At 49.6% G+C, this 57,671-nt stretch carries 49 protein-coding genes (1 of these 49 running past the window's edge); 22 read left to right on the forward strand and 27 right to left on the reverse strand.

The window, feature by feature from the left end; all coding sequences use genetic code 11:
- Positions 1-348 precede the first annotated feature (348 nt).
- Positions 349-2,676, reverse strand: a complete 2,328-nt coding sequence (parC, locus tag AC3WQT_RS26425) for a DNA topoisomerase IV subunit A (protein WP_492708628.1) — start codon at positions 2,674-2,676, stop codon at positions 349-351.
- Between the two features lie 51 nt (positions 2,677-2,727).
- Positions 2,728-4,719, reverse strand: a complete 1,992-nt coding sequence (locus AC3WQT_RS26430; RefSeq protein ID WP_492708630.1) for a DNA topoisomerase IV subunit B — start codon at positions 4,717-4,719, stop codon at positions 2,728-2,730.
- A gap of 150 nt (positions 4,720-4,869) precedes the next feature.
- On the opposite strand from AC3WQT_RS26430, the gene AC3WQT_RS26435 reads away from it, so the two are divergent.
- Positions 4,870-5,697 carry a response regulator gene (locus tag AC3WQT_RS26435; RefSeq protein ID WP_492708632.1) on the forward strand — a complete coding sequence of 276 codons (828 nt, stop codon included), beginning with the start codon at positions 4,870-4,872 and terminating at the stop codon, positions 5,695-5,697.
- 103 nt (positions 5,698-5,800) lie between these two features.
- Here AC3WQT_RS26435 and AC3WQT_RS26440 read toward each other — a convergent pair whose 3' ends face one another.
- The 3 genes from AC3WQT_RS26440 to AC3WQT_RS26450 are packed head-to-tail and all read right to left on the reverse strand — an operon-like array spanning position 5,801 to position 7,909.
- Entirely contained in the window at positions 5,801-6,970 is a 1,170-nt protein-coding gene (locus AC3WQT_RS26440; RefSeq protein ID WP_492708634.1) for a vWA domain-containing protein, read from the reverse strand.
- 40 nt (positions 6,971-7,010) lie between these two features.
- Positions 7,011-7,613, reverse strand: coding sequence for a GNAT family N-acetyltransferase (locus tag AC3WQT_RS26445; RefSeq protein WP_492708636.1), 603 nt, complete (start codon positions 7,611-7,613; stop codon positions 7,011-7,013).
- Positions 7,610-7,909, reverse strand: a complete 300-nt coding sequence (locus tag AC3WQT_RS26450) for a hypothetical protein (protein ID WP_492708638.1) — start codon at positions 7,907-7,909, stop codon at positions 7,610-7,612. The genes AC3WQT_RS26445 and AC3WQT_RS26450 overlap by 4 nt, the downstream gene beginning before the upstream one ends.
- Here AC3WQT_RS26450 and rpsT point away from each other — a divergent pair.
- Both rpsT and AC3WQT_RS26460 read left to right on the forward strand, forming a co-directional pair.
- Positions 7,908-8,171: a 30S ribosomal protein S20 gene (gene rpsT, locus AC3WQT_RS26455; RefSeq protein ID WP_492708640.1), complete on the forward strand. Its 264-nt coding sequence runs from the start codon at positions 7,908-7,910 to the stop codon at positions 8,169-8,171. The genes AC3WQT_RS26450 and rpsT overlap by 2 nt on opposite strands.
- A gap of 219 nt (positions 8,172-8,390) precedes the next feature.
- Positions 8,391-8,648 carry a hypothetical protein gene (locus AC3WQT_RS26460; RefSeq protein WP_492708641.1) on the forward strand — a complete coding sequence of 86 codons (258 nt, stop codon included), beginning with the start codon at positions 8,391-8,393 and terminating at the stop codon, positions 8,646-8,648.
- An 87-nt stretch (positions 8,649-8,735) separates the two neighbouring features.
- Here AC3WQT_RS26460 and AC3WQT_RS26465 read toward each other — a convergent pair whose 3' ends face one another.
- Positions 8,736-9,281, reverse strand: a complete 546-nt coding sequence (locus AC3WQT_RS26465) for a pseudouridine synthase (protein ID WP_492708643.1) — start codon at positions 9,279-9,281, stop codon at positions 8,736-8,738.
- Between the two features lie 397 nt (positions 9,282-9,678).
- On the opposite strand from AC3WQT_RS26465, the gene icd reads away from it, so the two are divergent.
- The 3 genes from icd to AC3WQT_RS26480 all read left to right on the forward strand — a co-directional run bounded on the left by icd (position 9,679) and on the right by AC3WQT_RS26480 (position 15,430).
- Positions 9,679-10,932, forward strand: coding sequence for an NADP-dependent isocitrate dehydrogenase (icd, locus tag AC3WQT_RS26470; protein WP_422942419.1), 1,254 nt, complete (start codon positions 9,679-9,681; stop codon positions 10,930-10,932).
- Positions 10,933-11,397: 465 nt separating this feature from the next.
- Positions 11,398-14,157 carry a DUF3857 domain-containing protein gene (locus AC3WQT_RS26475; protein WP_492708645.1) on the forward strand — a complete coding sequence of 920 codons (2,760 nt, stop codon included), beginning with the start codon at positions 11,398-11,400 and terminating at the stop codon, positions 14,155-14,157.
- Positions 14,158-14,200: 43 nt separating this feature from the next.
- Positions 14,201-15,430 carry a hypothetical protein gene (locus tag AC3WQT_RS26480; protein ID WP_492708647.1) on the forward strand — a complete coding sequence of 410 codons (1,230 nt, stop codon included), beginning with the start codon at positions 14,201-14,203 and terminating at the stop codon, positions 15,428-15,430.
- Positions 15,431-15,494: 64 nt separating this feature from the next.
- On the opposite strand, the gene AC3WQT_RS26485 is transcribed toward AC3WQT_RS26480, so the two are convergent.
- From AC3WQT_RS26485 to AC3WQT_RS26495, 3 genes are all read right to left on the reverse strand, one after another.
- A complete protein-coding gene (locus AC3WQT_RS26485; protein WP_492708649.1) occupies positions 15,495-16,154 on the reverse strand; it encodes a response regulator transcription factor in 660 nt (219 codons plus the stop codon).
- Positions 16,151-17,518: a cache domain-containing protein gene (locus AC3WQT_RS26490; protein WP_492708651.1), complete on the reverse strand. Its 1,368-nt coding sequence runs from the start codon at positions 17,516-17,518 to the stop codon at positions 16,151-16,153. Before AC3WQT_RS26490 ends, AC3WQT_RS26485 begins: the two co-directional genes overlap by 4 nt.
- 171 nt (positions 17,519-17,689) lie before the next feature.
- Complete coding sequence (locus AC3WQT_RS26495; protein WP_162021162.1) at positions 17,690-17,893, reverse strand: cold-shock protein; 204 nt, start codon at positions 17,891-17,893, stop codon at positions 17,690-17,692.
- A gap of 397 nt (positions 17,894-18,290) precedes the next feature.
- On the opposite strand from AC3WQT_RS26495, the gene clpS reads away from it, so the two are divergent.
- The 3 genes from clpS (at position 18,291) to AC3WQT_RS26510 (ending at position 21,252) form a co-directional block, all read left to right on the forward strand.
- Positions 18,291-18,599 carry an ATP-dependent Clp protease adapter ClpS gene (clpS, locus tag AC3WQT_RS26500; protein ID WP_110257372.1) on the forward strand — a complete coding sequence of 103 codons (309 nt, stop codon included), beginning with the start codon at positions 18,291-18,293 and terminating at the stop codon, positions 18,597-18,599.
- Positions 18,596-20,896, forward strand: coding sequence for an ATP-dependent Clp protease ATP-binding subunit ClpA (gene clpA / locus AC3WQT_RS26505; RefSeq protein WP_492708654.1), 2,301 nt, complete (start codon positions 18,596-18,598; stop codon positions 20,894-20,896). The genes clpS and clpA overlap by 4 nt, the downstream gene beginning before the upstream one ends.
- A gap of 77 nt (positions 20,897-20,973) precedes the next feature.
- The gene (locus tag AC3WQT_RS26510; protein ID WP_492708656.1) at positions 20,974-21,252 is read left to right on the forward strand and encodes a hypothetical protein; all 279 of its coding nucleotides are present in this window, start codon (positions 20,974-20,976) and stop codon (positions 21,250-21,252) included.
- Positions 21,253-21,313: 61 nt separating this feature from the next.
- Here the strand turns inward: AC3WQT_RS26510 and AC3WQT_RS26515 are convergent, their stop codons facing one another.
- On the reverse strand, positions 21,314-21,718 hold the full coding sequence (locus tag AC3WQT_RS26515) for an OsmC family protein (protein ID WP_492708658.1): 405 nt from the start codon (positions 21,716-21,718) through the stop codon (positions 21,314-21,316).
- 10 nt (positions 21,719-21,728) lie between these two features.
- Positions 21,729-22,595: a pirin family protein gene (locus AC3WQT_RS26520; protein WP_492708660.1), complete on the reverse strand. Its 867-nt coding sequence runs from the start codon at positions 22,593-22,595 to the stop codon at positions 21,729-21,731.
- 671 nt (positions 22,596-23,266) lie between these two features.
- Here AC3WQT_RS26520 and AC3WQT_RS26525 point away from each other — a divergent pair.
- Positions 23,267-25,171, forward strand: coding sequence for an alpha/beta hydrolase (locus AC3WQT_RS26525; RefSeq protein ID WP_492708662.1), 1,905 nt, complete (start codon positions 23,267-23,269; stop codon positions 25,169-25,171).
- Between the two features lie 55 nt (positions 25,172-25,226).
- Positions 25,227-25,751: an NADPH-dependent FMN reductase gene (locus AC3WQT_RS26530; RefSeq protein WP_492708664.1), complete on the forward strand. Its 525-nt coding sequence runs from the start codon at positions 25,227-25,229 to the stop codon at positions 25,749-25,751.
- A gap of 251 nt (positions 25,752-26,002) precedes the next feature.
- Here the strand turns inward: AC3WQT_RS26530 and AC3WQT_RS26535 are convergent, their stop codons facing one another.
- Together AC3WQT_RS26535 and AC3WQT_RS26540 are read right to left on the reverse strand one after the other, a co-directional pair.
- On the reverse strand, positions 26,003-28,429 hold the full coding sequence (locus AC3WQT_RS26535) for an ABC transporter permease (RefSeq protein ID WP_492708666.1): 2,427 nt from the start codon (positions 28,427-28,429) through the stop codon (positions 26,003-26,005).
- Complete coding sequence (locus AC3WQT_RS26540) at positions 28,419-29,159, reverse strand: ABC transporter ATP-binding protein (protein WP_492708668.1); 741 nt, start codon at positions 29,157-29,159, stop codon at positions 28,419-28,421. Before AC3WQT_RS26540 ends, AC3WQT_RS26535 begins: the two co-directional genes overlap by 11 nt.
- 215 nt (positions 29,160-29,374) lie before the next feature.
- Between AC3WQT_RS26540 and AC3WQT_RS26545 the strand changes: the two genes are divergently transcribed.
- Together AC3WQT_RS26545 and AC3WQT_RS26550 are read left to right on the forward strand one after the other, a co-directional pair.
- Positions 29,375-30,115, forward strand: a complete 741-nt coding sequence (locus AC3WQT_RS26545; protein ID WP_492708671.1) for a response regulator — start codon at positions 29,375-29,377, stop codon at positions 30,113-30,115.
- Positions 30,112-31,464 (forward strand): ATP-binding protein, encoded by a 1,353-nt coding sequence (locus AC3WQT_RS26550; protein ID WP_492708673.1) that lies wholly within the window; start codon positions 30,112-30,114, stop codon positions 31,462-31,464. Before AC3WQT_RS26545 ends, AC3WQT_RS26550 begins: the two co-directional genes overlap by 4 nt.
- A 28-nt stretch (positions 31,465-31,492) precedes the next feature.
- Here the strand turns inward: AC3WQT_RS26550 and dut are convergent, their stop codons facing one another.
- The 7 genes from dut to AC3WQT_RS26585 all read right to left on the reverse strand — a co-directional run bounded on the left by dut (position 31,493) and on the right by AC3WQT_RS26585 (position 39,312).
- Positions 31,493-31,942, reverse strand: coding sequence for a dUTP diphosphatase (gene dut / locus AC3WQT_RS26555; protein ID WP_162040755.1), 450 nt, complete (start codon positions 31,940-31,942; stop codon positions 31,493-31,495).
- Positions 31,943-32,000: 58 nt separating this feature from the next.
- Positions 32,001-33,206 carry a bifunctional phosphopantothenoylcysteine decarboxylase/phosphopantothenate--cysteine ligase CoaBC gene (coaBC, locus tag AC3WQT_RS26560; protein WP_492708787.1) on the reverse strand — a complete coding sequence of 402 codons (1,206 nt, stop codon included), beginning with the start codon at positions 33,204-33,206 and terminating at the stop codon, positions 32,001-32,003.
- Between the two features lie 17 nt (positions 33,207-33,223).
- A complete protein-coding gene (gene lspA, locus AC3WQT_RS26565) occupies positions 33,224-33,751 on the reverse strand; it encodes a signal peptidase II (protein ID WP_492708676.1) in 528 nt (175 codons plus the stop codon).
- 81 nt (positions 33,752-33,832) lie between these two features.
- On the reverse strand, positions 33,833-36,697 hold the full coding sequence (gene ileS, locus AC3WQT_RS26570; RefSeq protein WP_492708678.1) for an isoleucine--tRNA ligase: 2,865 nt from the start codon (positions 36,695-36,697) through the stop codon (positions 33,833-33,835).
- Positions 36,698-36,763: 66 nt separating this feature from the next.
- Complete coding sequence (locus AC3WQT_RS26575; RefSeq protein ID WP_492708680.1) at positions 36,764-37,741, reverse strand: bifunctional riboflavin kinase/FAD synthetase; 978 nt, start codon at positions 37,739-37,741, stop codon at positions 36,764-36,766.
- A gap of 138 nt (positions 37,742-37,879) precedes the next feature.
- Positions 37,880-38,095, reverse strand: coding sequence for a hypothetical protein (locus tag AC3WQT_RS26580; protein ID WP_241458797.1), 216 nt, complete (start codon positions 38,093-38,095; stop codon positions 37,880-37,882).
- 68 nt (positions 38,096-38,163) lie between these two features.
- Positions 38,164-39,312, reverse strand: coding sequence for a methyltransferase (locus tag AC3WQT_RS26585; RefSeq protein ID WP_492708682.1), 1,149 nt, complete (start codon positions 39,310-39,312; stop codon positions 38,164-38,166).
- A 213-nt stretch (positions 39,313-39,525) separates the two neighbouring features.
- Between AC3WQT_RS26585 and AC3WQT_RS26590 the strand changes: the two genes are divergently transcribed.
- From AC3WQT_RS26590 to AC3WQT_RS26625, 8 genes are all read left to right on the forward strand, one after another.
- Positions 39,526-41,313 carry a DUF885 domain-containing protein gene (locus AC3WQT_RS26590; RefSeq protein WP_492708684.1) on the forward strand — a complete coding sequence of 596 codons (1,788 nt, stop codon included), beginning with the start codon at positions 39,526-39,528 and terminating at the stop codon, positions 41,311-41,313.
- A 33-nt stretch (positions 41,314-41,346) separates the two neighbouring features.
- Positions 41,347-41,844 (forward strand): protein-tyrosine phosphatase family protein, encoded by a 498-nt coding sequence (locus tag AC3WQT_RS26595; protein WP_492708686.1) that lies wholly within the window; start codon positions 41,347-41,349, stop codon positions 41,842-41,844.
- Between the two features lie 516 nt (positions 41,845-42,360).
- Positions 42,361-45,159, forward strand: coding sequence for an Ig-like domain-containing protein (locus AC3WQT_RS26600; RefSeq protein WP_492708688.1), 2,799 nt, complete (start codon positions 42,361-42,363; stop codon positions 45,157-45,159).
- A gap of 181 nt (positions 45,160-45,340) precedes the next feature.
- A complete protein-coding gene (locus AC3WQT_RS26605) occupies positions 45,341-45,949 on the forward strand; it encodes a glutathione S-transferase family protein (protein WP_492708690.1) in 609 nt (202 codons plus the stop codon).
- A 77-nt stretch (positions 45,950-46,026) separates the two neighbouring features.
- A complete protein-coding gene (locus tag AC3WQT_RS26610) occupies positions 46,027-46,422 on the forward strand; it encodes a DUF6713 family protein (RefSeq protein WP_492708692.1) in 396 nt (131 codons plus the stop codon).
- A gap of 26 nt (positions 46,423-46,448) precedes the next feature.
- A complete protein-coding gene (locus AC3WQT_RS26615; protein ID WP_492708694.1) occupies positions 46,449-47,012 on the forward strand; it encodes a hypothetical protein in 564 nt (187 codons plus the stop codon).
- A gap of 62 nt (positions 47,013-47,074) precedes the next feature.
- The gene (locus tag AC3WQT_RS26620; protein ID WP_492708696.1) at positions 47,075-47,986 is read left to right on the forward strand and encodes an ADP-ribosylglycohydrolase family protein; all 912 of its coding nucleotides are present in this window, start codon (positions 47,075-47,077) and stop codon (positions 47,984-47,986) included.
- Complete coding sequence (locus AC3WQT_RS26625) at positions 47,983-48,624, forward strand: alanyl-tRNA editing protein (protein ID WP_492708697.1); 642 nt, start codon at positions 47,983-47,985, stop codon at positions 48,622-48,624. The genes AC3WQT_RS26620 and AC3WQT_RS26625 overlap by 4 nt, the downstream gene beginning before the upstream one ends.
- Positions 48,625-48,677: 53 nt before the next feature.
- On the opposite strand, the gene AC3WQT_RS26630 is transcribed toward AC3WQT_RS26625, so the two are convergent.
- The 7 genes from AC3WQT_RS26630 to AC3WQT_RS26660 form a co-directional block, all read right to left on the reverse strand.
- Positions 48,678-49,103: a YidB family protein gene (locus AC3WQT_RS26630; RefSeq protein WP_492708699.1), complete on the reverse strand. Its 426-nt coding sequence runs from the start codon at positions 49,101-49,103 to the stop codon at positions 48,678-48,680.
- A 133-nt stretch (positions 49,104-49,236) separates the two neighbouring features.
- Positions 49,237-49,962 (reverse strand): 16S rRNA (uracil(1498)-N(3))-methyltransferase, encoded by a 726-nt coding sequence (locus AC3WQT_RS26635; RefSeq protein ID WP_492708701.1) that lies wholly within the window; start codon positions 49,960-49,962, stop codon positions 49,237-49,239.
- Between the two features lie 36 nt (positions 49,963-49,998).
- On the reverse strand, positions 49,999-50,406 hold the full coding sequence (locus AC3WQT_RS26640; protein ID WP_492708703.1) for a DUF350 domain-containing protein: 408 nt from the start codon (positions 50,404-50,406) through the stop codon (positions 49,999-50,001).
- An 8-nt stretch (positions 50,407-50,414) separates the two neighbouring features.
- The gene (locus AC3WQT_RS26645) at positions 50,415-51,548 is read right to left on the reverse strand and encodes a glutathionylspermidine synthase family protein (protein ID WP_492708705.1); all 1,134 of its coding nucleotides are present in this window, start codon (positions 51,546-51,548) and stop codon (positions 50,415-50,417) included.
- Positions 51,548-52,036: a hypothetical protein gene (locus tag AC3WQT_RS26650; protein ID WP_492708707.1), complete on the reverse strand. Its 489-nt coding sequence runs from the start codon at positions 52,034-52,036 to the stop codon at positions 51,548-51,550. The genes AC3WQT_RS26645 and AC3WQT_RS26650 overlap by 1 nt, the downstream gene beginning before the upstream one ends.
- Before the next feature lie 127 nt (positions 52,037-52,163).
- Positions 52,164-53,399: a polyamine aminopropyltransferase gene (gene speE / locus AC3WQT_RS26655; RefSeq protein ID WP_492708709.1), complete on the reverse strand. Its 1,236-nt coding sequence runs from the start codon at positions 53,397-53,399 to the stop codon at positions 52,164-52,166.
- A gap of 10 nt (positions 53,400-53,409) precedes the next feature.
- The gene (locus tag AC3WQT_RS26660) at positions 53,410-56,787 is read right to left on the reverse strand and encodes a DEAD/DEAH box helicase (RefSeq protein WP_492708711.1); all 3,378 of its coding nucleotides are present in this window, start codon (positions 56,785-56,787) and stop codon (positions 53,410-53,412) included.
- Positions 56,788-56,969: 182 nt separating this feature from the next.
- On the opposite strand from AC3WQT_RS26660, the gene tkt reads away from it, so the two are divergent.
- Positions 56,970-57,671, forward strand: the 5' portion of a protein-coding gene (gene tkt / locus AC3WQT_RS26665) for a transketolase (RefSeq protein WP_492708713.1). It continues 1,302 nt past the right edge of the window; only the first 702 of its 2,004 coding nucleotides appear in the window; the start codon lies at positions 56,970-56,972; its stop codon lies beyond the right edge, outside the window.

Raw genomic sequence — 57,671 nt, forward strand, 5'->3', positions numbered from 1 at the left:
TTATCTCCCTCTGTCTTCGAACGTCATTACGCCGTAAAAACTCCTATTTCTTTGTCCTGATTTACTTGACCACTACACTGCTACACCTCAGACAGTGGCTCTTCTTATTCCATTTTCTGTACCGCACAAACGGCGTCGACACATGGGAACTGCAAAAGTCAAAAACAACGTCAACATCAAAAACGTCAGTGCAGCCAATGCTGTTTGTTTTCAGAATGCTGTCAATTAACGGATATTTGAATCGCAGCACTACTTGTTGGCAATCCCCTAATAAAAAATCGTCCATGACATCATAGCCATGGACGATTTTCAATTCAATAATTAGCGAATGCTAATCAAAAACAGCGTTTACTCTTTCGCCATAATCTTCTGCAAGCCAGTAGCCTTGATCTTGGCTTCCAGCGCCTTGCCTTTGCGGGCACGCTTGCCTATATGGATACCCAGGCCTGTTGCGCTGAGATTGACTTCCTGTGGTTTGCCGCCACGACCTATGCCATGCACGCGCACCCCGCGCTGGCTGATGGCCTGGGCTGACACGAGGCTTTCCTTGTCTTCCAGTTCCATCAAAATCACGCCACGGCCACCGCTGGAAAGCTGCTTGATTTCTGCCAGGCCAAAGACCAGCAAGCGGCCTTTTTCGGACAAACAGGCAATTGCACTGGCGTCTTCTGTGACGACGGCAGGTGGCAGAGGCAAGTCGGCTTCTTCCAGGGTCATGAAGGCTTTACCGGCTTTCATGCGACCTACCATATCGCCGACTTTTGCCGTAAAGCCATAGCCAGCGGTGGAGGACAGTAGCAGGCTGATATCGGCATTGCCAGCAAAATAATGCAAAATCTTGCTGCCAACTGCCAGGTCGATCAGCGTGGTGATAGGCACGCCATCACCACGCGCACCGGGCAGGGCGGAGACGGCCACGGAATATACGCGGCCATTTGATCCAAACACCAGCAATTGATCTACTGTACGGCATTCAAAGGTGCCGTACAGGCTGTCGCCCGCCTTGAAGGTGAACTGGCCATTGTCATGACCATGACCGGTACGTGCACGTACCCAGCCTTTTTCCGAGATGACGACAGTGACCGGTTCATCGATGACTTTTTGTTCTACTGAAGCCTTGGCAGCTTCTTCGATAACCGTACGACGGGCATCGCCAAATTGTTTGGCATCGGCTTCGATTTCCTTGATGAGCATGCGCTTCATCGAAGAAGGATTTTCCAGCAAGTCATGCAGGCCCGCTTTTTCTTTACGCAATTCATCCAGTTGCTGCTGGATCTTGATGGCTTCCAGACGTGCCAACTGGCGCAAGCGGATTTCGAGAATATCTTCAGCCTGGATATCTGACAGCTTGAATGCTGCAATCAGTGCAGGCTTGGGATCATCAGATTCACGGATGATGCGTATGACTTCATCAATATTCAACAGTACCGCTTCACGGCCTTCCAGGATATGGATGCGGTCATCAACCTTCTTGAGACGGAATTGGGTACGGCGTGTGACGGTTGTAAAGCGGAAGGCTATCCATTCACTGAGGATGTCAAGCAAACCTTTTTGACGTGGACGGCCATCGCCACCTATCATCACCAGATTGATCGATGCAGAGGTTTCCAGTGAGGTATGAGCCAGCAGCATTTGCATGAACTCGGCCTGGTCCTGGTTCTTGGATTTTGGTTCCAGTACCAGGCGTACAGGCGCATCCTTGCCGGATTCATCACGCACGGTGTCGAGCACCGACAGGATGACCTGTTTCAATGTTACCTGTTCTGGCGACAGGGTTTTCTTGCCCAGCTTGATTTTCGGATTGGTCAGCTCGTCGATTTCTTCCAGCACTTTCTGTGAGGAGGTGCCAGGTGGTAATTCTGTGACCACGGCTTGCCATTGGCCGCGTGCCATCTCTTCTATCTTCCAGCGTGCACGCACCTTCATGCTGCCGCGGCCAGTTGCATACATATCCGCGATGGTGGATGCTGGCGTAATGATTTGTCCGCCGCCCGGGAAGTCGGGGCCGGGGATGTATTCCATCAGCTCTGCATGTTTCATGGCCGGGTTGCGTATCAAGGCCACTGCGGCTTTGGCGACTTCAGTCAGGTTATGCGAAGGGATTTCTGTCGCCAGACCCACTGCAATACCGGATGCACCATTCAGCAAGACGAAAGGCAGGCGGCTAGGCAGTAATTTTGGTTCTTCAGTAGTGCCATCATAATTGGGCTGGAAATCAACCGTACCCTGGTCGATTTCATCCATCAGCAATTTGGAGATCGGTGTCAGGCGCGCTTCTGTGTATCGCATGGCCGCTGCGCCATCGCCGTCGCGTGAGCCGAAGTTACCTTGGCCATCAATTAGTGGATAGCGCAGGGAGAAATCCTGCGCCATACGCACCAGCGCATCATAGACTGACTGATCGCCATGTGGATGCAGCTTACCGAGTACATCACCAACGACGGCAGCAGATTTACGCGGCTTGGCGGCAGAGTTCAGGCCCAGTTCATTCATCGCATACAGGATGCGGCGCTGCACTGGCTTTTGGCCATCGCAAACATCGGGCAGGGCGCGGCCTTTGACGACCGAGATGGCGTAGTCAAGATAGGCGCGTTCTGCAAAGGTCGCCAGGGTCAGGGTTTCACCATCGCCTGGTGGCGGTGGAGTTTGATCAAATAAATTCGCTTGTTCGCTCATGGTTCTATTCGTATTTTTTGTATTCTTCTGTGGTCTGTGAGGTCAGATATTTTATATGTCAGCTTCAACAGCGTTTCCGTGCTCTTCTATCCAGGCACGGCGGGCGGCGGCTTCGCCTTTGCCCATCAGCATATTGAAACGGCCTTCAGAAAAGACCTGATCAAACTCACCCAGAGAAACTGGTAATAGACGGCGTGTATCCGGGTTCATGGTGGTTTCCCATAACTGGCCTGCATTCATTTCACCCAGGCCCTTGAAGCGGGAAATTGCCCATGCACCATCCTTGACACCGTCCTTGCGTAATTTGTCTTCAATGGCGATGAGTTCACCTGCATCCAGCGCATAGATTTTTTGTGCTGGCTTTTTGCCACGTGCAGGTGCATCAACGCGGAACAGCGGCGGACGCGCCACGCAAATGTGACCACGCGCAATCAGCTGCGGGAAGTGACGGAAGAACAGTGTCAACAACAAGACCTGGATGTGTGAGCCATCAACGTCTGCATCAGAGAGTATGCAGATTTTGCCATAGCGCAGATTGGTAAAATCAACGATTTCATTCATGCCATGTGGGTCTACCCCGATGGCAACGGCAATATCATGAATCTCGTTATTGGCAAACAGGCGGTCGCGTTCTGCTTCCCATGAATTCAATACCTTGCCGCGCAGTGGCAAGATCGCCTGGAATTCTTTGTCGCGACCCATCTTGGCAGAGCCACCGGCTGAATCACCCTCGACGAGGAAGATTTCATTGCGGGTAGTGTCATTCGATTCGCAATCTGTCAGCTTACCTGGCAAGACGGCCACACCTGAAGATTTTTTCTTTTCCACTTTCTGGGCAGAACGCAGGCGCGATTGCGCTTGCTTGATGACCAGTTCAGCCAGCTTCTTGCCGTATTCCACGTGGGAATTCAGCCACAGTTCCAGCGGCGGCTTGGTGAAAGACGATACCAGTCGTACGGCATCGCGTGAATTCAGCCTTTCCTTGATCTGGCCCTGGAATTGCGGATCCAGTACCTTGGCTGACAAAACGAAGGATACGCGGGCAAATACGTCTTCTGGCAACAGCTTGACGCCTTTAGGCAGCAGCGAATGCATCTCGGCAAAGCTCTTCACCGCGCCAAACAGGCCTTCACGCAAGCCGGATTCATGCGTACCCCCAGCAGGAGTAGGGATGAGGTTGACATAGGATTCACGGACGACATTGCCTTCTTCTGTCCAGGCAACTACCCAGGAAGCACCTTCACCTTCGGCAAAGCCGTCGCTGTCGGAATTGGCAAATTGCTCGCCTTCAAACAGCGGGATCAGTGGTTCTCCGTGCGAAGACTGCGCCAGTGCTTCGGTCAAATAGCCACGCAAGCCCTGATCATATTGCCAGGTCTGGCTTTCACCCGTTTTGGCATTGAACAGCGTGACTTTAACACCCGGCAGCAAGACTGCCTTGGAGCGCAGCAGACGCTGTAATTCGCCTTGCGGGATATTGGCGCTGTCAAAATACTTGGCATCTGGCCAGATGGTGACACGCGTGCCGTTCTTTTTATCGCCCCTGGCCAAAGGCTGGCTGCGTAGCGGTTCTATGACATCGCCATGGGCAAAAGTCAATTGATGCAGGCCCGCTTCACGCCATACTGTGATTTCCAGACGTTTGGACAGGGCATTGGTGACAGATACGCCGACGCCATGCAAACCACCAGAGAAGGCGTAGGCACCACCAGAACCTTTGTCAAACTTGCCGCCCGCGTGCAAACGGGTAAACACGATTTCTACAGTCGGCACGCCCTCTTCAGGATGCAAACCGACTGGAATACCGCGGCCATCATCTTCTACACTGATACTGGTATCAGCATTGATGGTGACCAGAATGTTTTTGCAATGCCCGCCCAGCGCCTCATCCGAGGCATTGTCGATGACCTCTTGTATGATATGCAGGGGGTTTTCGGTGCGGGTATACATCCCCGGTCTTTGTTTGACCGGTTCCAGACCTTTGAGTACTCGGATGGATGATTCGCTATAGTCGGACGGAGAAGTATTTTTTTTAGTGGCCATGCGAATGAAAATCTGTTGTTTTGGTTAATTTTTTGATGATGTTTTGCAATTTTTTTGCGAGGCTGGCAGAATTAAGCTGTATTCTTGCAGCGTTTTTGCAGCTATTGTAGCTGCAATGATCGAAGCTGCAATGTGTAAGATGGAAAAACGATGCCAACAAAAACTCCAACGATCGCGATCCGACTGCTTGGATTTTCTCCAAAAGAGGAAGAAACCTTCTCAACCGTTCTTGCTGTTCTCCGCGAGAAGGGCTATCGCTATCTGGTTTTAAAAACCGGTAGTCTACAAGATCCTGACATTCATATTGTCAATGCAGAAGATTTAAAAGCACTTGCGACCCTGTCCGACCTCAATCTCGGTGGCGCGCAGCCAGTATTGCTCATAGGTAAGACTGATGTCAATTTACATTATCAGTCCATGCCGCGCCCTATACGCTGGCGCAAACTGTTTGATGTACTTGACGAATTAATTGACCGTCGCCAGCTCTTGCTGACCACTTTAAGCGCCTTTGGCGAAGTGGCCGTGCCTGAGCGTCGCCGCCGCGAACGCCTTGATCTTGACCTGACCGACCCTAGCGAATACCAAAAAATGCGCAGGCCCAGCGTGCCCAAGGGCGGCATCATGATTGTCGACAAGGACATGCGTTTTCGCGAATATGTCGCCATGATCATGGATAAATATGGCATCACCGTGACTTTGGCCTGCGACGAACGTAGCGCTTTGATGCTGGACAAGAATAATCGTCACGCCATGACGATGATCAATTCTTCAACCCCGGATATTGACCCTTATCGCCTGTGTGCTGAGTTAAAGAAGCAAAATACAGACCGTAGGACAACGGTGATATTTCTGGTGGACAAGAGTTTTAATTATAAAGTTGCAAATGCACAACAGGCAGGGTGTGAGGGCTTTTTGACCAAGCCTTTGTCGAGGAAGCAGGTTCTGTCGACGATACAGAAGTTTTTACAGCTGCGGTGAAGCTGATGCAAGACACGATCTTGCCCCTGATGTAAGTTACATATCTGTGATGTGATAAAAAGCTTTGCCTGAGCAGTCCGGCAAAGCTTTTTTGATTTTATTGTCACTTGCTTAATAAACGCATCCCCCGCTCCAGGCCCTCTATCGTCACCGGAAACATGCGGTTACTCATAATCTGCTTGATCACCGATATTGATTGCCGGTATTGCCACAGCCCTTCAGGTTCAGGATTGAGCCAGATGTATTTCGGGAAGGCAGAGGTAAACCGTTGCAACCAGGTCGCCCCAGCTTCTTCATTGTTGTATTCGACAGAGCCGCCGGCCTGCAGGATTTCATACGGGCTCATGGTCGCATCACCGACGAAGATGACCTTGGTGTCGGGCGTGTATTTGCGCAAGACATCCCAGGTCGGGAATTTTTCTGCGTGACGGCGGCGGTTGTTTTTCCACAGGTAGTCATAGACGCAGTTATGGAAATAAAAGAATTCCATGTTTTTGAATTCGGTCTTGGCGGCAGAAAATAACTCTTCAGTCTGGGCGATGTGATCGTCCATGGTGCCACCTACATCCAGCAACATGAGTACTTTGATATTATTTTTGCGCTCAGGCTGCATCTTGATGTCGAGATAACCGGCATTGTTTGCGGTAGCCTTGATGGTGGCATCGAGTGCGAGTTCTTCTTCTGCACCCTGACGGGCGAATTTGCGCAGGCGGCGCAGGGCAACCTTGATATTGCGGGTGCCTAGCTCGCGTTCAGCGTCATAGTCTCGGAAGGCGCGTGCCTCCCACACCTTGACCGCGCTACGGCCGCCGCCTTTGCCCCCTATGCGTATGCCTTCAGGATTGGTGCCGCCATTGCCAAAGGGTGAAGTACCACCCGTGCCTATCCATTTGCTGCCACCTTCGTGACGTTCTTTTTGTTCTTTGAGCAACTCCTGCAATCTGTCCATCAACTTGTCATAGCCAAATTTCTCTATGGCGGCTTTTTGCTCATCGGTCAATTCACGCTCCATGCGCTTCATGAGCCAGTCCAGTGGGATGTCGGGGCGCTTTTCAAAGATCGTGTCTATACCCTTGAAGTACAAACCAAAAGCCTTGTCGAACTTGTCATAATGCGCTTCATCCTTGACCATGATGGTGCGCGACAGGAAATAGAAATCGTCGAGTGACATGCTGACCAGACCTTTTTCCATGGCTTCCAACAGCATCAGGAATTCCTTGATGGATACCGGAATCTTGGCGTCTTTCAGGGTAAAGAAAAAATCGATCAGCACTTGTCATTCTCCGTATTTATAACTCTTGCTTTTATTTACTTTATTGCGCTTCGTATTTGGTGTGCATATACTGCAAATTCTTTTTAACACCCGCCCATTCAGAATTCAGGATGCTATATACCACCGTATCACGGATGCGGCCATCAGGCAAAATCATGTGATTGCGCAAAACAGCATCGCGCTTGGCACCCAGTCGTTCTATTGCCGCTTGTGAGCGGCGGTTAAACCAGTCAGTGCGAAATTCAACGGCAATGCAGCCGAACTCTTCAAAGGCATGGCCTAGCAACAACAGCTTGCATTCGGTATTCACCGGGCTGCGCTGTACCCGTTGCGCATACCAGGTATAGCCTATCTCCAAGCGTTTGTTATTGATATCCATATTACAGTATCTGGTGGCACCGACTATCTGGCCAGTCGTATTTTCGCGGACGATAAAGGGCACGGCTTTTTGCTGTTGTTGCATTTCCAGTGCAATATTGAGCCAGTTCTGGGTATTCTCAGGGGAGGGGACTGAGGTAAAAAACAGTTTCCATAACTCGCCATCGGCTGTTGCTGCCTGGATATCTGCCAGATGATGCTGTTCCAGCGGTTCCAGACTTACGTGTTTTCCTTTTAATGTAATTGGCTTGCAGAGCATGTTCATCCTTTGGCAGTGGTGTAAGCAGAGAAATGGCATTGATAGTAAAATTTGGTGCAGTCGCTTAGTTTTGCATCCCTCACCTCATGCGCATAGATACAGTCGTGCAGATTTTGAGCATGACAGTTGCGTAAATCCTGCTGAAACAGCAGAAATGCGCATGCCTGTTGTAAGAATCGACAGGAACGCTTGCTATCAAAAATAAATCCGGTTATACTGCAAAGCTGTATAGAATTTTGCGGCGTGGCATTTAAATCAAATGTTTTGACCTCGTCGCTTTGACCACGTTTAGGAAATCTCATGGCAAATACCGCACAAGCACGCAAACGTGCTCGTCAAGCAGTTAAACTGAATGCACACAACTCCAGCCAGCGCTCCACGCTGCGCACAGCGATCAAAGCTGTTCGTAAAGCGATCGAAGCTGGTGACAAAGCTGCTGCTGCAGCAATTTTCCAAAGCTCCGTATCGGTTATCGACCGTATCGCTGACAAGAAAATCATTCACAAAAACAAGGCTGCTCGCCATAAGAGCCGTCTGGCATCTGCTTTGAAAGCACTGGCTTAATCTTTTAAGCCTGTTTTTAAAGCTGTAAAGTTGGCATTGATTTGCTGACTGCCTGAAGTGAAAAAGCCGCAATTTATTGCGGCTTTTGCTTTTGTATTTCGGGATTACTTTTTGTGTCGTTTGATTTTTTATACAGGCAGCCAGTGCTTAATGTCAGATGCAAAAAAAGGCAGGGATTAGCCTGCCTTGCTTCTGTACTGAAAAAAACGACAGAATTACATGGATGCAGAAGCGGATGCAGATGCTGCTTTAGCTTTCTTAGCTTTTTTCGCTTTTTTAGCTGGTTTGGAAGCATCTGTAGATGCGGCGGCAGCAGCGGAAGCGGCTGGCGCTGATGCTTTAGCTGAAGGAGCAGATGCTTGGGCGAAAGCAGTAGAAGCAAACAGACCTACGACCAGAGCGGCGATCAATTTTTTCATTTTGGTGTCCTTCATAAAGTATTGGTTAAGTGTGATTCAATTGAATCAAGGCAAATAACGCTACCGGTGAATTGGGCGTTGACAGGAATTCTAATTAATTTATAACGTTTATGGATTTTTTTCTGAATTTCTGTGCAAACATTATTTAAATTTTAACTTCTTGCCATTCGCCAGGCAGTAAAGGGTGGGTTTCCAGCGAAAAACCGCCTATGCTGATACGCACCAGGCGCAAGGTTGGCAAGCCAACTGCTGCAGTCATGCGTCTGACCTGGCGATTTTTCCCTTCTGATAAAGTCAGGCTTAGCCAACTGGTTGGTATGCTCGCCCTTTCCCGCACCGGCGGATTGCGTGACCATAGCCACTCAGGTTGATATACGTGCTTGACGATGCAGGGCTGAGTCACAAAATCACCAAGGTCCAAAGGTTGGCGCAGTTTCTCAAGTGCCTCGCGGCTTGGTGTGCCTTCGACTTGCACCAGATAGGTTTTGGCTTGTTTGTGGTCAGGGTGGCTGATGCGGTTTTGTAATTGACCGTCATCAGTCAGTAATATCAGTCCCTCACTATCTGCATCGAGCCGGCCAGCGGGATATATGTGCGGGATCTTGATATAGTCAGCCAGGGTAGGGCGACCAGGGTGTGCCGAAAACTGGCACATCACATTAAACGGTTTGTTGAGTAAAATCAGTTTCATGGCAATATGGTAACCGTAAAATGCACTTGTATAAATGAATAGCAGCGCATTGTCTGCCATGTAAAAGATAGAGCTAATACTGGAACTAATACAAAAGAAACGATTTGCCAAATGATTGTAAAATGTTTTCTGTTTTGCAATTTTTAGAGCTTGGGCATGTGAGATTGCCTCTAAGCTTGCCATTTTGTATTTTCAAATAAGGTAGTACGTGAAAACCGAAGGCGCCGTGAGGCCAGCAAAGCTGACAAACTGATGGCATACGGTAAAATAGTAGTGCATAATACGAAATGATGGTCTTGTGTCTTATAGAAGAGTGATTGCTCTATAAAATATAAATACGCAAGACAAATGATGAGAAAAGCGCGACCCGCTTGATCGCCCAACTACGGAGAAAACGATGTATCAACATATTCAAGTACCTGCTGAAGGTAAACAAATTACCGTCAATGCTGATTTTTCATTGAATGTTCCTGACAATCCTATCATCCCATTCATCGAAGGCGATGGTACTGGCGTTGATATCAGCCCGGTCATGATCAAGGTCGTCGATGCGGCCGTAGCAAAAGCCTATGGCGGCAAGCGCAAAATCAGCTGGATGGAAATCTATGCGGGTGAAAAATCTACTAAAGTATATGGTCCTGACGTCTGGTTGCCAGAAGAAACACTGAAAGTCTTGAAAGACTACGTTGTTTCCATTAAAGGCCCATTGACGACACCAGTTGGCGGTGGCATCCGTTCTTTGAACGTGGCACTGCGTCAAGAGCTCGACCTGTATGTCTGCCTGCGCCCAGTGCGTTATTTCAAAGGCGTGCCATCCCCAGTGCGTGAGCCAGAAAAAACTGACATGGTCATCTTCCGTGAAAACTCTGAAGATATCTATGCTGGTATCGAATTCGCTGAAGGTTCTGACCAGGTTAAAAAACTGATCAAGTTCCTGACTGAAGAAATGGGCGTCAAGAAAATCCGTTTCCCTGAAACTTCCGGTATCGGCGTCAAGCCAGTATCCCGTGAAGGTACAGAACGTCTGGTACGTAAAGCAATCCAGTACGCGATCGACAATGACAAGCCATCTGTGACTATCGTCCACAAAGGCAACATCATGAAATACACCGAAGGTGGCTTCCGTGACTGGGCATATGCTCTGGCACAAAAAGAATTCGGCGCTGAACTGATCGATGGCGGCCCATGGTGCAAATTCAAGAATCCAAAAACAGGTAAAGAAATCACTGTTAAGGATTCCATCGCTGATGCATTCTTGCAGCAAATTTTGTTGCGTCCAGCAGAATACAGTGTTATCGCTACACTGAACCTGAACGGTGACTATATCTCTGACGCACTGGCAGCTCAGGTTGGTGGTATCGGTATTGCTCCAGGCGCGAACCTGTCTGACTCTATCGCCATGTTTGAAGCTACTCACGGTACAGCACCTAAGTATGCTGGTAAAGATTATGTGAACCCAGGTTCCCTGATCTTGTCCGCAGAAATGATGTTGCGTCACATGGGCTGGCTGGAAGCAGCTGATCTGTTGATCAGCGCGACAGAAAAAGCCATCACAGCCAAGAAAGTCACTTATGACTTCGCCCGTTTGATGGAAGGCGCGACACAAGTGTCTTGCTCCGGTTTTGGCGATGTCATGATTGAAAACATGTAAGTTTGATTCTTTTGTTCTGGCTTAAAGAAATTTAGGCAGATGACGAAGAACAGTTAAAGCCCCCTGTTTCAAGACAGGGGGCTTTTCCTTTTGCATTGTTGCTTTTTTTTTGTTCTGTAACTCAGCACTTTTGAAGCATTTCTTCTATAGAGTTTTTACCAAAGAGATATTTCATTCTGATAAAATCAAGTAGAAAAACAAATCTCGAAGTTGATTTTCAAGGCAGGCATAGTGTGTCAGATCATTGCTTCGGGACCTGGAGGCGACCGTTCTGGTCTGTATCCTTGTGGCTTTTGACCGCAGTATGCTATTCACTTTTCTTGATCATGGATTTCAAGCGAGTGATCCATTCTTTGCATACTTATGACGCCATTTACTACACAAACCCCATCCAAGTTGATCAGGCTGACTGAAAAGTACGATAGCAACCGCCTACTCCGTCTTTGTATATGTCTGTTGACCTGGATGTGCTACACCTCTGCATACGCACTTCAAACGGAAGGGCAGGCGAATGGCAAATCACAAGATCCCCAGCGATTTGAAAAAAATCTGACGCGCGGCGAAGCGGTTCCTGCCTGGGTGTATCAGGACAATGGCCGACAAATCGCCGACACCAATACCGCCGCGCCAATAGTCGTACGTTTATCCGACGTCCAGACTTTTGTCGACAAACAAGCAACGACCTATGTGCACCGCATGATGCAGGCGAATGAAGCATCAATGCTGACGCAAGTTGGCCGGATTGAGATTTCATTTCACCCTGAATATCAAAAAGTGGGCCTGCACAGTATCAAGGTCATACGTGGTAGCCAGGTATTTGATAAAACTACTACGGCAGATATACGTTATCTGCAAATGGAAAGTGAACTCGATTCCGGTATTTTTACCGGTTCAGTCACCGCTTCGGTCGTCATTGAAGATATCCGTGTAGGCGATATTGTTGATATAGCCTATTCCACGACAGGCCAGAACCCGGTTTTTGACGGGAATTTTTTCCAGTCCATGGTATGGGACAATGTTTATCCCGTTTTACGCAAGCGCATTCGTCTTAATTCTCCTCTCAGCAGGCCCATCAAATACCATATTCTCGGTCAAGGTGATGGCAATATCCAGATCAAAGAAGAGCAAGCAGCAGGCAGGAAAATCCTTACTTTTTCTGCAGAGCAGTTAAAAGCCATAGAGTTTGAACCTTATGTGCCCCGTGATGTATTCCAGTTCAGATTCGTGCAATTTTCTGAATTTTCACAGTGGAGCCAGGTAAGCCAGTGGGCGCAATCGCTGTTTGATGTGAATACCGCGAGTGCCGAGGTTGATAAAGTAGTTGCCAGTTTGCGTGGCGCTGACAATGCAGACGAAACTGTCCAGCGGGCTTTGGCTTATGTGCAGGCCGAGATACGCTATCTGTCCATTTCAATCGGTGAGAATTCCCATAAACCTTTTGTGCCAGAGGTAGTGCTGGCGCGACGTTATGGTGATTGCAAGGATAAATCTTTATTGCTGGTCACGCTTTTGCGAAAACTGGGTATAGAGGCTTCGCTAGTATTAATTTCTGCATCCAATCCAGCAATGCCGCCAAAAATGTTGCCAACACCTATGGCATTTGATCATGCAATCGTCAGTGCAAAGGTCAATGGCAAATTATATTATCTCGACCCTACCAGGGCGGCCCAATATGGCCCGCTAGTGAATATGGGACAGGTACATGAGGGAGCGCAAGTACTCGTCATCCAAAAAGACACGCATGATCTGGTTGGTATTCCAAAGAACGAAGAAGGCACGCCTACAGTTACAGGTCGGTTGGAAAAAATACGTTTGGATAAATTGGATGGCGTGGCGGAATTCCAGGTGACCCATCAATATGCAGGGATAGACGCGGAGCACGCGCGTTTTTATCTTGGCAGGCAGAGCAAGGAGCAGTTAAAGAATAGCTATATTGCTTCAGTTTTGCGACGCTACCCGAACGCAGAACTGAAGTCTGGCCCAACCGTCACCGACAATCGCCAGGCAAATACGCTCAATATTGAATTGAATTTCCAGATACCCGGAATGCTGACCAAGAATTCTATCGGCTGGCAAATGCGTTATCAGGCGTCGAATATGCGCGAGCGTTTCTTCTTGCCAGAAAACCCCAAGCGCAAGCAGCCTTTGACAACGCCTACGCAACCGCCATTGCTGCGCTATGAACTGGATGTTATTTTGCCAGAAGAGGTAAATGCCAACTACAACCCGTCGACATCTAAAATTGAGAACGCTGCGTTTCAGGCAAATGAAGTCCTGACTTTCAAGAAAAATGTCTTCAGGGCTACTGTTGAACTACGCAGTTTGAAAGACCGTGTCCAGCCGCAAGAAGTAGTTGATTTTATGGCCGACACGCGAAAAGTCAGTGCCATGCTGGAAGGCTCTGTGCAGATACGTAGCACCGACGTGAAGGCGCTTGCTGACCGCAAACTGCCGGATGTGGCGCTGCCTGCAAGGCAAAAAATCAAAGAACAGCTCGAAGATGGCATTCGCAACAAATCCAGGCAAATCAATGAAGCGCGGGCAAACGGTAATCATCCTGGTGTCGCTTTGTGTGAGCGTGGCCTTGCGTATGCGAGGCTGGGACGCAAGTCCGAAGCCAGCGCAGATATGCAGGCAATTCAAAAAGAGGGTATGGATAGCCAGGAATATTTGCGTTGTCGGTCAAAAATCTATTTTGCCATTGGCGACTTCAAGAATAGTGAAAGTGACAGTGCCCGTTTTCTGACTCAGGGCAGAACGGATAGCGATATGTCCATGCTGCGTGGCATGTCTTTATATGCCATGGGTAAATGGCGCGAAGCTGTTGACAGCTTTACTTCTTCCGCAGAGCAAAGCAGCTCCGTTCAACTAAAATTACGTGCCATCATCATGCGTCACCTCGCACTCAGACGCCAAAATCCGCAAGTCAGTTTGCCAGTTGCAACTAATGATGGCGACGACTGGCTCAATGCCATGCTCGCAGCCACCATGATAGGTGGCAAGCCGGAAGAACAGGTTTTGCAGCAGGTACATAAGCGTACTGGAGACGAACTTGATATAGCTTTGGCAGAAGCGTATTTCTATATTGGCCAATTAAATATTGTGAATGGAAACAAGCTCAAAGCCATGGTCTATACACAGCGGTCAGTTGAAAAAAATATTTTGACCGGGGAATATCGTCCCCTGGCGGAGTATGAAGCAGAACGTTTGAAAAAAAACAGATAAAAACCAAATAAAGAAAAATATAAACTGAATGAGGGAGTAGTCAATGTTTGTGTATCGATTTTTTATGGTCCTGCTGCTCGCAGGCATGACTTTAATAGCGGGTGCTGCCGGTATACCGATAAGCAACCCCGCGAAAGTGGAGGACATGCAGCAAATCGTGCGTATCATCGGCTTTGATCAAAGTATACAAAGTGCAATTCGCCGCGATGTTGAAAATACTAACACTGCCAAACCAGAGGCTTATCTGGATGTGGAGGTATTTATGCGTCCGTTTACTGTGGATGCAATCAATCTTCATGTTTCTTCGGTAATGGCAAAATATTTGTCAAACGACTATGCGCAAAAGCTGTTGAAGGAATTACCCAAGCCTGCAGGCAGAAATTCCACGCGTATCGCCCAGTTTGAAATGAACCAGAACATGGAAGCTGCAAGACGTGAATTCAAGAAGCTGAGCCCGGCAGATCAAAAATCTGTTAATGAATTCCGTATGTCGCCGACTTACCTGAGCTTGCTCAATGCGCTGACTAATAGCTTGGAGGAGCGCAAGGAAATGCTGGGTAACTGGTCAAGAGATGAATTACAGGGGCGAATACAGTCGGCGCGCAAAGTCATTGCAGAATTAATGGAGCGCGGTCTAAAAGCTGAAAAAGAAGAGAATACTGATAACCTTAATTTGTCGGACCGTATTCCACTTACAGGCCTGCGATCATTTGACCAGGAGTCACGTCTGACACTAAATTATCTCAGGGCAAACCTCAAACAGAATTTGCAATTTTCTGAAGAGCTGAAAACACTGCAGCTTGACAAGGTTTTGTTACCACTGAGCTTGACTACACGCCAGGGACTTGAGAATAGCAATTTATCGATTCTGGCAACAGAGACAATGTTTGATAATAATTCCAAGCGTTTTGATAGTTTACGGGCTGCATATACAACGGCACTTGAAAAAATTGCCATGCCCGCTCAAAAAAGAGAAGAACTTGCAGTAAGCAACCGGAATTCCATGGAAAGAATTCTTGAGTTTCGGCTGCGACGTAACGAGCACTTGCGAACCTACATTGAATTGGTCAAGCAAATCTTGAGCCTTTGTGAAAATCGCTTTGGAAAAATCAAGTTTGAAGCGAATTCATTGATGTTCGACAATGATCAGGATATGAATCAATATAATGCAATGATTAAACAAATCGATATTGAAATTCAGGCTTTACGTGAGTTGGACAAAGAGGATTGGGATTACCGCAATCGCTCATTGGAAACTTTTAAGAAGAAATAAGAAAAAGCCGGCATGCCGGCTTTTTTCTACGTACCGCCAAACGGCTGGCTGCGACGGTCTAATTTTATGCAATTGCATTATTCAATGCATAGCGTATCAAATCAGCCTGACCTTCAATATTAAGTTTGCGCTTGATATTGAGCCTGTGGGTTTCCACCGTCCTGACACTGAGTCCCAGTTCCCTGGCGATATGCTTGTTGGATTTTCCTGTGGCTATGCAGGTCAGGATGGATTTTTCCCTTTGTGTCAGAACCTGGCTGCTGTCGCTGTTTGCCGATTGCTTCTTCAGGCCAGAGCTGAAATAAGTGCCGCCTGCCATGACGGTATCTATTGCTTCTATGATCTCTACCGCCGGTGCATCCTTGAGCACGTAGGCGCGTGCGCCAGCTTGTATGGACTGGTTCACATATTCAGTTTTTTCATGCATGGACAACATGATGACAGCAATATGCGGATACTCAGTCTTGAAGCGGGCTGTCAGGCTGATGCCATTGCCAGTCCCGAGATTAATATCCATCAGGATGAGGTTGACAGGCTTGCTGGCGGCGATGGACAGGGCTTCCTCCGCTGTGCCTGCCTCACCAGCTATCTTGATGCTGGCAATAGTCTCCAGCCTTGCTCTGAGTCCGTCCCTGACCAGGGGGTGATCGTCAACCAGCAATAAATGTACTTGCTGTGCTTGTTGCGTCTGTTGCGCTGGCTGGACCGGTAGTTGCTCGGTCATTGGTTTTCTCCATTCGGTATGCAGGCGGTCACGGTGGTGCCGCTGGTATCGGATTGTAATTGCAAACTACCCTTGATCGCAGCGAGTCGTTCACGCATATTGCTTAAGCCTATGCCGCGGTGTGGGTGGTTCGCCACACCCCTGATGTCAAAGCCACGACCATCATCAGCGATGACAAGGTTGATGTTTTCAGCATCGCTGAGCAACTGCACATTGACATGACTGACTTGCTGGGCATGTTTGTGTATATTTGTCAGCGCCTCTTGCGCGACCCTGAACAAGACAGTGTTGCTGATTTCATCCAGCGCATGAAAGTCGCCGGCAGCATGAAAACTGACCGGCAAGCCGCTGGCATGTTCAAATTCATCGGCCAGATGCTCAAAGGCCGCGACCAGACCCAGATCATCGAGCAGGGCAGGGCGCAGGTTATGCGAGATGCGCCGGACTTCGCTGAGTGCTTCATTAAGTTGATCAGTGGCTCGTGCAAAAGATATTTTTGCCGCTTCCGGCCCCATCACTGTTTGATTAAGTTTGACCAGGCCTGATTCTATCTGCAGCTTGACGGATACCAGCAATTGACTTAGTCCATCATGCAAGTCACGCGACAGGCGGGCACGTTCATCTTCTTGCGAGCTGACCACGCTTTGCGCCAACACCTTGAGCTTGGCTTCTGCCAGGCGTGATTCGGTGATATTCAGGGCCAGACCAGACAGGGCAATCAGCAAGGCACTGATAATGGCAATGCCTGCAATCCAGGACATCGTGCTTTGTATGTTTTTCGCCACTTGTATGTCAATTTTATTTAAAGCGTCGTCGACGTCATCCAGATAGATGCCTGTGCCCATCATCCAGCCCCATTTTTCCAGCTGGACTACATAGCCCAGTTTGGGCATGACCTTGTGCATGGATGGCTTTTCCCACATATAGCGGATAGCACCGCCACCTGCCTTGGCTTTATTGAGCAGATTTTGTATGGTCTTGCTGCCCTCCTGGTCCGTCATATCCCACAAATCTTTGCCTACCAGGTCAGGGCGGCGCGGATGCATGAGGTTCTTGCCATCCATGTCGTAGATGTAAAAATAGCCATCATCGCCAAAATCCAGGGCAGCCAGTATTTTCTTTGCTTCTTCCTGCGTGGTGGGACCTTGCTGTTTACCGTTGTAAAGATGAGCGATGGCTGCAGTGCCCAGGGTGACGTAATGCTTGAGTTCGGCTTCTTTGCTGGAAAGGTAGGCTTGTTCTATAGTACTTCTTTGTTGTTTCGCCAAAAAAGTCGCTTGATAAAATACCGCCATCGCGATACCGGCGAACGCCAGTAACAGGGGTGCTACCGCCAACAGTATGATTTTATACCTGAGCTTCATGTGGAAAATCTGAGCCTGCGCTTAATAAAGATATTTCAAAAGGTATCTACTGTAGCCTCGAAGTCAGTTTAAGCAAAATTTAAAAATTTAATGAAGGATAGAGGGAGGGCGAAAAAAAACCCCGCAATTGCGGGGTTTTTTAAAAAACCAGAATCAGTGAAGAATCAAAGATTAAGGGTTTTGGATGTTGGAAGCTTGCTTGCCTTTAGGGCCTTGCGTGACTTCGAACGTTACTTTTTGACCTTCTTTCAGGGTCTTGAAGCCGTTCATCTGGATTGCGGAAAAGTGGGCGAACAAATCCTCACCGCCGTCATCCGGAGTGATAAAGCCGAAACCTTTGGAATCATTGAACCACTTGACGGTACCTGTTGCCATAATGCATCTTTCAAATAGAAACTAATCACACGAGCCGTAAAAGCAAGAAACCTAGCACTACGCTACCTCCCCCTTGACCTGCTCACTTCATATTGACGATTTACTACTTTATTTGTCAATAAATATCATTCTTGGCGGAAAAAAAGCTAAAGTCAAGAAACTTCTGGTTACATATCAAGTAGTTTTGCAGTACTGTTGTATTTTTACTTAATGACAAGAAAATACCGCTATATTTGATGTGAAGAAATAGTTTTGCTGTTGAAACTTGATCTAAAGGAATTGATCACCATCTGCGGATAAAGCAGAAAGCGCGTAACATTGACCAAGGAGAAAATTAAGCCGTTTTTATTCGCTTATTATTTGTCTCTGAAATGAATCAACGTACTAGAATATACGTATGGGAAACAAGCAAGAAAACGGTACGATACTGGAACGTCAGGCGCAGAAGTTAAAACCGCCTTCCATGTATCAGGTAATTTTACTCAACGACGACTACACTCCTATGGAGTTTGTGGTGGCGATCGTTCAGGAATATTTTAATAAGGATCGTGAGACTGCCATGCAGATCATGCTCAAAGTGCACAGGGATGGCAAAGGGATATGCGGTGTTTATTCCAAGGATATTGCGCTGACCAAGGTGGAACTCGTTTTAACGCACGCTCGTAAGGCAGGACACCCCCTGCAATGTGTGATGGAGGAAGTATGATTGCGCAAGAACTGGAAGTTAGTTTGCACATGGCTTTTGTGGAGGCCAGGCAGGCTCGTTATGAATTCATCACGGTAGAGCACCTCTTGCTCGCCTTGCTGGATAACCCTTCTGCTGCGGAGGTGCTAAGAGCCTGCGCGGTCAATATTGAGGATTTGCGCAAAACCCTGGGTAATTTCATTACTGATAATACCCCCACCGTACCTGGCACCAATGAGGTTGATACCCAGCCTACACTGGGCTTCCAGCGTGTGATACAGCGCGCCATCATGCATGTGCAGTCTGCTTCCAATGGCAAGAAGGAAGTCACTGGTGCCAATGTGCTGGTCGCTATCTTCGGTGAAAAGGATTCGCATGCCGTGTATTATTTACATCAGCAGGGTGTAACACGCCTCGATGTGGTGAACTTCATTTCGCACGGTGTGCGTAAGGATAGCCATAACGAAGTACCAAAATCACCTGAAGGCACGGAAGAAAACCAGGCTGAAGCACAAGCCAAGGAAAATCCGCTTGATCAGTTCACACAGAATCTGAACAAGGCAGCTGCTGAAGGCAAGATAGATCCGCTGATTGGCCGTGACAATGAAGTTGAGCGCGTGATCCAGATTCTTTGCCGTCGCCGCAAAAATAATCCTTTGCTGGTGGGCGAAGCCGGTGTTGGTAAAACCGCCATTGCCGAGGGCCTGGCATGGCGTATCACCCAGAGTGATGTCCCGGACATTTTGCAAAATGCAGTAGTCTATTCATTGGACATGGGTGCTTTGCTGGCAGGTACCAAATATCGCGGCGACTTTGAGTTGCGACTCAAAGGCGTGCTCAAACAGTTGAAGGATACGCCCAACGGCATCCTGTTCATTGATGAAATCCATACCATCATCGGTGCTGGCTCAGCGTCGGGCGGTACGCTGGATGCGTCCAACCTCTTGAAGCCAGCCTTGTCCAGCGGACAACTGAAGTGCATAGGTGCGACCACTTACACAGAGTACCGTGGTGTCTTTGAAAAAGACCATGCCCTGGCACGTCGCTTCCAGAAGATCGATGTCAACGAACCAACGGTTGAGCAAACCGTGCAAATTTTGCGTGGCTTGAAATCCAAGTTTGAAGAGCATCATAACGTCAAGTATTCTGCCTCGGCGCTGACGACTGCGGCAGAACTGTCAGCCCGTTTCATTAATGACCGCCATTTGCCTGACAAGGCAATTGATGTCATCGATGAGGCAGGTGCTGCGCAGCGCATTTTGCCTAAATCCAAGCAAAAGAAAACCATAGGCAAGGCCGATATCGAAGACATCATTTCGAAAATCGCCCGTATTCCGCCACAGACTGTCAATCAGGATGACCGCAGCAAGCTGCAAACCATAGAGCGCGACTTGAAGAATGTCGTGTTTGGTCAGGAGCCTGCGATTGAAGCATTGGCATCATCGATCAAGATGGCGCGTGCTGGCCTGGGCAAGACTGACAAGCCTATTGGCTCCTTCCTGTTCTCCGGTCCTACTGGTGTCGGTAAAACCGAGGTCGCCAAGCAATTGGCGTTCACTTTAGGTATAGAGCTGATACGCTTTGACATGTCTGAATACATGGAGCGTCATGCCGTCAGCCGTCTGATCGGTGCGCCGCCGGGTTATGTCGGCTTTGATCAGGGGGGCTTGATGACTGAAGCCATCACTAAAAAGCCGCATGCCGTGTTGTTGCTGGATGAAATTGAAAAAGCCCATCCTGATGTTTTCAACATCTTGTTGCAGGTGATGGACCATGGCACGTTAACGGATAACAACGGTCGCAAGGCAGATTTCCGCAATGTCATTATTATCATGACGACCAATGCGGGAGCCGAAAGTTTGCAAAAACGTTCTATCGGTTTCAACGACAGCAAAGAAGCTGGCGATGAAATGGCAGATATCAAACGTATGTTTACACCAGAGTTCCGTAATCGTCTGGATGCCATTATCAGTTTCCGTGCACTCGACGAAGAGATCATCTTGCGTGTGGTTGACAAGTTCCTCATGCAGCTCGAAGAGCAATTACATGAGAAAAAAGTGGAAGCCACATTTACCGAAAATCTGCGCAAGTTCCTCGGCAAAAAAGGTTTCGATCCTTTGATGGGTGCCCGTCCTATGGCGCGTTTGATACAGGATATGATACGTAAAGCCTTGGCGGATGAGCTCTTATTCGGTAAGCTGGTGACAGGCGGACGTGTGATTGTCGACCTTGATGATAAAGACCAGGTCAAACTGGAGTTTTCTGAAGGCGACGCCACCCCACCAGAGGCATCACAAGAGGTGGTCGAAGTCGAATAATTCCACCCTTGTCTGCCCCGGCTCAGGCCGGGGTTTTTCATTAATGGCGGTACGCTTTTCGCGTGATGGAGACAAGTATGGCAGGCCTGACACTACCCACATATGTACTTGAATATACAACCAAGACCATAGACGCAGTTTTATCCCAGACAGCTCTGGAAGGAAATGAGGTCGAGGTTGATGTCTACGAGCGTAGCGATGTCAGCAAGAAGCATGTAGCCTCAGGCAAGCGCATGAAAGGAGATGGCGACATGTTCCGCGTCTCTGTAACTACGGGCGCAGGCTCACATAGCGATGACTGGAGTTACACCATCTTGCGCGAATCAGCAGGACGCAGCCGCAAAATGAAAAAGTAATTGAATAACAAAAAGCCCGGCTCAGTTCAATCAGATTGAACTGAGCCGGGCTTTTGCTTTGTCAGCCCGCGCTGGTTTCTATGATGGGCGAGCTGGTGATGGTTTTATGTACCGGGCATTTTGCCGCGATAGCAATCAGTCTGGTGCGTTGTTCTTCAGTCAGTTCTGCGCCATGCAGTATGACTTGCTTCTTGAAGATATCCTGTACGCCTTCCTTGTGATGAGTCAATTTGACTTCAACCTTGTCCAGCGGCCATTGATGCTGGTTGGCATACCATCGAACAGTCATCGCTGTGCATTCACCCAGCGCTGCGGTCAGCAAATCAAAAGGGGCAGGGCCCAGATTGCCGCCACCTGCTTCCAGCGGTTCGTCACCTTTGATTACATGACCTGAGACATTGATGTCCACGGCAAAGGTGTTTTCACCTGTTTCTGTGACATGGGCGGAAATAGTTTGGTCTGACATAGTGTTTTCTCTATTCTGGTAATGGAATGAATTCGTCGTCGCCCGGGACCTTGGCAAAGCGCCCAGCCTTCCAGTCAGCTTTTGCCTGTTCTATGCGTGCTTCAGAAGTGGATACAAAATTCCAGAAAATATACCGCTGCTCAGGCAATGTTGCTCCACCCAGCAAAACCAGATGGGCATCACTGGTGGCTGTAATGGTGACGTCTGCACCCTCAGCAAAGACGGGCATGGTGCGTTCCTGTATCACTTCCCCGTTTATACGCACCTGGCCGGATATCAAATACAGAGCGCGTTCCGCATATTCTGCCGGTACCTGCAATTGCGCACCTGCGGGCATCTTCGCCTCAACATAAAACAGCGGGCTAAAAATTTTTACAGGTGCCGTGTGTCCATAGGCAGAACCGGCGATGAGTTTCAGTGCCACCTGGTCTATTTCAAATGCAGGCAGGCTTTCTGCGGCATGGTGATGGAATGAGGGTTCAACTTCTTCAAATTCTTTTGGCAGGGCCACCCAGCTTTGCAAACCATGTACAGTGCGTGTCTGTGACCGTTGCGCATCGCTATTACGTTCTGAATGGGTGATGCCACGACCTGCAGTCATCCAGTTGACTGCACCAGCCAATATCTCTTGTTCTGAACCCAGGCTGTCACGATGGAACATACTTCCTTCAAACAAATAAGTGACAGTCGCCAGACCTATATGCGGGTGTGGGCGTACATCCATGCCTTGTCCAGCCGTGAATTGCGCTGGCCCCATATGATCGAGGAAGATGAATGGGCCAACCAGGTGCTGTTTGGCAAATGGCAAAATGCGCCCGACAGTAAAACCCCCAAGGTCTTTTGTGCGTGCAGGTATGGTCAGGCTGATGACGCTCATGTGTATTCCTTTTTCAAAAGCGTTTTTAAGAAGTAGTCGCTTGATAATGTCATCGTTGACAAGAAAAGCAAACGGCAAAATTGTTTTGCATTTGCTATCGATTTTAAATCCAAAGCGCATACTTTGTATTGCGCTGCAAAAAAATCAATTCAGACTAGGACTCATTTCATAAATAGGGTGAGATGCGTTTGCCTCATAACACGGGCTGGCAAGGGTAAAGCAGGGGGGGGCGTGCAGCATGCTGCACGCCTGCGTACGATGTGCGCTTGCAAGCGCACATGCGCCCTGCAAGGGGACGAGGCAGTCAATAGCGGTGCTATTGATCACGAGTCCAACGCAGTCCAGCGCGAAGTTTGTTACCTTGCGCTTGCTACGGCACCAGCCTTAGCTTCGCAGGGTACGCACCTCAGGCCTTGCACTGCATCCCAAATCGTCTTGTTCGCACTCATCCTATTTATGAAATGAGTTCTATTATATTTGATATAATTTTTGCGCGATGTGCGCCAAAGATGCTGCTGATGTCATTGGTCCCGTATTGTATGCATTGCTCGGAGTTCAGCTTATCCGTCTTCATATTGATGTGACAAAAATCTCATTGGGAAACAGTAAACATGCAGTTTCAGGCAAGGAATCAAATAAGACTGTTTTCCAGCACAGAGAGATTTTTCAAGATGATGAGACACTCGCTACAGTACCTTGTCAGCGGGATAATTTTCTGCTGCCTGAGTGCCTGCTCTTTTGTCAAACTGAATGACGAAGCAAAAGTCTTTTATTCATCAACGGTATTTGTCGGTACTGTATCCACTGATACTCCCTGGGATAAACCTGTCGTGGTTGCGGCGTATGCCAAGCATGATGGACGGCTGGAAATCGCGCACTACACTGTGCTGCATGAGCCTGGTGCCTATGAATTGATTGTACCCAAGGGGCAATACAGCGTATTTGCCTTTGGGGATGCGAATGCTAACCTCAGGCTGGATGCAGGCGAACCGGTTGGGCAATATATCTCGCCTTCAGTTGAAGCTACAGGCACCGGTTTGGTGGCTGAACTCAATTTTGTGATTTCTTCTGCAGCGCAAACTGCTGTCCCCACAGGCACGGTGATTGCTGCGGCACCAGCCAGTGCCAGGTTGCACAGTACGCAGGTGGGCGCGATTGCAGAAATGGACCAGCCCATATTTTCAGCTGAATCTGGCAAGAGTGGTTATTGGGCACCAGTAGATTTTTTTAAAAAGGCCGGTGGCAATATCTATTTCCTGGATAAATATGATCCAGCCAAAACACCTGTCCTGTTTGTGCATGGTGTCGCTGGCTCACCGCAAGACTGGAAATATTTTTTCGAGCATCTTGACCGTAGCAAGTATCAGCCCTGGTTCTTTTATTATCCATCTGGTGCTTCACTGGATTCCATGTCGTACCTGCTGTACTGGAAGCTGGCTAATCTGCAGCGGCGCTACCATTTCGATAAAATTTATTTTACCGCCCACAGTATGGGTGGGATGGTCGTCCGTTCTTTCCTGAGTAATTACGGCACGCAATTCCCGGCAGTCAAATTGTTTGTCTCACTGTCCACGCCCTGGGGCGGTGACACCATGGCTGATAACGGTGTCCGTTATTCACCAGTGGTAGTGCCATCATGGAATGACATGCAGTCCAAAGGTCGTTTTGTACAAACCCTGTTTGAGAAACCGCTGCCACCTGATCTGGATTATTACCTGTTCTTTGGCCACGGCGGCAGTTACAGCCTGCTGCATTCTGCCAATACCGATGGCAGCATTACCCTGGCCAGTGAGTTACGGGCAGACGCACAGGCAGATGCCAGGATGGTCAAGGGCTTCAATGAAAGTCATGTCGGCATCTTGTCTTCGCCTGAGGTATTTCGACAATACGCTGCCGTACTTGCTGCCGCCGACAAAAAACATGCTGTGCAAACAGGTAAGGGCAGTAGCGGCAATTTGAGTGTTGCCTTTGCTTATGAAGTGAAAGGAAATGTACCCAAATCCGATCCCTTGCTGTTGCTGACCCCCACCGATGGCAGTCGTGAAAAAATCCTATTGCCCTTGAGTGCGCGTGATAGCGGCACAGATCTGGGGTCTTTTCCACCAGGTGAATACATCGCAAGTGTCGTTGCTTATGGTTTTACGACGGTGCCGGCAAAAATCTCCGTGGTCATTGCCACCGGCAAAAAAGCCGAATTGACATTTTCATTCGTACCGCAAGGGGTGTTGGCAGGTTATATAGGTGCAGAGATCAAAGCTGGCGACAATCCTGCCGGCAGCTTTCGCGCACCGCATCAACATATTCAGATAGAGTCGATTTCACTGACCGGTGAAAAAGAAAGCCGCACCTTGACGGCCAAGGATGAAATCAAGGACCGTGAGCTTGGTGCAGATGCATACCTGGCTGGCCGTGACTATAGTTTTCAATCTTCTTTTTCTTTCGTTGGCTTGAAAGAGGGGACGTATGAATTGCTCATCAAGGCGACTGGGTACCTGCCCTACAAACAGACTTATCACGTCATCCCGGGGCAGTATGCTTACCTGAAGCCCATTGACTTGACTCCATTAAAGAATTGAATAAGCCCATCAGGCTGCTTTTTTAATATTTACTTTTACTTACCAGAGAACCGCCATGAAACTACTCGCTTTCGCCGCCAGCAGCAGCAAAAAATCCGTTAACAAACAACTGGTCACTTACGCCGCCAATCTGGTTGCAGGAGCAGAGGTTGAAGTGCTGGATTTGAATGATTATGAATTGCCACTATTCAGTGTTGATAAAGAGGCTGACTTGGGCAAACCGGCACTGGCCCAAGCCTTTCTGGACAAGATCGCTGCCAGTGATGCCATCCTGATCTCTTTTGCTGAACACAATGGCTCTTACAGCGCCGCTTATAAAAACCTGTTCGACTGGTGTTCACGCGCCAATGGCAAGGTATTCCAGGGCAAGCCCATGGTCATGCTGTCGACCTCGCCGGGCGCACGCGGTGGAGCCAGTGTATTGGCAGCAGCCACAGGATCTGCACCTTTCTTTGGCGGGCAGTTGAAGGCGAGTTTGTCAGTGCCGACGTTTTATGAAAATTTTGATGTAGAGAAGCAGGAATTGAAGAGTGAGGAATTGAAAGCTAAATTGGTGGCAACGCTGGCAACTCTGGCCTGAGTCCGGATATACCTGTTTTGATTCCTTCAACTGTTTGTGAAGAAGTCTCATGCGGGTTTTTTAGCAAGAGAATGTGGCGGACTATACCGCCCGCCACAATGACGCTGGCTTTTAACCGCCATGCACCATTTTGTGTATAAGCGTCAGATCAAAGTGATGTGCCACGATGAATAAAGTAAGCAGAAAAACGACGACGGCAATCGCAATAGTGGTAGATTTTTTCATATGATACTTTCAAAGAGTTAAGGATTTCAATGCGCAAAGCTCGCGCTTACGCTTAAATTTGATGCTTTCCGGGCAGGATAGGCGCAGGCCAGAACAGCACCGCTGGTGACGATCAATAACCATATCCACAAAGATTTTTGTGAAATGACCAGGGGGAAGGCTTCGCCAAATAGCAGCTTGCCCAAAAACGCGCTGATGGCTGCTGACAAAGGCAGCGCCATGACAACGGCAATACCAAAACTCATCAGGGAGATGAACAGACCTTCTGCGATGACATTGCGTATTACTATGCCTGGGCGGGCACCAATACTGCGCATGACGCCAAATTCCCGGGTACGTTCAGTTACATTGCTGCCCATGGAAGAGCCTAAGCCAAGCACGCCAACCAGCGCCATCAGGATAGAAATAAACAGCAAGGCGTTGACCAGAAGATCAAAGTGATCATCAACTTCCTGGCGCAGCATGTTTTCTGTAATGCTGGCGCTGATACGAATTTCTTGCCTACCGAGCGCAGCCTCAATTTGTTTTGTCATTGCCTCTATCGTTTTTGGATCATGCTGATCCATCACTACACGAAAGCTTCTGTAAAGCTCACTCTGGTTGGTCAATTTGGCGTAGGTGGCAGGCGAGACGTAAGCCATTGCTCCAGTCATTTTTTGCCTGGCGATACCGACTACGCGCAAGCTGGCAGCCTTGTTGTGTACTCCCAGGGTAATGGTGTCACCGACTGTAATCTTGGGAAATGATTCCAGTGCCTTGTTGTTTAAGACTACTGTATCAAGGCCATTTCCTGCGCTACTCGTTACTTCACTAAGCCACTGCCCATTTTGCATGGTCAGGCTGATCAGTTTGCTGCCGTTGGGAATAGAGGTCACATTGAGTGAGCCGTGGCCGCCGTCAGGATAGGTCCTTTCTATATTCAGGCCATCTGGCCTGTGCCGCGCCACCGTACTACTGCTCCAGGCTTCGACCAGGTTTACGCCAGGCACTGAACCAATGATGCGGATAATTTTATTCCTGTCTTCTGGCTTGCTTAAATGAATTTCGAGATCATAGTGGCGTTCTGCTGCTGCTTCTACCAGATGTTCTTGTGATGCCTTCCTGACGTTGAGGCTGCTGATAAACATTGCTCCGGCAGTCGCGAGCAAAGCCAGCGTGAGTAACAAACGACCTCGGTTCCTGAAGCTGTTCCGCAAGGACATCACCATACTGCGATCCAGTCCAGGTAAGTGATACAACCAATTGCCGAAAGTTTTTCCGGTAAAAAATTTCCGTTTAGTGCCAAAGTCAGTCATTGCAGTGTGCGCACTGACCTTGCTCGCCCTGGAAATGGGTATTGCTGCCATGCAAAACGGGACGAGTACACCGGCAACGACAAGGACCAGATATACATAGCCAGGAACGGTGCCACTATTCATATTGAAATTGAGTACGCTCACTAAAATGAGCTGGGAAAAAGCCCGGCCTGCTGCCAGGCCAGCGGGTGCACCTAAGCACGTCGCCAGCAGAGCTATGATTAAGACGAAGCTGAGATATAAGGAAGAGATTTGCGAAGATCGTGCACCTATGGTTTTCATCACGCCGATCTGGCGCACCTGCTGTGCCAGCATGCTTTCGATGATAGTCGCAGTAAGCACGGCACTCAGCACCAATGCAATGCCACTAAACACCAGCAACATTCCCAGAATGGACGTCATGATCAGTCGATGCGGGTGTTCACCGGGTGGCGGTATCCTGATGCGTTCTACCACATGTCCTTGCTGTTGTACCCAAAGTGCGAGGGCACTGGCTACCTGCTCGATAGCATCGATATTAAAAGGTGTATTGCTGACAGTAATTTTTAAGTCATGCATGCCATCATTAATACCCAGGGCTGCCATGATATCGGGTGTTGCATAGGCGAAGGCAGACATGCTGGGTACTGGCACGCCAGGGTCATGTGCGCTGCCGGAGACAGTTATTTGACGTAGGCTGCCATCAGCCATCTTCAATTGCAGGATGTCACCTGTTTTCAGCTTCAACTTCTTTAAAGAGTCTTTTTCTAAAAGCAGCGTGCCTGGCGGAGGTGGCCATGCACCAGTTTCTGGAAAAATGCTATTGATACGCAATTCTTTAAAGTCATCAATGATCATCAGGTTGAGCGCTTGCAAACGGCCATCGGCCAGTTGTATGCCCGCATCCACTTTGGCACTGGCTTGCGCAGCCGCTATGCCAGGGAAATTCCGTATAGCCTGGATCAATTGAGTATCGATATTGTCGATTCTTAGTGTGGCCGAGGCTGGATTCGTGGCCAGGTAGTTTTGCCGGATTTCACGTGTCAATATGGTGTAGCTACCAAGCATGGTGGCAAGGCCAAACACACCAGCTGCGATGGCCAGTATCATCATGGCAGTACGGCCAGGCATTAATTGCGCGTCGCGCGCCAGCTTCATCCAGCGAGTGTTAAGCAACATATTGCCTCCCGCAAGTTGTGTCAGAAATGTGGTCTGCTGGATTGCGGAACTCGCCATCGGCCATGGTGATGCTACGACTGAAATAGTGACTATAGTCGCGCTCATGGGTCACCATCAGTACGGTTTTTCCTTCTGCGACAAGTTGCGCGAATAATTGCATGATGCTATTTGCAGTTTCTGTATCAAGATTACCGGTAGGTTCATCTGCCACCAGAATCTGCGGGTCATTCGCCAGTGCCCTGGCGATAGCTGCCCGTTGTTGCTGGCCACCTGACAAGGTGCTGGGTAATTTGTCGGCTTGCTCGCCTATACCCAGTTTGTCCAATAGTGCAGTGGCGCGTTGCCTGCGTTCACGCGGCAGGTACATATTACAAAAATCCATTGGAAGCATGACGTTTTCAGCGACGGTGAGCGTGGGGAGTAATTGAAAAAATTGAAAAATAATGCCAGCGTTTTTACCGCGCCATGTTGCCAGTTCGCTTTGTTTTAAAGTGTGAACAGGAGTCGCGCCGATCAATATTTCTCCTGATGTCGCGTGGTCAATGCCGGTCATTACATTCATTAAAGTCGATTTTCCGCTACCGGATTTTCCAACTATTGCGACAAATTCCCCTTCACGGATCTCCAGATTGATGTTTTTAAGGGCCGTAAATGAGCCTGATGCGGTCTCGTATTTTTTGCATATGTCTTTTAATACGATCAATGGCTTTGCTATTGTTTGTATTGGCATTTTTTTTCCATATGGTTTGATTGACGCATTTGCCAGCGGAATACTGTGCAGAACTGCGGCAGGAACTATTTAATTCCTATGGTGTATCTGTTATGTGTCAATGCATGCCACTTCTTGCAACACCCTGTTTCCAGGAACGTACAGAAACAATTCAGAAACAAATATGGAGAAAAAAATGTGCCGATTTGATGGATAAATCAGTTATAAAGCATGCTATGGAGAAAGCAGATCATTTACTGATCGTCGATGATGATGAAGAAATTCGCGATCTATTAAAACGTTACCTTGAAAAAAGTGGTTTCAAGGTGAGCGTTGCCGCCAATGGGCGGCAGATGCGCAGCATACTTGCAACTGGAGGCATAGACCTGATCGTACTTGACCTGATGATGCCGCATGAGGATGGTCTTAGCCTGTGTCGTGAACTTACAGCGACACAAATACAACCAGTGCCCATCTTGATGCTGACGGCCAGAAATGAAGAAGCAGATCGTATCCTCGGCCTGGAAATGGGCGCAGACGATTACCTGACCAAACCCTTTGCGACACGCGAATTGCTGGCACGCATACGTGCCATCTTGCGACGTGCCAGAATGATTCCTATGCAATTACGCGAAGCCGGCGGTGGGCGTATGTTGAGTTTTGGTGCATGGGTATTGGATACAAACGCCCGACACCTGATTGACGACAGTGGCGCGATTGTTTCGTTAAGCGGAGCGGAGTATCGCCTGCTAAGGGTTTTTCTGGATCACCCACAGCGGGTGCTCACGCGCGACCAGTTGCTCAACCTGACACAGAACCGCGACGCGGATTATTTTGATCGATCCATTGATATACTGGTCAGTCGTCTTCGCAAGCGCTTGCGCGACGATTCGCGAGAACCCCAATACATCAAGACGCTGAGAAGCGAAGGGTATATCTTTTCAAGTACGGTGGTGCAAAGGGATGACGTACCATGAATGTACTGAAACAGAAACTACAGCATATCTGGCCAAATTCATTATTCTCACGACTGGCTTTTGTGTGGATACTGGCTTTATTGCTTGGTCATCTTATCAGCAATGTATATGGATACATTTCAGTCCATGATGATCAGATTGCCCGCACAGATTATTATCTGACAAAAGATTTGTCGGTACTGCTACCAATTCTTGACACGGCCACGCCACCTGAGCGAAATCTTTGGGTGCAAAAAATGCAGCGTCATGCCTACCGCTACGAATTAAGCACGATTTCTTCTGAAGTATTGTCAGCATCAACGGCTAAATGGACTGACCCACACCATCGGCAGGGTTTGGCTCATACGCTCAAAGAAGAGCTGGCAGCCAGCTATTCGGCGAGAAGTTCGGCTGGCCTGGCTCAAGGCGAGATGGGGCGATTGTACTTTTCATTGAAAGACGGAACCGTATTAATTGCCATCATTAATAAAACAGTCTGGCCCATAGATTGGGGGGCAGGTGCTGTCTTCGGACTCCAGATGCTTGCTGTGGTCACATTTACCTGGCTGGCTGTAAAACAGGCGACACGCCCCTTGCAACGTTTGGCTGAAGCGGCGGATGTGCTGGGCTCGTCTTTACATGGTGAAGCCATACCGGAAGACGGTCCAAGTGAAGTTGTCAGGGCCGCGGCTGCATTCAATGTCATGCAGGCACAGATCAAAGATCATCTGGCTGAGAGGGTACAGATACTGGCCTCGATTTCGCATGATTTGCAGACTCCCATTACACGCATGCGCTTGCGCGCTGAGCTAATGGATGACGACAGCTTGCAGGAAAAAATGTTGAGTGATCTGGACGCCATGCAGCAACTGGTCGAGGAGGGTATCACCTACGCACGAAGTGCACAAAGAACCACCGAGGAAGTATGTCGCGTGGATATCGATGCTTTGCTTGATAGCCTGGTTTGCGATTATGTGGATGCCCAACACTCTGTACGTCTGAGTGGGGAAATAGGCACTATACTTTCTTCAAGGCCAAATACGCTCAGGCGCATCATGATCAATTTGATAGATAACGCCCTGAAATTTGCGGGAGATGTCGAGATACAACTTGCCAGGATATCGGCAGAGCAGATATCGGTGTCGGTATTGGATAGGGGGCCAGGGATACCTGATAGTGAAATGGCTGCAGTATTGCAGCCATTCTATCGTGTGGAAAATTCGCGTAACCGCAAGACTGGTGGGACTGGTCTGGGCCTGGCAATTGCTCAGCAATTGGCGCATGCCGTTAATGGATCCATCACTTTAAGTAATCGCGACGGTGGCGGCCTGGAGGCCAAGCTGGTTTTCACTGTGCTGGCAGAAAAATAGCCTTCGTGCTCTGCCAGCATTGTCAAATTCAATGTTTGCCCGTACTCCCAAAGCCACCTTCACCACGCTCACTCTGTCCAAATTCATCCACGATATTAAAGCCGACTTGCAGCACCGGTACGATGATCAGTTGCGCCAGTCTTTCCATCGGTTGCAGGGTAAACTCTGACTGGCCACGGTTCCAGGTCGATACCATCAATTGGCCCTGGTAGTCAGAGTCGATCAGACCCACCAGGTTGCCCAGCACGATACCGTTTTTGTGGCCCATGCCGCTGCGTGGCAAGATCATGGCGGCGTAGCCTGGGTCAGCTATGTGAATCGCCAAACCGGTAGGAATCAGCACTGTCTGGCCGGGTTGTATGGTGATGGCTTCATCTATGCAGGCGCGCAGGTCAAGACCAGCGCTGCCAGGTGTGCCGTAGGCTGGCAGCATGTCTTTCATGCGGCTGTCGAGAATTTTCAAGTCTATGTTTTTCATGGCATTGAGAAAAAATAATGCTCAAAGAACGGTTACTCTTTGAGCAGGTATGGAAGATTTAAATGAGGCTGGAGCGCAAGGCGATTTCTGCCACCAGTTGTTGAGCCAGCACTTGTTTGTCGGCGCGTGGCAAGGTAGTGTGGCCATGCACGTCAAACAACACCAGCTCGTTCTCATCCTTGCCAAAGGTATGATGGCCGATATTGCCAACCAGTAGAGGCACGTCTTTCTTCTGGCGTTTGGCAGCACCGTACTGCAAAAGGTTTTCTGATTCTGCAGCAAAGCCCACGCAATATGGTGCATTCGGCATGGCCGCGACGCTGGCCAGAATGTCAGGGTTTTGCGCAAATTGCAGTTGCGGCGCATCGCCTTCACTGGTCTTTTTCAGTTTCTGTGTGCTGGCATTGGCAACACGCCAGTCAGCTACTGCAGCAACGGCAACAAACACATCCTGCTTGTGCTGCTTCAGTTGAGTCACGACTGCGTCAAACATTTGCTGGGCAGTTTGCACGTCGACGCGGCGCACGCCATACGGTGCATCCAGCGCGGTAGGGCCAGACACCAGGGTAACGATGGCACCAGCTTCCCACGCTGCCTGCGCAATCGCGTAACCCATCTTGCCTGACGACAGATTGGTGATGCCGCGTACCGGGTCTATCGGCTCAAACGTAGGGCCGGCAGTGATCAATACATGTTTGCCTGCCAGCGTCTTGGCCTGGAAGGACGCAATGATTTCGGTCAGCAATTGATCGGGCTCCAGCATGCGGCCCATGCCGGTTTCGCCGCAAGCCTGGTCGCCGGCAGCCGGGCCCAGCAGGTGTATACCATCTGCCTTGATCTGTTGCACATTGCGTTGGGTGGCAGGGTTTTGCCACATTTCGACATTCATGGCCGGGGCGACAAGCAGTGGAAGGTTCGCAGGGCGGGCAACGCACAGGGTGGACAGTAAATCATTGCATGCACCATGTGCCAGCTTGAAGATAAAATCCGTACTGCAAGGTGCAATAACGATGGCATCAGCGTCCCGCGTCAGGTCTATGTGCGGCATATTATTATTGATGCGCGCATCCCACTGGTCGGTGTATACCGTATTGCCAGACAGGGCTTGCATGGTCACTGGCGTGATGAAATGGGTGGCAGATTCTGTCATCACCACCTGTACATCGGCACCAGCCTTGCTTAGCGCCCGGGTCAGTTCTGCAATCTTGTAGCAGGCCACGCCACCGGTCAGGCCCAGAACGATCTTTTTACCAGCCAGTCGCAGACTCATGATGCTATTCCTTATTTTTTGACGCGGCGTAATTCATCTAATATGAATAATGCCGCACCTACGCAAATTGCGCTGTCAGCGATGTTAAATGCCGGGAAATGATAAATTTCCAGGTAATGAAAATCCAGAAAATCGATGACGTGACCGTACATCACCCTGTCAATAACATTGCCGAGTGCACCACCCATGATCAGGGCCAATGCAGAGCAAAACAATTTTTGTCCCGCATGGCGTTTCAGCAAGTAAGTGATATACGCGGCTGCGATCAAACCGATAGCGGTAAAAAAATAACGCTGCCAGCCTGCTTCAGCGGCCAGGAAGCTGAAAGCTGCTCCCTTGTTGTACACCAGGGTCAGATTGAAGAATGAGGTAATGCTCAAAGTCTCGGCATAGGCAAAGGCCTTGCTGATCGTGATCTTTGTGACCTGGTCCAACAAGATAATGATGGCAGCCAGACCTAGCCAGGGTATCAGGCTGGAACCAGAGGACTTGGCACCTGAAGAATTATTTGATGCTGCAGGACGTTTTTTGGTCGCCATGGGAATTGAATTCTTGTGAAGTCTTGATTAATGCAGGTGGTTCAGATTTATACCTGACCCACCTGCGGAGCAACATTTTTACTATGCAAAGCGACGTGCTTCGCCAGCACCAAACAGATTGCTGACGCAACGGCCACACAGACCAGCGTGCTCAGCATTGCTACCTACGTCCGCACGATAATGCCAGCAACGCTCGCATTTTTCGTACTTGGATGGGGTAACGAGCACGGTTTCTTCTGCCTCGCTGGTAACCTGTTCCACGCCTGCTGCGGAAGTGATCAGGGTGAATTTCAAGTCATCGGCAAAGCTGTTCAGTACATCGAATTTGCTGCCACTGGCCTTGATCGTCACTTCTGCCTGCAAGGATGAACCTATGCCACCGGCCACGCGTACTTCTTCCAGTTGCTTGGTCACATCCGTACGCACTGCACGCAGGGCTGCATACTTGGTCAGCAAGGCTTCAGCATCAGCGATTTCAGGCAAGCTGTAATAAGTTTGCGTGAAGATGGTTTCATCGCTGTCTTTGTATGCATCGGCAGCGGCAAAGAATTGCCATGCTTCTTCTGCGGTGAAAGACAGCATTGGTGCCATCAGGCGCAGCAATGATTGCGTGATATGCCAGATCGCCGTTTGCGCAGAACGGCGCGCATGCGAAGTCGTGCCGCTGGTGTACAAGCGGTCTTTCAGGATGTCGAGATAGAAACCACCGAGGTCTTCTGAGCAGAATGATTGCAATTTGCTGACCACGGGGTGGAATTCAAATGCCTCAAAATGAGCCAGGATATCTTTTTGCAATGCAGCCATATTGGCGATTGCATAGCGGTCTATCTCCAGCAATTCGTTGATTGCAACAGCATCTTTTGTTACATCAAAATCAGAAGTGTTAGCCAGCAAGAAGCGCAAGGTATTACGGATGCGGCGATAAGCTTCAGTCACACGTTTCAGGATTTCGTCAGAGATAGACAGTTCACCCGAATAATCAGATGATGCTACCCATAGACGCAAGATGTCAGCACCCAGGGTGTCAGATATCTTTTGTGGTGCCAGTGTATTACCCAAAGACTTGGACATCTTCTTGCCATCGCCATCAACCGTGAAGCCATGGGTCAGCAAAGCTTTGTAAGGTGCGCGGCCATCCAGCATGGACGCTGTCAACAGTGAGGAATGGAACCAGCCACGATGCTGGTCTGAGCCTTCCAGATACAGGTCTGCCGGGAAAGCTGATTGCTCTTTATGTGAGCCGCGCAATACAGTCTGATGCGTTACGCCAGAATCAAACCACACGTCCAGCGTATCGCGGTTCTTCACATACATGGCAGCTTCGTCACCGAGCAAATCAGCAACTTCGATTTTTTGCCAGGCTTCTATACCTTCTTGCTCTATGCGTTTGGCGATCTGTTCCAGCAGCTCTGGTGTACGTGGATGCAATTGGCCAGTTTCCTTGTGCAGGAAGAAGGCCATAGGCACGCCCCATTGACGCTGACGTGACAAGGTCCAGTCAGGACGGTTGGCGATCATGCCATGCAAACGTGCCTTGCCCCACGCCGGGAAGAAGGCAGTTTCATCGATGGCTTTCAATGCTGTCTGGCGCAAGCTGTCGCCACCCGCTTTGGGCGTATTGTCCATGCTGGCAAACCACTGTGAAGTGGCGCGGTAGATGATAGGTGTCTTATGACGCCAGCAATGCATATAGCTATGCTCAAACATCTTGAATGAAAACAGGGTACCCGCTTCACGCAGCTTGTCGCAGATAGGTTTGGATGCTTCCCAGATCGTCATGCCAGCAAAGAAAGGCAGACTGGATGCAAATTTGCCATCACCCATGACTGGGGCGATGATGTCGTCATCCTTCATGCCATGCGCCTTGCATGACTGAAAATCTTCGATACCGTAAGCTGGCGCAGAGTGGACCACGCCGGTACCGGTTTCTGTACTCACGTATTCACCCAGATAGACTGGAGAAAAACGGTCATAGCCCGCGTCCAGAGCTGACAATGGATGCTTGAATTTGATTTCAGACAAATCCGCACCCAGGCAAGTGGCGATGATGTCACCTGTCAGGCCGTAGTTGCTCAGGCTGGCTTCAACCAGATCTTTCGCCAGTATCAGAAGGATGTCTTCACCTTCGCGCTGGGTCTTGACCAGTGCGTAAGTGATTTCCGGGTGCATGTTCAGCGCCTGGTTGGACGGGATGGTCCATGGCGTCGTGGTCCAGATGACGCAATAGCCTTTGTCCAGTGGCAGTTTGTCGAGCTTGAAGGCGGCAGCCAGCTTGTCATGTTCGGCAAACGGGAAACCGACGTCGATGGAAGGGTCGCGTTTGTTTTCGTATTCGACTTCAGCTTCTGCCAGGGCGGAACCGCAGTCAAAACACCAGTTGACTGGTTTCAGGCCGCGATAGACATAGCCTTTTTCCAGCAATTTGCCGAGTGCGCGCAATTCGTCGGCTTCATTGCCAAAGGCCATGGTTTTGTAGGGATTGTCCCATTCACCCAAAACACCCAGACGGATGAAGCCAGCTTTTTGTTTTTCTATCTGCTCATTTGCATACACGCGTGCCTTGGCATGTACTTCGGCCACTGGCAGGTTTTTACCAAACAGTTTTTCAACCTGGATTTCGATAGGCATGCCGTGGCAATCCCAGCCAGGTACATACGGCGCATCAAAGCCAGCCATGGTGCGGGCTTTGACGATCATGTCTTTCAAGATCTTGTTGACGGCATGTCCCAGATGGATATCACCGTTGGCATATGGTGGGCCGTCATGCAGGATGAATTTCGGGCGACCGGCAGACGCCTTGCGCACGCGCTCATAGATCTTCTTGTCTTGCCATTCCTTGACCCACTTGGGTTCACGCTTGGCCAGGTCGCCGCGCATGGGGAAAGCTGTTTCGGTCATGTTGACCGGGTATTTACTGGCAGTTTTTGCCGCTTTGTTTTCAGACATAATGAGTTTTCTATTTTTAAAATCGGGATGAAGTCACAGGCAATTACAACTAACAATGTGTGAGCTTCAAATTCGGTCAGTGGCAGAGCGGGCAGGGCGGTGGCTATCAGCAAAATAGGCACGAGCCTGGTTAGCGTCCTTGTTGATGGCCGCAGTCAGGGTAGGCAAGTCGATGAATTTTTCTTCATCACGCAGTTTTTTCAAGAATTCTATCTGCACGACTTTGCCATAAGCATGGCCGCTGTAATCAAATACGTGGGTTTCCAGCAGCACGCGGCCGCTGTCATCGACAGTAGGGCGTACACCCAGGCTGGCAACGGCTGGCAAAGGCTGGTCTGCCAGGCCATGCACCTGCACGATGAAGATGCCATTCAAGGCTGGGCGGTGATGCGCGATACGCAGGTTCAGCGTAGGAAAGCCTATGGTGCGTCCCAGCTTCTGGCCGTGCACCACATGGCCGGAAATACGGTATGGGTGGCCCAGCAAGGCTTCTGCTTCATCAAAATCGCCATTGGCAAGAGCAAGGCGTACCGCAGATGAAGAAATGCGCACGCCCTTGTTTTGTACTGAAGGCAGGGTTTCAACGGTAAAGCCAAAGCGCTGTCCCGCTTCAGTCAATGTAGCGATATCGCCAGCACGTTTTGCACCAAAGCGAAAATCTTCACCGACCATGACCCATTTGACGTGCAGGCCATCGACGAGCACTTTTTCTATGAAGTCTTGTGGCGACAGAGATGCGAAGTGGGCATTGAAATGTTCAACGATCACTCTGTCTACACCTGCAGCCTGCAGAGAAGCCATGTTGTCGCGCAAATTGGCGATGCGTGTGGGAGCTTTCGACAAGTCACCCTGCATCTGCGCAAAGAATGCACGCGGATGTGGTTCAAATGTCATTACGGCAGCTTCTATGCCAAGACGTGTGGCGGCATCCCGCAAACGGGCAAGCAAAGTCTGGTGACCCAGATGTACGCCGTCAAAGTTGCCTATCGCCAGCGCACAGGGTGCGCGGGAGGCTGCATTTGGAAGTCCGCGAAATACCTTCATTGTTTCCAGAAAACTGCTGCAAAGCCGTAGATTATAAATGCTTTCGTCTGGCTATAGACCTGACCTGAGGTGAAAATGCAAATTTCACAAGGGATTAATTCGTGAAATCATCCCATTTCTCAGCATTTAGCGTGTGAATCAATGATGATGTGACCACAAAACATCATTGGAGCTCAGATAGGAGGCAACGGCTTCCTTGTTGCCAGTCGCATGTTTCATGATCTCGCCGCAGCTGCAAATGCCTTGGTAAGGCTGAATATGTGAGCAGGCAGAAACTTTTTGCAAGAAAACCTGAACGGATTTGCTGCAATTTTTGCATTTAAAGGTCAGGATGCGGGCGGGTTTGTTGATCATGATGCTAATTTTCTAAACGATTAATCAATTCTGCTAGTCAGTACTTTGGTATTCACTGACCACAAATACTATTTTAATTTTAAACGCCACAATGAAGTAACTTCTTTAACGCGCGCAGCATGCAAGGGATCGTTTTCATCGGTTGATTTTGGATGACGCGGCTTGATGTCCATCTTGCCAGCTACTGTCAGGCCACCTGCATCTATCCAGCCTTGCAACTCTGCGGCAGTACGCAGGCCCAGGTGTTCGGCAAAATCAGACATGACCAGCCAGGCTTCGCCCTGTGGTTCCAGGTGTTCTGCCACTCCAGCCAGAAAGCCGCGCAGCATGCGGCTGTCAGGATCATACACAGCATATTCTATTGGTGAGTTGGGGCGTGCCGGCAACCATGGCGGATTGCAAACTATCAGAGGTGCACGACCAGGCGGGAACAGGTCTGCCTGTACTAATTCAATTTGGCCGGACAAACCCAGTCTGTCTATGTTTTCGCGGGCACAGGCGAGGGCATGCAGGTCCTGGTCGGTAGCCACGATTTTTTTGACACCACGCTTGACCAGCAGGGCTGACAGTACACCCGTACCCACACCGATATCAAAAGCCAGTGTGGTTGATGGTAGCGGGGCTTTTGCCAGCAAGTCTATGTATTCACCACGTACAGGTGAGAACACGCCATAGTAAGGATGGATTTTTGCACCCAGAGCAGCGATCTCAACGCCATTCTTGCGCCATTCATGCGCACCGATCAAGCCCAGCAATTCACGCAAGGAAGCCACAAAGGCCGTGCTTGGTTCGCCATAGACTTCGCGGCAGGCTTGCGTTACATCCGGCGCACGACGCAGGGTGATACGGTAGTCAGCTTCAAAGGGTATCAAGACCATGGCCAGCACGCGTGCTCTTTGTGATTGTGCCTGGCGGTGCAGATTGAATGCTTCTTTTGCAGATTCGGGCACTTTGGCTTTTTTGCTGGCCCTGGCTGGCTTTTTATCGATACGGCGTGCCAGCGCCTGCAATAGTTGTTTGGCATTGTGATAGTCGCCACGCCACAGCAGGGCAGTACCTTCACAGGCCAGCTTATAGGCTGTTTCCACATTCATGCGGTCATCGGCAATCTGCACACGCTTGGGTGCTGGTGCACCACTCTCGGAATGCCAGCGGCATGAGCGCGCTTCGTCGTTTTCTGTCCAGTGCAATTGCAAAGCAGGGGTGGGGGTGTTCATATTTTTCTTTTTGTTGATGGTGCTGGGTTTGCCAGTAGCTGGCCAAGGCTGGAGTGTAACAAAGAATGCTGACCGGATGAGAGCTCTCTGAGGGTGCGCAAGGTTTTGCTCGTGAATTCCCTTATTTAGGGCAAAGTAAAAAATACAGCTGCCAGGCACAATCTTATGTTAACCTCATGCTTCTTAATATATTAAGCCTGTGAGACACCTACCATGCCAACTCCATTTCGTCCTGTTTTGCTAGTCACTTTGCTGTCTTCTTTTGTATTTGCTACCCCTTACAGCATGTCTGCTATCTCTGCGCCGGTAGCCGTCAGCAAGAAAGCTGATCAGGGTTTTGCCCAGGTAAAGACAGCCTTCCTCGCCGCTTTGTGGCAACAAGACCCGGACATGGCGATGGCGGCAGGTCGCTATCAGGATGCCAATAAACTGGTATTGCCAAATCAGGCTACCCGTGATGCCTATGTCGCTTTTGCCGATAACTGGCTGGCGCAATTGGGCAAGGTGGATGCCGATGCTTTGTCCGCAAAAGAGCAGACTGACCTGGCGTTGATACGCAACTACCTGAATGGTGCACGCTGGTATCTGACGCAATTTCGAGAATTTGAATGGAACCCTACCCAGCATAATATCGCGGGCAGTTTTGATGCCATCCTCAATACTGATTTTGCCCCAAAAGCGAAGAGAGTACTGGTAGCGATACAGCGCCTGCAAGCCGTGCCAGCATATTATGCGGCGGCCAAAGCCAGCATCAAAAACCCTACGCCTGAACATACCCGACTGGCGATCAAGCAAAGCGCCGGTGCCATCACAGTATTGGCAGGGCTGGAAAAAGCAGCCGCACAAGAGAAGCTCGCGGGCAAAGACAAGCAAGCGCTGGAAGACGGTTTAAAAAATGCACGTGCCGCCGTCAATGACTATGTGCAATTTCTTGAAGACCTGGAAAAGAAACTCGATCCGGCAACAGCCCGTACTTTCCGCATAGGCAAAGATTTGTATGAAGGTAAATTCACTGCAGATATCCAGTCCTCACTGACAGCAGAGCAAACTTACCAGCGTGCTTTGACCGCCAGGGACGAAGCGCACGACAATATGGAGAAACTGGCCGACCAGCTTTGGGATAAAACCATAGGTGCGCAAGCCAAGCCTGCTGATCGTGTCAAGAAGATTGCCATGGTGATCGACAAGTTGTCTGAAAAACATGTGGCAGCAAAAGACTTGTACCCTGAAATCCGTAAGCAATTGCCCCAGTTGGAGAAATGGATACGCGAACATGATCTGGTTAGCCTTGATCTGAAGAAGCCACTGGTCGTGCGCGAAACGCCAGAATATCAGCGCGGTGTCAGCCTTGCCTCTATCGAGGCGCCTGGCATCTTCAGGCCTAACGATAAAACCTATTATAACGTCACCCCTTTTGATGGCCAGCCTGCTGAACAAATTGAAAGCACGCTGCGTGAATACAATCACTGGGTCTTGCAGATATTGAATATCCACGAAGCTATTCCTGGTCATTACACGCAATTGCAACATGCAAATAAATCACCGTCAGTGATCAAGACCCTGTTCGGCAATGGAGCCATGATAGAAGGCTGGGCAGTCTACAGCGAACGCATGATGCTGGAGTCAGGCTATGGCGACAATACACCAGAGATGTGGCTCATGTATTACAAATGGAACTTGCGTGCGGTCTGCAATACCATCCTCGATTATCAAGTGCATGTGCTGGGCATGACCGAAGCAGAAGCCAAAGACTTCTTGATGAACCAGGCTTTCCAGACCAAGGCAGAAGCCGATGGCAAATGGTTGCGGGTGCAATACACATCTGTGCAACTTACCAGCTATTTCAGCGGATATAGCGAGATACTTGAATTCCGCGAGCAACTCAAAAAACAGCAGGGCGACAAATTCAAGCTCAAGCAATTCCATGAGCAATTCCTGAGCTATGGCAGTGCGCCTGTGGGCATGATCAAGAAGCTGATGTTGAAAGATGTAACGAAATAAAAACTGACTTTTTCGTGTTAAAAAATTCTATCCATGCGCCCCGATATTTATGAAGTTACCCAGATTGGTAAAGGCTTTCTGGCAGTTATGGCTAAACCTGTTGCGGGCGAATGGATAGAAGATGAATTTCGCGGGATTGCGCAATTTGGTATCAACAGGCTAGTCTCGTTGCTAGAGACCCATGAAATACGCGACTTGGGTTTGCAGACTGCACCAGACTTATGTGTAGTAAATCAGATCGATTTTGTGCATTTTCCTATCAAGGACAGGGGCCTGCCATCTTCTTTTTCTGCCACGCAGAAATTGGTGACGCAATTGCATGATGATATTCTCAACGGAAGCAATACTGTCGTCCACTGCCGTGCGGGGATAGGGCGGACTGGCTTGCTTGCTTCAGCAATCCTGATCCGGCATGGACTGGATACCATCGCAGCGTTGGCCGCGGTCAGCAAAGCGCGCGGTATTACGGTTCCAGATACCGACGAACAAATTGATTGGTTGAAGAAACATCAGGCTGCGTTGCGTACCTGAATTTCAAATTTCTCCCGGATTTCTGTGCGTACATAGCTAAATATTTCCCTTTGGAAATTTAAGTTTCTCTTGGAAAAATATTCGCTCGTCTGTTTTGGTGCGTCCACAAAAATTGTGGTGCAAAAGTCGTAAAAATGCACAAAACAGATAAGTAAGAGTGGTTTTTTCACAAATTTGTTAAAAAAAGTCAAACCTTGGTAACAAAACTGACATGTGCGGATGTTAATCTAGTAATCGTTTGCGCAAACGATTGCTTAATATAACTGTCGTTAAATCTCGTTTCTTGAAAGCTGCAAACAGCATGGTGGTAAGAAGAATAGTAGAGCTGTACAAGAATGGCTGCTTACGGATATCTGAACAGAGGCTGAAGAAAAAGAAGCGAGAGAGGCGTGTTCCTGATGGAATGCGCGCAGGCAAAGTATGACTCTGCTTTGATGATTTCAACTGAATGAGGATATGTGTGAGACGGTCACATATATGAATATTAATGATTAATCATTCAGGGGGAATATTTTTATGCAAGGTCTACAAAAAGCCAGCAAGCTAAAAGTGCTGGCATTGCAACTCAGTCTTATTTTTACGGTCAGTTTTGCTGGCATGGAAGCTGCCTACGCATCCATCCCGGATCATCATGAGTTTGAGGCAAGCTTGCACGTGCCATATCGCTCTGATGCCAAAGCCGGTGCCGAATCCCGTTATTTCACGATGGAATTCGAATATCCCTATGTCACCAGAGAACAGACCATCACCTGGCGTCTGGAATTGCTGGGCGCGGACGGACGTGTAGTTGACCGCTGGTATGGTACAGAAAAACTTTTCAAGAAAACTGTCAACGCGCAAATGTTCTGGAGTGGCCGTAGCCCTACAGGCGCGGCATTGAAGGACGGCGTCTATCAAGTCAGGCTGACGGCCAAGGCAACGGACACATCAGCCATGCAAGCTGCTCCTGCTGGTGACGTTGCCAGCACAGTCGAGCGTGCATTGGCAATTCATGATACAGAAATTATTACCCAATCCTGGCCGCTGCAAGTCGGTAAGCTGGCCGCGCCAAAAATGCCAAGCTTTGCTGCTTTGCCGACCAAGGCCAGCAAAGCCCTTGCTGCCTCATCCACTGCTGCTACCAAGGCAGTAGCAGGCATGGCGCCACCGCCGGCACCAGCAACAGGTTCACTGCCTTACACTATCTATTACGGCAACCTGCACAGCCAGACCAATCATAGTGATGGTGGTGGTGAGCTGACTTCATGTACCGGTGCGCAAAACCCGCAATCAGCTGCCTATGGCCCGACGGATGCATACCAGTATGCATTGAACAAAGGGCTGGATTTCCTGATGACGTCAGAACATAACCATATGTACGATGGTTCTGACGGCACCAACGCATCAGCTACTCCGGCTACTGCCAAAAACCTGTATCAATCTGGTCTTGCCGCTGCGAATAGCTTCAATTCCAGCCACGCCGGTTTCCTGGGCATTTATGGCCTGGAGTGGGGTGTCATCAATAATGGTGGCCACATGAATATTTTCAATTCCAATGAATTATTGGGTTGGGAATACAACAGCAGCAACCAGTTGCTCGCTGATACGCTGACAACAAAAAACGATTATGCCGGGCTGTATACATTGATGCGTCAGCGTGGCTGGGTAGGGCAATTTAATCACCCTTCAAGCAGCGGACAGTTCCTGGTGGGTGGAACTGCATTCGGTTATACTGCAGATGGCGACCAGGCCATGGTTGCTTGCGAAGTCTTGAATACTTCCGCTTTCTCTACCAATACGACAGAGACAGAAACCAGTCGCAGCACATATGAAGGTGCTTGTAACAAGGCACTGGAAGCAGGCTTCCACATCGCTTTCACGACAGACCAGGATAACCACTGTGCCAACTGGGGGGCTTCTTATACCAATCGCACAGGTGTTTTATTGGCAAACGGTGCGGCATTAAATACCACGAATTTTGTGGATGCTTTAAAAGCCCGCCGCATCTTCGCTACCATGGACAAGAATTCGCAAATCATTTTGACTGCGAATGGTCACGTCATGGGCGAGCGTTTCACGAATAGTGGTGCCTTGACCCTGGTCAGCAATTTTGCCAACACCAGTGGCCGTACTGTTTCTACCGTGGTGATTTATGAAGGTGTACCAGGCCGCAATGGCACGGTGACACAGTTGTCGAATACAGCGACGACGACGATTACTCCGGCAGTGGGTGAGCATTTTTACTATGCAAAAATCACGCAGGATGACGGTAAAATCCTGTGGTCTGCACCGATCTGGGTTACGCAATCGAATAGTACAGATAGCACGCCACCTACGGTCAGTGCAGGTGAATCAGGCACCAGCGGCACTATCACACTGTCTGCCAATGCGACGGACAATGTCGGTGTCAGCAAGGTTGAGTTCTATGTTGACAATGCACTTAAAGGCACAGCCACCAGTACGCCTTACAGCATGACACTGAACTCTACGAGCCTGACCAACGCCAGCCATAGCCTGGTCGCCAAGGCTTATGATGCTGCCAACAATGTTGGTACTTCATCGGCAATCAGCTTCACCATCAATAACCCTGTCAGTGATACAACTGCACCTACCGTGTCGGCCAGTGAAAGTGGTACTAGCGGTAACATTACTCTGTCAGCTACAGCGACAGATAATGTAGGCGTCACTAAAGTTGAGTTTTATGTTGACGGTACATTGAAGGCAACCAGCACAACTTCACCGTATTCAGCGACGTTGAATTCAACGACCTTGTCGAATGGTACGCATAGTCTGGTTGCCAAAGCCTATGATGCTGCCAATAATATTGGTACTTCTTCTACCGTGAGTTTTACTGTCAATAACAGTACCTCTACACAGTTGATTACCAATGGCGGCTTCGAGAGTGGCGCCAGTTCATGGACTGCCAGTTCAGGTGTCATCAGCAACAGCGGATCAGAAGTCTCACGTACAGGTAGTTATAAGGCCTGGCTCAATGGCTACGGCAGTGCCCACACTGACACCCTGTATCAACAAGTGACTATCCCTGCTGCTGCCACATCCGCCAGCCTGAGTTTCTGGTTGAAGATCAGTTCAGCTGAGACTACTACGACACAGGCTTACGATACTCTGAAACTGCAAATACAAAACAGCAGTGGCACGGTACTGGCAACCCTGGCGACTTATTCGAACCTGAACAAGGGTACGACCTACCTCAACAAAACCTTTGATCTGAGCAGTTATAAAGGCCAGACCATACGTGTGTATTTTGTTGGTGTTGAAGGTAGTGTGACGGCGACATCTTTCCTGATTGATGATATATCGCTGATTGCGCAATAAGTGGCTGTCAGCTGGCTCAGTAGTAGAAAAAACCGCCGAGTCCGGCGGTTTTTTTATGGTGTTTTTGTTTGCTCCGGATTTGTTGAACTACTCAGGATAAGCGGCAAATAGCGCAGTGATAATCGGCTTTGGTAATTCGGGGTAAGATATGCCATCTTGCCAATGAATGCTGGGGATCAAAATGAAGATCAGGTTTTATCATGCACCAGATGCCAATTGCTGCGAACGCTTGTTGTGGATACTCGACTACAAAAAAGTCGATTATGAACGTATTGATGTTGGCCTGGGCGATGTTGGTGAGCAAGTCAGATTGCTGAGCCCCTTTGCCCGCGTACCCTTGATGGAAGTTGATGGTGTCGCCTTGAGCGAATCCATGGCCATGGCTGAATTTATCGAAGAAATCGCCCCCAATCCACCTTTGCAATATACAGAGGCCTTCGCCCGTGCTCAGGTGCGTGAGATTTGCGAAGCGGTTAACTCATCCATACATCCGCAACAAAACGGTAGTACCGTGCGTTTTTTTCATCCCGACTGGAGCAGGGAGCAGATGCGACCAGTACGGGCAAAGTGGTTGTCGATGAATCTGCAAAAACTGCAGTCACGCTTGTGGCAGGGAAGTCAGTTTGCAGTTGGTGCGCAATTCACGCAGGCGGATATTTTCGTCGCCATCATCTATCGCAAAGCAGTGGACCTTGGGGTGGCAATCAGTGATTTGCCTGACTATGAGCAATACTGGCAATTTTTGATGACGCATGAGGCTATACGTTCTAGCTGCCCGGTTGCATCTTGAAGACGATAGTTCTTCACGACTAGTGAACGCTTCATTTATGCCAAGCTATTGGTCATTTATCTTGTAGCAAAATATTCTTGAAAATACTAACAATGCTACTACCTCCCCGTTTGCAAGCCCTTTTTTTGCTGAATGCAACAATATTGATAACCCATCAGATTGATGCTGCTTTCTGGCAAGAATGGGAACTCTTCCATATTCCCGGAGGAAATCAGATCAATCTGTTACTGAACTTACCAATTATCGCCCTGGTCTTGTTTGCACAAGGGCAGGTGACGGCGAATACAAAAAACGCACTGGGCAATTACAAATTGGTAGCATTTTTGGGATTGCTCACTGCTGGAATTCATTCTGCATTCTTTGTTGCTGGCAGTGAATCGTTCATGCAACCAGCGTCCATTGCCTTGTTAATCGCGACGACTCTGGCCTCAAGCATGCAACTTTTCCTGCTTCGCAATATTGCTCACGAATAGCCTTCACCTTTATTCCCGATACATTCATGCATAAATTTATACTCTCCCTGCTGTTTTTTTGTGTCGGTAGTGTATCCGCTGCAGTACATAACGACGCCATCAATATCAGTTTTCCAGATCAACTGGCAGGTTTCAGATTTGCCGAGGCCTCCACATTCCCTGTCAAGGAACTAGGCGACTATATCGCCTACAGACGTAGCGATCCTATACTGGTCTCGATTTATATTTACACAGCAGGCATTTCTCCCATCCCAGCCAGTATAGATGCACCAGTAGTAAAGCAGCATTTTAGTCAGATCATTGCCGAAGCAAAGGGAATGGAAGCCTCAGGCCAAGCGCGTTCTGTCAATTTGACTACTGGCTCTCAGCAAAATACCCGTTATTTCAGTTGTGGGCCACAATTCATCTGGCGAGAATTTGAATTTGAAAATTCAGTCGGCATGAATACCTCGTACACTTATTTGACTACGATGAAAAACAATTTCGTCAAACTGCGTATCACTCATCAAAAAGGCAACGCCCAGGCACGGAGCGAAGCTGAAATTTTCATCGGTGAAATCAGAAAATTGCTGGGTAATTGTAAAGATTGAAATTTCAATCAAGGACCTTTGCTGATCGTGATTTGAATAGGAAAATGAGAGATATGCCTGGTATGAATACTCCACTGGAACGTGCATTGATATCACTAGATGGATTATCTATCGGTGACGCTTTTGGCCAATGTTTTTTTCAAGAAGAAAACAAGTTGCTACTCAATGGTAATGGGCAACTACCAGAGGCACCTTGGCATTTTACTGACGACACAGAAATGACACTGTCCATCATCGCAGTTCTACGCAGCCGTGGTGAAATACATCAAGACACACTGGCAAAAAGTTTTGCCAGGCACTATAGCTATGACCGCGCCTATGGCCCGTCCATGCATAGAGTCCTTGCACGTATTGATGCAGGTGAAGCATGGCAGGAGGTGGTTGCCAGTGCTTTTGAGGGGCAGGGATCTTACGGCAACGGTGCTGCCATGCGGGTTGCGCCACTTGGGGCTTATTTCGCCGATGATCTGGGTTTGCTAATGAGGCAGGCAAGTTTGTCCGCCGAAGTGACACACGGGCATCCAGAAGGAATAGCGGGAGCCGTCGCAGTTGCATTGGCTGCCGCCCAGGCTTGCCTTTACCGAGATGCGGGAACAAGACCCAAGCATGCAGAATTTTTGGGAAAAATTATTGACTTGTTACCGCAAAGTGAAGTCCGCTCCAAACTGGTTCGTGCTCAGTCCATGACAACAGTAGGGTCCATGGACTTTCCAGTTTCTGTTTTGGGCAATGGTAATAATATGTCGGCGCAAGACACTGTGCCACTGGCCTTGTGGTGCTGCGGACAGGCATTGGAAGATTTCGAGATGGCGATGTGGCTAACCGTCCGTGCAGGTGGAGACCGGGATACTTTGTGTGCGATAGTTGGCGGTATTGTTGCCTCTTTTGTTGGTGATGAAGGTATTCCAGACAATTGGAGATCCAAGCGTGAAGCTTTGCCAGTATGGCATCTTGAATCTGGAGGTGCAAATTGACAAAGAAGAGTTTTTGGGACGATCCTTATAAAACCAGTTTGCAAACACAAGTCAGCAAAGTGGATGGTAATGATATTTATCTCGCATCGACGATTTTCTTTGCCTTCTCTGGTGGACAGGAAAGTGATGAGGGTACGATAGCTGGGCATGCTGTAGTTGCTGCGCGCAAGGAAGGACTGGAGTTGGTCTACACCCTGGCAGAAGGTCATGATTTGCAGTCTGGGCAGGAAGTCGAAGTCTGTATAGACTGGGACAGACGTTATCGCCTCATGCGCCTGCATTTTGCGGCTGAACTGGTGCTGGAATTATTTTATAAATCGCTGCCGGGTGTGGGCAAGGCTGGTGCGCATATTGCTGCGGACAAGGCACGCATAGACTTTGTCTGGCATGAAAGTATCGCGCCCTTGCTGCCTGCTTACACGCAAGAGGCGCAAGCCATCATTGATGCCAATCTAGACATCAGGTGCGCTTTTGAAGATGAAACTACAGAAAGACGCTATTGGGAAATCGCTGGGTTTTCCCGCGTGCCCTGTGGTGGCACGCATGTCAAACGTACTGGAGAGTTGGGGCAGATAAAATTGAAGCGTAACAATATAGGGCGGGGTAAGGAGAGGGTGGAGATTTACCTTGTGCCATAAAAAACAGAGGCAGGAAAGTCTGCCGCTGTTTTTTACTGGCAAATTGTTGATGCTTACTTGCCGAACAGGGATGAAAACTGTTGCAACACCGCTGCCGGGTTGATATTGCCAGCTTCGGGCACTTGCCCATGTGGTGTCAGGTGATCAATGATGCCAGGCAAAAATTCAGCCAGATGGTTTGCTGCGCCTTCTTGCGAAATGCCAGCGGCATCCGCCAGTTGCTGCAATTGACCGCCACTTAAGGCTTGCTGGATTTGTGCGGCAGAGATGGGCATATTTTGTCCCGTGCCTACCCATGATTGCACAATGTCAGCCAGGCCTGCCTGATGAAAGGCGCTGATCAGGGCTTGCAAACCACCGACGCCGCCAGGTTGTCTGTCACCCAGCATGGCAACCACTGCCTGCATCAATCCCGCCTTGCTGTCATTGTCCTGGTTCATGCCGCCGAGCATGCCTAATGCACTATCGAGTAATCCCATGATTTTCCTTTTTGAATTGGTAAAGTGCCGCAAGTGTAAAGCTGAGTATCGGCAGGAATTGTGAACTCTGTATGAAATTTGACAATTTTTTACGGCGATGGAAATTTTCTTCAGGAATTTTCTTCAAGTATGTCTACATACCACCCCATGCTGCATTCAATACTGCAATCGCAGCAAGCCCTGCAGTCTCAGTGCGCAGTATACGCGGGCCCATCGATAGCGCCAGCACACCGTGTTTGATGGCGAGACTTTCTTCTTCATCAGAATAACCACCCTCAGGCCCGATCATCAGGCTGACAGCTTGTGCAGGATGATGGCGTGACCAGTCTGCCAGTGATTGTTCTGCGCGTGGAGTCAGCAATATTCTCTGATGCATATCTTGCTGGCTCAGCCATTGGTTGAAATTCATCAGCGGTGCCAGGTGGGCGAGGCGGTTGCGACCACATTGTTCGGCGGCTGCCACGATGATGCCTTGCCAGTGCGCCTGCTTTTTCTCGGCGCGCTCTGCTGATAAACGAACCACGCAACGCTGTGCTGCCAGAGGCTGTATGGCACTGACACCCAGCTCCATGGCTTTTTCTATGATCCAGTCCATTTTCGAAGCTTCTGGCAAGGCTTGCACCAGATTCAGCGAATAAGGTAATTCACATTCTTCTGGCAAAAATACTTTGACTTCTGCCCTTACGTTTTTCTTTGTCACCTGGGTCAAGGTGGCAACATAGCAGCCCCCTTCACCATTGAATATACTGATGTTGTCACCCACGTTCTGACGCAGCACAAAAACATGGTGTGCAACTTCATCGGGAAGCTCGATGGTGGCCCCTATACTTAAAGGGAGAGGGCAGTAAAAACGTGGCATTCAATTCTCTGTATTCAAAAGCAAAATCATTAATTTTTAATAGGTCATGCAGGCGGCGTTAAGCATGCCCAGGCCCAGACTCAAGGCACCAAGGAAGATGCCAGAGGCAATTTTATTGCCGGGTATGTCAGAGACTATGCCGGGTATCAGCAAACGGGCGATGCCAAAGGCCAGCAATTGTATGATCAGGGCAATCACTCCCCAGAAACACATGTCGATCAGGCTGACACTGTTGGCAATGGCCGATGCCAGGGCCGTGCAATAACCGAGCACGGCGCCAGACAGGCTGGCCGCCGCAGCAATATTGCCTTCGCGTATCAGGGCAATTTCACGGTAAGGTGTGATGCGTATATATACAGTCACAAACACAGCCAGCAAGACAAAAGCAGCGGCAATATGGCTGAAGAAGGCTAGCAGACCGTGTGCCAGTAATTGTTCACTCATGGGTTATCCTATTCTACAAAATAATGGGGTATGAAACGGCTGGTGTTTTTGGTGATCAGTGTTTCGTCTTCGCGTATGCCTATGCCGGCTGGTTCATCACCCACTATCCATGCACCGATGGATGTGTAAGCCGGTGTGATGCCATCATCAAATTTAGGCTGCGGCGCATAGGCCTGATAGATATAGCCCTCTTGCCCATAGTCACCGCCAGTATGCATCACTTCACCATTGGCATAGATGGAAATGTTTTCCCCCTCGCGTGAATACAAAGGCTTTTTCACATGGTTGCCGCTGATACGCCAGGCATCGAAGTAGGCGGGCAAGAGATTGGGATGATTCGGGAACAGTTCCCACAATATTGGCAGTATTGCCTTGTTCGACAAGATCATTTTCCAGGCGGGCTCTATGATGCGCATGGGGCGCTTGAGCAAATGATTGGAGAAGTCTTCGCGGCACAGCCATTCCCATGGGTAGAGCTTGAACAGGTTATCGATACGGCTGTCAAGATCATCGACGAATACGCCTTCGTCTTCATCCCAGCCCAGGGATTCTATCGCGCATTGTTTGGTGGCAAAGCCAGCCTGTATTGCTGTGTCTCGCAGGTAAGAGAGATTGCCTTCATCTTCTTCATTGCCGCCTGCGCAGGCAAAGTGCAACAGGCCCTTGCCAGGGAATTTTTTCCACTGGTCTATGAGTTTTTCATGCAGAGAGTTGAATTGATCCGCATCAGGAAAAACGTCCTGCAACCAATACCATTGGGCGACACTGGATTCGACCAGGCCGGTGGGCGTGTCGGCATTGTATTCCAGCATCTTCGGTGCGCCTGTGCCATCCCAGCTCAGGTCAAAACGGCCATACAAAGAAAATTCCTTCGCACGCCAGCTGTCTTCGACTTGCGACCAGAATGCCTGGGGAATGGCAAATTTTTCTTGCATACCGTGTTTGACGACATGATCAACGGCTTGTAGCGACATCTGGTGCAAGTCCAGGCTGGCTTGTTCCAGTGTGTCTATCTGGGCGGCAGTAAAATGATAGGCATAGCGTTCATCCCAGTACAAGCCATCAATAGAATGATAGCTAAAACCCAGGGATTCAAATTGCTGTTGCCAGCCTGTGCGTGGTGTTAATGAAGTACGTATCATTAACCGCCCCCGCTATGACCATGTGAAGTGCCGCCAAAACCGCCACGGCTGACGCTGCTGCGGCTGGTAGTTGTGCTGCGACTGATGGCATGGTCACTACCGGAGTTGCTGACCCCAAAATTTCTTTGCACGGTGTCACGATAACCGGGCGAGTAATAGGGGCCGAAAAAGCTGTGGGAATAGCCACTGTAGTGGCTGCCACTGGTGCCGGTGTAGCTGCTGCCCGTAGATGTGGCGGGCATGCTGGCGGCATTAAGGTCAGTGCTGGAGGCCACAGTTTCGCAAGCCGTACCGTCACCCCAGTCCTTGCGGCAATCTTCCAGGCTCTTATATTGATCGCGTATGGATGTCAGCTCCTGGCCGCCACTATTGTCAGTACTATCGCTGCTGACGCTGCATGCGGTTAGGGCAGCACTGGTTACTAGCATTAGCGGCAGAGTGCGGCTGACCCTGCGTTTGCCATGTTGTTTGGTTTTTCCGGCACTCACGGTTTCTCCTGTTTTTCCCATTTTTGGTGTTCAGAACGTGTTTGCGATCTGTAGCTTAACGTACTTGAGCATTTTGAGCAGCGCATGAGCTCCGATCACGCCCGCGCAGTAGGACCGCAAACACGTTCTAAGGCATCAGGTCTTTCACATAATTGGGTAAGGCAAATAATGCCTGATGCACCTCGCCATTGTAATACTTTAGCAATGGCAAACCACGGTGTTTAATCTGAAGATTTACCGTTGACGGGCTTAGCGATAGTGGGTTGCCATGCTTGCTGGCAATAGCCATGCCCCATAAGGCCCCATACAGGGGGATGAATACTGTATATGGATGTAGTTGCGGAAATATATTGCTTAGTTTCTGCAAGGTGTCCGCAAAGCGTTGCGGATGATAGTAGGGGCTGCCCAAATGCAGTACCAGCATGCCTTGCGCAGTTAGCCTTTGCGCACAAGCCTGGAAAAATTCCTCGGTCATGCAGGTGGCTGCCAGTGAGCTACCATTCGGGCTGAGCGGGTCGGTCAGGTCCAGCAGTATCAGGTCAAATTGTTCTGTACTGTTGTGGACGTAGGCAAAGCCATCTTCATAGCGGTGTTGTATTTTTGGGTCATCCAGCGCGCCGCGATGAATGTTGCCCAGGTACTGGCGTGCCATCTTGACGACTTCTTCATCAATTTCACACAGGGTGATGCTGTTGATACTGGGGTGTTTCAGTAATTCTTCGCAAGACCCACCGTCGCCGCCTCCGATGATGAGGGCGCTACGTGGTTCTGGATGAATCATGGCCGCAGGGTGTACCAGGCATTCATGATAAAAGAATTCATCTTTTTCTGAAGTCATCATGGCACTGTCTATGCGCATGACCCTGCCAAAATCTGTGGTGTCGGCGATCTCAATATCCTGCATGGTGCTGCGCTGGCGTGCCAACACCTGATTGATACGGGTGGCAGCAAAGCTGTCTGCTGTCAGGGCTTCAAACGCCATGGCCGGGCTATGTTCACCGCGTTGCAATTCCTGGCGAGAGACCTGACGTGGCTGAAAAAGGGTAATCAGTGTGTCAACAATTTGCCTCGCCTTGCTGCCATTGTCATGATTGAAGTTGCAGACATAGACGTCCAGCGTCACCGCGTTGCGTTCTGGCCAGGTATGGATGGCGACATGTGACTCTGCCAGCAACAAGGCACCGGTGACGCCAGCCGGGCTGCCATCTTCATGAGTGAAGGAGTGAAATTTTTCCCCGACGATGGTCAAGCTGGCAGCGATGGTGATCTTGCTCAGGCAGAGACGCAGGCTTTCCGGGCTGACGAAATATTCTGGCGCTGCTTCACAGTCAAAGCAGTCGGCGGTCAGGTGTAAGCCTTCCATAAGTCTTTCTTTAGTTCAATGGTTCAAAAATGCCCTGCAAGTCTTCTGCAGTCAGTTGCACACTGCCGATTTCGCCCTGGTCAAGTATGGCACGTGCCAGGTCTGATTTCTTGATCTGCATTTCCTGTATCTTTTCTTCCAGCGTGCCCTTGGCAATCAGGCGATAGACAAATACTGGCTTGTCTTGGCCTATGCGCCAGGCGCGGTCGGTAGCCTGGTTTTCTGCTGCCGGGTTCCACCATGGGTCATAGTGAATGACGGTGTCGGCTGCAGTCAAATTCAGACCCACGCCGCCAGCTTTCAAACTGATCAGGAATAGGGGGATATCACCTTCCTGGAAGCGGCGTACCACTTCACCCCGGTGCTCAGTGTCGCCTGTCAGTATGGCAAAGCGCAATTGTTTTTCAGTCAGCGCTTCGGCGATCAGGGCCAGCATGCTGGTGAATTGTGAAAACACCAGAATCTTGCGACCTTCGGCCAGCAGCTCGTCTATCATGGCCAGCAATTCCTCCAGCTTGGCAGACGGTGGCATCTTATCCTTGCCACCTTTGGTAGATTTGACGGCTTTAGCACCGGTAATCTTGACCAGCCGCGGGTCGCAGCATACCTGGCGTAGTTTCAGCAGTGCGTCAAGAATGACGATCTGGCTGCGTGCCACACCTTTTTTGGCGATTTCTTCGCGGACTTTTTCATCCATGGCCAGGCGCACGGTTTCATACAGGTCTCTTTGCGCGCCGCTGAGTTCTATGTGGCGCAAGACCTCGGTCTTGGCTGGCAATTCCGTCGCCACCTTGTCCTTGGTACGGCGCAATAAAAAGGGCTTGATGCGACGCGTCAGCAAGGCGTGGCGCTGGCTGTCACCGAGTTTTTCTATGGGGTGCTGGAAGTCCTTGGTAAATGACTTGATATCACCCAGCAGGCCCGGCATGAGAAAGTTGAATTGCGACCACAGTTCGCCAAGATGATTTTGCAGCGGCGTACCAGTCAGGCACAGGCGGTGGTTGGCCTGCAACAGGCTGGCAGTCTGGCTGGCCTTGGCCTGGGCATTCTTGATGTATTGCGCTTCATCAAGTATCAGCAAATGGTAGCGATGCTGGCGCAGGGCTTCTTCATCGCGTGGCAGCAGGGCGTAAGTAGTCAGCACCAGGTCTACCTGGGGGATTTGCTCAAACAGCTTGCTGCGGTCTTTGCCCTGCAAGACCAGCACACGCAGATCAGGCGTGAAGCGTTGGGCTTCGCTGGCCCAGTTGTCCATCAGGCTGGTGGGGGCAACCACCAGTGCTGGCTGGGTCAAGCGGCCAGCTTCTTTTTCCATGAGGATATGGGTCAGGGTTTGTATGGTCTTGCCCAGGCCCATGTCGTCCGCGAGGATGCCGGCAAGCTGGTATTCGCGCAAAAACTGCATCCATGCCACGCCTTCTTTTTGGTAGTCGCGCAGGCTGGCCTGCAAACCAGCAGGGGGTGTGATGCTGCTGATGCCACCAAATTCTGCCAGGCGCTTGCCAAAGCTTTGCTGGCGTTCGCCACCTATCCAGCGCAAGTGGGTCGTGGCAGACAATTCTGCCAGGCGTGCTGCATCCAGCATGGGCAGGCGCAGCCTGTCGCCTTGCTGTTCATTGAAATACAACTCACCCAGGATCAGCAGGATAGGCTTGATGCGCGCATAGGGCAGGGCGACGCGGGTATTGTCCGGCAGGGCCAATAAGACTTGTTCGTCATCGGCTCGCTGGTTGACTTGTTGCAGGCTAAAGTCTTGCGGTGCCTGGCGTATCAGGCTGACCAGTAAGGGTAGCAGTGAAATCTTTGCCTGGTTAACGACGATGCCCAGTTCCAGCTCAAACCAGACGGATTGCTGGTTATCTTCATCAACCTCGGCATACCAGTCTTCCACTTCCTGCAGGTTGTAGCGATAATCATTTTGCTGGCGTATATCCCATCCCTGGCTGATCAGCTCAGGCAAGTCTCTTGTTGCAAAATTGAGCCAGGCATTCTGGTCCGGCAGGCAGAGCAATAGCTCTCTTTCATGACCTGCTACCGGCTGAGCTTGAAAGCCTAATCCTTGCAGGGTTTGTCTGGCACTTTGCTCGGCAGGCAGGTCCCTGAGTATTTTTTCCAGGCCGTGCTGCCCACGACGCAGCAAGTGATCGCCTGGCTGTTCTGATTGAGCTACTGCATCTTCATAAGCAAACCTGAGCAGAGCGTAATCAGTGCATGCGCTGGATGTCGTCAGACTATTCAGTTCCAGCACCGGGCGCATGCGTATATCTGCACGCAGTTGTGCTTCCAGTTTTGCCGGCAAGGGGATCAGGTTTTGCAAGCCCATGTCCAGCAGACGGTTGGCCATTGCCTGTCGGGTTTTTGCCCGGCCAACAGCCAGGAGTGGCGCTTCCTGCACCAGGTTGATCAGGGCAAGCAAGGGGAACTTGCTGGTCGCTGCTACATGCAGTTCGCCACAGCTATCTTGCCCTATCAGCCAGGGCGGCTCGGTGGGCAGGATATATGGCGGGGCAGGGGCATCCTCTTCGTTGCTATCGAGTTGCCAGCGCAGGCGCAGGTAGTCATTTTCTTCTTGCCAGGCCAGGTGTGCCTGTTGCAATGGGTGGTAGGCCAGTCTGGATAAATGGTTTTGTTTATTGTCGGTATTGAGCCAATACAGTTTGCCAGCCTTGGCGACACGTTCCAGCAATACCGCACCCATCCTGCCCTTGGGAGAATAATGCGAGTAATAAAACGAATTCATGGTGCACATATTGAACAGCGCCAGCAATTCGTAATCCGCTTCCTGCAAAAAACTGGCTGACTTCATCATGTCGCGCACTGCCAGTGACAGCTTGGTGTATTTCAGCTCGCCCTTGGCATTCTGCTTGGCCTTGCCGGGTATCAAGCGCACTTCCTTGCTGCCAGATACTGTGGACAGGCTGAAAATCAGCATGCCATCTTCCAGTTCGTCTTTGGCAAATTCTGTGTCGGCTACTGGGACTGGGGTAGATGATTCATGCGTAGCAAATTCCAGCTCACGCAGCCATTTCTGTTCATTGAAACCCAGTGCGGCATCATTGCCGTCACCATGGCCGGGCAGGGCATGGGCTTTGTTGTGATGGTCGAGGATATTCAATAAAACTGCCGCCACATGTTTGCAATTGTATTCAACCGGGCAACTACAGGAGCCATTTACGGCTTCCAGTTTGCCGTTTTCAAACACCAGCTCTATCTCTTGAGTATAAATATTGCGGCCACTGCCCTGAACTTCGCTCTCGACAAAGTCATTGTCAAAACTCCAACCCCTGACCTTGTTTTCTGTTGCATAACTGATACCGCGTATGAACACCTCATGAGGAAATTGCCGTGCAAGATCGTCGAGGGAGAAGTGACGTTTTTTTGATGACATGCGTAAGCTTTATATGTAAACCCAGTGATTTTACAGTTTAAAAGAGCAAGATTGCGCTTCTGAAGCGTCGCAATTGTAGTATGGACCCCATGCTCTGGTAAAATACCGGGTTTTCGCGGGGAGAGTTTCACGTCCCCAGCTCGCAACACTGACCAGTTTTCTCAAGACTACCTTCTGACACCATGATTTCATCTCTTCAGCCAGCAACACTTACCAAAATGGCCAATGCAATTCGTGCTTTGTCCATGGATGCCGTACAAAAAGCCAATTCTGGCCACCCAGGCGCGCCTATGGGTATGGCCGATATCGCTGTTGCTTTGTGGAAAGGCTTTTATCGCCACAATCCGGCTAATCCTAAATGGATCAACCGCGACCGCTTTGTGTTGTCGAATGGCCACGGCTCGATGTTGCATTATTCGTTGCTGCACCTGACAGGCTATGACCTGCCTATCGAAGAGATCAAGAATTTCCGTCAACTGCATTCCAAAACTGCCGGCCACCCTGAAGTTCATATTACGCCAGGCGTGGAAACAACTACCGGCCCACTGGGCCAGGGTATTACCAATGCCGTCGGTATGGCACTGGCTGAAAAACTGCTGGCTGCCGAGTTCAATCAGGGCGACCTGAAAGTAGTAGATCATTACACCTACGCCTTCATGGGCGATGGCTGCCTGATGGAAGGCATTTCGCATGAAGCCTGTTCACTGGCTGGCACGCTGCAACTGAATAAACTGATCGCCTTCTGGGATGACAATGGCATCTCCATCGACGGTCATGTTGAAGGCTGGTTCACTGACAACACACCAAAACGCTTTGAAGCCTATGGTTGGAATGTGATCCCGGCAATTGATGGTCACAATGCTGAAGCCGTAGCCAATGCCATT

It is taken from the genome of Undibacterium sp. FW305-107, assembly GCF_058788535.1.

Excerpts from the sequence above, each read along its gene's own strand:
- parC (WP_492708628.1), bottom strand. The coding sequence starts at position 2,676 with ATGAGCGAACAAGCGAATTTATTTGATCAAACTCCACCGCCACCAGGC.
- AC3WQT_RS26430 (WP_492708630.1), bottom strand. The coding sequence starts at position 4,719 with ATGGCCACTAAAAAAAATACTTCTCCGTCCGACTATAGCGAATCATCC.
- AC3WQT_RS26435 (WP_492708632.1), top strand. The coding sequence starts at position 4,870 with ATGCCAACAAAAACTCCAACGATCGCGATCCGACTGCTTGGATTTTCT.
- AC3WQT_RS26445 (WP_492708636.1), bottom strand. The coding sequence starts at position 7,613 with ATGAACATGCTCTGCAAGCCAATTACATTAAAAGGAAAACACGTAAGT.
- rpsT (WP_492708640.1), top strand. The coding sequence starts at position 7,908 with ATGGCAAATACCGCACAAGCACGCAAACGTGCTCGTCAAGCAGTTAAA.
- AC3WQT_RS26450 (WP_492708638.1), bottom strand. The coding sequence starts at position 7,909 with ATGAGATTTCCTAAACGTGGTCAAAGCGACGAGGTCAAAACATTTGAT.
- AC3WQT_RS26460 (WP_492708641.1), top strand. The coding sequence starts at position 8,391 with ATGGATGCAGAAGCGGATGCAGATGCTGCTTTAGCTTTCTTAGCTTTT.
- AC3WQT_RS26465 (WP_492708643.1), bottom strand. The coding sequence starts at position 9,281 with ATGAAACTGATTTTACTCAACAAACCGTTTAATGTGATGTGCCAGTTT.
- icd (WP_422942419.1), top strand. The coding sequence starts at position 9,679 with ATGTATCAACATATTCAAGTACCTGCTGAAGGTAAACAAATTACCGTC.
- AC3WQT_RS26475 (WP_492708645.1), top strand. The coding sequence starts at position 11,398 with ATGTGCTACACCTCTGCATACGCACTTCAAACGGAAGGGCAGGCGAAT.
- AC3WQT_RS26480 (WP_492708647.1), top strand. The coding sequence starts at position 14,201 with ATGTTTGTGTATCGATTTTTTATGGTCCTGCTGCTCGCAGGCATGACT.
- AC3WQT_RS26485 (WP_492708649.1), bottom strand. The coding sequence starts at position 16,154 with ATGACCGAGCAACTACCGGTCCAGCCAGCGCAACAGACGCAACAAGCA.
- AC3WQT_RS26490 (WP_492708651.1), bottom strand. The coding sequence starts at position 17,518 with ATGAAGCTCAGGTATAAAATCATACTGTTGGCGGTAGCACCCCTGTTA.
- AC3WQT_RS26495 (WP_162021162.1), bottom strand. The coding sequence starts at position 17,893 with ATGGCAACAGGTACCGTCAAGTGGTTCAATGATTCCAAAGGTTTCGGC.
- clpS (WP_110257372.1), top strand. The coding sequence starts at position 18,291 with ATGGGAAACAAGCAAGAAAACGGTACGATACTGGAACGTCAGGCGCAG.
- clpA (WP_492708654.1), top strand. The coding sequence starts at position 18,596 with ATGATTGCGCAAGAACTGGAAGTTAGTTTGCACATGGCTTTTGTGGAG.
- AC3WQT_RS26510 (WP_492708656.1), top strand. The coding sequence starts at position 20,974 with ATGGCAGGCCTGACACTACCCACATATGTACTTGAATATACAACCAAG.
- AC3WQT_RS26515 (WP_492708658.1), bottom strand. The coding sequence starts at position 21,718 with ATGTCAGACCAAACTATTTCCGCCCATGTCACAGAAACAGGTGAAAAC.
- AC3WQT_RS26520 (WP_492708660.1), bottom strand. The coding sequence starts at position 22,595 with ATGAGCGTCATCAGCCTGACCATACCTGCACGCACAAAAGACCTTGGG.
- AC3WQT_RS26525 (WP_492708662.1), top strand. The coding sequence starts at position 23,267 with ATGATGAGACACTCGCTACAGTACCTTGTCAGCGGGATAATTTTCTGC.
- AC3WQT_RS26530 (WP_492708664.1), top strand. The coding sequence starts at position 25,227 with ATGAAACTACTCGCTTTCGCCGCCAGCAGCAGCAAAAAATCCGTTAAC.
- AC3WQT_RS26535 (WP_492708666.1), bottom strand. The coding sequence starts at position 28,429 with ATGTTGCTTAACACTCGCTGGATGAAGCTGGCGCGCGACGCGCAATTA.
- AC3WQT_RS26540 (WP_492708668.1), bottom strand. The coding sequence starts at position 29,159 with ATGCCAATACAAACAATAGCAAAGCCATTGATCGTATTAAAAGACATA.
- AC3WQT_RS26545 (WP_492708671.1), top strand. The coding sequence starts at position 29,375 with ATGGAGAAAGCAGATCATTTACTGATCGTCGATGATGATGAAGAAATT.
- AC3WQT_RS26550 (WP_492708673.1), top strand. The coding sequence starts at position 30,112 with ATGAATGTACTGAAACAGAAACTACAGCATATCTGGCCAAATTCATTA.
- dut (WP_162040755.1), bottom strand. The coding sequence starts at position 31,942 with ATGAAAAACATAGACTTGAAAATTCTCGACAGCCGCATGAAAGACATG.
- lspA (WP_492708676.1), bottom strand. The coding sequence starts at position 33,751 with ATGGCGACCAAAAAACGTCCTGCAGCATCAAATAATTCTTCAGGTGCC.
- ileS (WP_492708678.1), bottom strand. The coding sequence starts at position 36,697 with ATGTCTGAAAACAAAGCGGCAAAAACTGCCAGTAAATACCCGGTCAAC.
- AC3WQT_RS26575 (WP_492708680.1), bottom strand. The coding sequence starts at position 37,741 with ATGAAGGTATTTCGCGGACTTCCAAATGCAGCCTCCCGCGCACCCTGT.
- AC3WQT_RS26580 (WP_241458797.1), bottom strand. The coding sequence starts at position 38,095 with ATGATCAACAAACCCGCCCGCATCCTGACCTTTAAATGCAAAAATTGC.
- AC3WQT_RS26585 (WP_492708682.1), bottom strand. The coding sequence starts at position 39,312 with ATGAACACCCCCACCCCTGCTTTGCAATTGCACTGGACAGAAAACGAC.
- AC3WQT_RS26590 (WP_492708684.1), top strand. The coding sequence starts at position 39,526 with ATGCCAACTCCATTTCGTCCTGTTTTGCTAGTCACTTTGCTGTCTTCT.
- AC3WQT_RS26595 (WP_492708686.1), top strand. The coding sequence starts at position 41,347 with ATGCGCCCCGATATTTATGAAGTTACCCAGATTGGTAAAGGCTTTCTG.
- AC3WQT_RS26600 (WP_492708688.1), top strand. The coding sequence starts at position 42,361 with ATGCAAGGTCTACAAAAAGCCAGCAAGCTAAAAGTGCTGGCATTGCAA.
- AC3WQT_RS26605 (WP_492708690.1), top strand. The coding sequence starts at position 45,341 with ATGAAGATCAGGTTTTATCATGCACCAGATGCCAATTGCTGCGAACGC.
- AC3WQT_RS26615 (WP_492708694.1), top strand. The coding sequence starts at position 46,449 with ATGCATAAATTTATACTCTCCCTGCTGTTTTTTTGTGTCGGTAGTGTA.
- AC3WQT_RS26620 (WP_492708696.1), top strand. The coding sequence starts at position 47,075 with ATGAATACTCCACTGGAACGTGCATTGATATCACTAGATGGATTATCT.
- AC3WQT_RS26630 (WP_492708699.1), bottom strand. The coding sequence starts at position 49,103 with ATGGGATTACTCGATAGTGCATTAGGCATGCTCGGCGGCATGAACCAG.
- AC3WQT_RS26635 (WP_492708701.1), bottom strand. The coding sequence starts at position 49,962 with ATGCCACGTTTTTACTGCCCTCTCCCTTTAAGTATAGGGGCCACCATC.
- AC3WQT_RS26640 (WP_492708703.1), bottom strand. The coding sequence starts at position 50,406 with ATGAGTGAACAATTACTGGCACACGGTCTGCTAGCCTTCTTCAGCCAT.
- AC3WQT_RS26645 (WP_492708705.1), bottom strand. The coding sequence starts at position 51,548 with ATGATACGTACTTCATTAACACCACGCACAGGCTGGCAACAGCAATTT.
- speE (WP_492708709.1), bottom strand. The coding sequence starts at position 53,399 with ATGGAAGGCTTACACCTGACCGCCGACTGCTTTGACTGTGAAGCAGCG.
- AC3WQT_RS26660 (WP_492708711.1), bottom strand. The coding sequence starts at position 56,787 with ATGTCATCAAAAAAACGTCACTTCTCCCTCGACGATCTTGCACGGCAA.